Source organism: Myxococcus sp. XM-1-1-1 (genome assembly GCF_020037095.1).
GTDB classification, from domain to species: Bacteria; Myxococcota; Myxococcia; order Myxococcales; family Myxococcaceae; genus Myxococcus; species Myxococcus fulvus.
The window spans coordinates 1-57671 of sequence record NZ_JAIQDH010000028.1 but is presented as its reverse complement, the minus strand read 5'-3'; the positions used below and the strand labels follow the sequence as shown (position 1 = coordinate 57671).

The window sequence follows — 57671 nt, the reverse complement described above, 5'->3', positions numbered from 1 at the left end:
TCAACTGGCCCTCGGTACACTGCCGCCTTGTGCGGCAACGTGAGCGCGCCTGCGCGAGTCGTGACGTTCCGTCGGGTGGTCGACTTGCGAGCATGCGGGCTGCATCGTCCCGTGCGCCCCGCATCATCTAGACTCGCGCCATGACCAAGTCAGTCACCACTCGAAACAATGTGCAGGTCATTGGCCGAGGCGACGATGTGATTGTCTTCGCCCACGGCTTCGGCACCAACCAGAGCGCGTGGCACCACCAGGTGCGCGCCTTCGAGGACACGCACCGCATCGTCCTGTTCGACCACGTGGGCACGCACGGCACGGACCTGGAGGACTACAGCCCGCATCGCTACGCGGCCCTGGAGAGCTACTCGCTGGACCTGCTGGAGGTGCTCGAGTCGGTCAAGGCGCGCAACGTGTTCTACGTGGGCCACTCGATGAGCGGCATGATTGGCGTGCTCGCGGGGCTGGTCCGACCCGAGTTCTTCCGGGGCATGCTCTTCATCGGCGCCTCGCCCCGCTACCTCAACTCGCCTGACTTCAAGGGCGGGTTCGACCGTCAGGCCGTCGACGAGCTGTACAAGACCATCGAGCAGCACTTCGAGGCCTGGGCCAGCGGCTTCGCGCAGGCGGCCATGGGTCCCGCCGCCACGCCGGAGATGGTCAAGGGCTTCGCCGACTCGCTGCTGGCGCTGCGCCCCGACATCGCCGTCGGCGTGATTCGCATCATCTTCGAGTCGGACTACCGCGAGCAGGTGACCCGGCTGAAGGTGCCCACCTGGGTCGTCCAGCCGCTCAACGACTTCGCCGTCCCCACCGCGGTGGGCGAGTACCTGGCCAGGAGCCTGCCGAGCGGCAACATCCGCTACGTCCCCAACCAGGGACACCTGCCGCACCTGAGCGCGCCCAACGAGGTCAACACGCTCATCTCGGACGCCCTCGCGGCAAGCGCCCTCGCGGCGGCGTGAGCGCTTCCTCGACGGAAGTGACGGAACCGGGGCCCCCTCCCGGTTCCCTGACCGTGGACCCCGCGCTGGCGGAGCTGATGGTGGCCGCAGTGCGAGCGCTGGGCACGCGCGACGGCGGCCAGCTCACCCGGCTGCTGGAGGTGGTGCGTCAGGCCTGCCGCGCGGACGTGGCCGTCAGCCTGCGCCGCATCGACCCGCTCACCGTGTTCGAGCTGGCCGGCACGCCCGCGCAGCGCCCTCGGCTGGCGCACCTGGGCGAGGCGCTCTTCCGCGGCCCCCTGGCGGAGGACTCGACGTGGCGCTTCCATGAACCCCGTCCCCTGGAGAGCGGCGTCCCCGAGTCGCTGCGCGGCGCCATGGCCGTGCTGCCGTGGCACTCCGTTGACGACCGCAAGGGCGGCCTCGTGCTGGTGCGCCAGGGCCCCACGGGCTTCTCCCCCGCCGAGCGCGCCTGCCTCCAGGCCCTGACGGGGCTCCTGCTCACCTGCGCGCGGGAGAGCGACCTGGAGAGCGCCACGGAGACCTTGCGCGCGCGCGTGGACGCCATCACCGACGCGGTGCCCTGCGCGCTGGTGTTCCTGGAGCACAACCGCGTCGAGACGTGGGTGAACAAGCCGGGCGCCGTCATGCTCGGGCTGCCCGAGGGGCAGGTGCCCGCCCACCAGATGTCGCGCGCCATGGCCTCGCTGCGAGAGCGCGCGACCAACCGCGCGCAAATCGAGGAGCGGATGGCGAGGCTGTTCGATGGCAGCCAGCCGGAGCTGCGCGACATGCTCTGGCGCTTCGAGTCACCACACCAGACGTTGTCCGTCTCCTGCGTGCCCGCGCGCCGGGGCTCCGCGCGCGGCAGGCTGTGGGCGCTGCTGGACGTCACCGAGGCCCAGGACGCCCTCTCCAGCATGGGGGAGAAGAACCTGGCGCTGGACGCCGCGCGCGCGGAGGCGGACGCCGCCAACACCGCCAAGTCCAGCTTCCTGGCCAACATGAGCCACGAGATCCGCACACCCATGAACGGCGTGCTGGGCATGGCGCAGCTCTTGCGAGAGACGTCGCTCACCGAGGAGCAGCGCGAGAGCGTGGACGTCATCCACACGAGCGGCGAGGCGCTGCTGCGGCTCATCAATGATCTGCTCGACTTCTCCAAGATAGAAGCGGGCGCGTTCGAGCTCGACGGACAGTCCTTCTCGCTGCGCCAGAGCCTCAAGGAATGCCTGGGCCTGTTGGGGCCGCAGGCGGCCTCGCGCGGCCTGTACCTGAAGCACACGGTGGACGCGGACGTGCGCGACGCGCTGTGGGGCGACAAGACGCGGCTGCGGCAGGTGCTGGTCAACCTGGTGGGCAACGCGCTCAAGTTCACGCACGAGGGCGGCGTCAGCGTGCGCGTGTCGCGCGGGGAGCTGAAGCCGGGGCTCGAGCCCGACAGCTGGCCCCTGCGCTTCGACATCCAGGACACCGGCATCGGCATCCCCGCGGAGCGGATGAACCGGCTGTTCCGCTCGTTCAGCCAGGTGGACGCGTCCACCAGCCGCCACTACGGCGGCACGGGCCTGGGGCTCGCCATCAGCCTGCGGCTGGCGGAGCTGATGGGCGGCACCATCCGCGTGCACAGCACCGTGGGCCTGGGCTCCACCTTCAGCGTGGAGGTCGTCCTGCGCGAGGGCGAGGAGGTGGCCACCCGCGCCTCCGCGGAGCTGGACGCCACGCTGGGCCAGCGGCTGCCCCTGCGCATCCTCCTGGTGGAGGACAACCCCATCAACCAGAAGGTCGGCCTGCGCCTGTTCAAGAAGCTGGGCTACGACGCGGACGTGGCGGGCAACGGCGTGGAGTCGCTGGGCGCCCTGGAGCGCGAGCGCTACGACGTCGTCTTCATGGACGTGCACATGCCGCAGATGGACGGCCTGGAGGCCACGCGCCGCATCCGCGCGGACGCTCCCCGGTATGGCAGCCCCCGCATCATCGCGATGACCGCGAGCGTCATCCAGGGAGACAAGGACCTGTGTCTCCAGGCGGGGATGAACGACTTCGTGACGAAGCCGGTGGACGCCACGCTGCTCATGGCGGCGCTGGAGAGCGCGGCGCGACTGCCCGACCTCCCGCTGGCGCCGCCGCCCGAGGCGCCCGGGTTCGACGCCTCCGCGGTGCAGAAGCTGGAGCTGCTCACCGGCCCGGACCGGGGCGAGCTGGCCACGCTGGTGCGCGACTTCCTGCGCAACGCCGACAAGCACCTGTCCTCGTTCCAGCAGGCCCTGGAGATCTCCGACGCGGCGGCGCTCACCCGCCACGCGCACAGCCTGCGCTCCAGCGCGGCCCTGTTCGGCGCGGCCCGGCTGTCGCGCCGGTGCGAGGCGCTGGAGACGCGCGCGCCGCACGAGCCGCTGGAGCTGCTCCAGGAGTGGGTGGACCTGGCGCGACGGGACTTCGAAGAGGCCCGTCAGGCGCTGGAGTCCGCCGTGCCGGAGGTCCTCGCGGGCCCGCCGTCCGGCGCCTGACGCGGCGCTTCGTCGGACAGGGCCAGCTCGTCCAGCCGCGCGTCCGGCGCCTCGACGATGCGCCCCAGCAGGTGACGGAAGGCCCGGGCCAGCTGCTCCACCTCCGCGGGATGGAAGACGGCGGAGGCGTACTCGAAGGCGCCGCGAAGCCCCGCCAGGTCCTCACGCAGCAGCAGCGTCAGCGCATGGCGGGCGAGCCCGGGCACGGATGCGTCCGGCGTGTCCGTCAGCAGCGTGCAGGACAGGCCGGGGATGGACAGGTCGACCCCCGTCGCGCTCTCGAACACACACGCGGCCTGCAGCCCGTGCGGGAGGCTCGCGGCCACCTCGTCGAAGGGCAGCTCCTGGTGGCCCAGGTCCTCCGTGGTGCGCAGGCGGTGGCGCCGGAGCAGCTCGCGGAAGGACGGGTTGCCCGTCAGGTCGCAGCGCAGCGCCACGGTGTTGGAGAGCAGGCCCACCACGTCGCGCAGCTCGCGGCGTCCCCGGTTGGCCACCACCGTGCCCACGAGCACGTCCTCCTGGCCGGACACCTGGCGCAAGAGCGCGGCGAACACCGCGGACAGGGCCGTGAACAACGTGGCGCCCTCCGTGCTCGCCAGCGACTTCCAGGCGGCCGTCAGCGCCACGGGCACCTCGAAGCGCACCAGCCCGCCCTGCCCTCCCGCGTCCTCCTCGCGAGTCCATCGCGACGTCAGCGAGAGCGGCGGGGCGCCCTCCAGCCGCGCGCGCCAGTACTCGCGCTGCAGGCGGGCCGCGTCACTCGTCGACCAGCGATGTTGCCAGCGCGCCACGTCCACGGGCTGACGCGCGGGAGGCGCCAGCGGCGAGGGCACCCCGGCCTGGAAGACGCGGTACAGCGAGGCCAGCTCCCGCCCGAAGACCCCGAGCGACGGCCCGTCCGTGATGAGCTGATGCTGCGTCACCAGCAGGACGTGGGTCTGCTCCGCCAGGATGACCAGCGCGGCGCGCATCAGCGGACCGGACGCCACGTCGAAGGGCGCGCGCGCCTGGGCATCGTTCATCGCGCGGAACGAGGACGAGTCCAGCGCCTCCTCCGGCGCGCCCCCACCTCCGCCCCGCAGGTCGACGACCGGCAGCTCCAGTCGCGCCGCGGGCGAGACGACCTGGGTCAACGCGCCGTCGCCCTCGCGGAACGTCGTCCGGAGGGCCTCGTGCCGACGCACCAGCTCCTCGAGGCCGAGCTTCAGCGAGTCGACATCCAGCGGCCCGTCGAACCGCAGCCCGAAATGGACGTGGAAGCGCGGGCTGTCGGGCACAGGACGCATCAGCCGCCACAGCCGCCGCTGCCCCGAGGACGCGGGCGCGGTGTCCGACGCCAGCCCCCCCGCCGCGTCGCCCGCATCACTCACGGGCGACAGGGAGAACAGCGTGTCCGGCGAGGCCAGGGCGCGCGCCAGCGACTCGATGGTGCGCTGCTCCCAGAGGAACGACAGGGTGAGGGGCAACCCCAGCCACTGCTCCAGGTCGTACGTGAGCCGCATCGCCCCCATCGAGTCGAGGCCCTGCTCCACCAGGGGGCGCCGGGTGTCGATGGAGGCCGTGGGCATCTGCCAGTGCAGGGCGAGCCACTCCACCACCCAACCCTCGATGGTCACATTGTGAGCAGGCAGCCGTGACGCGGACAACCCCGGCCGCGACGGGCGCTCCCAGGACACCTCTCGGTCATCGGCTCGGAGCTTCACCACATCCTTCTCGTCGCGCACGCACGGCCACCAGGGCTGAGGTGGATGCGTGGAGGGGCGACGTCAAGGAGCGCTTCCAATAGTCTGACATCCGGTCGTGCAAGAGCAGACGCGGAGCACCGCGAGGCGCGCCCCCAGGGCAGGGTTGCTGTCGCCTGGTCACCGCGCGCGCGAGGGTCTACGAGCACGCACGCCGGCCAGGAGCAGCTCCAGGCCGAACGTGAAGCGCGCGTCGAAGTCGGGGTCCACCAGGGCCTCCACCGCCCGGGCCACGTGGGGGAAGCGCGGCGTGGCCAGGGCCCGCATCTGCTCGGCCGCCGGGGGCGCCTGGGCGTCGCGCGTGCCCAACGACTGCTCCTCGATGGTGAACCCGAGGACGTAGTCGAGCAGCGTGAAGGTGGTCCACCCCGCCTCCTTGGAGGACAGCCCCGCCTGCGTCAGCGCCTCCATCAGCCACTCGCTGACGCGGAAGGTGTTCTCCGTCGCGACGACGGTGCCCGCGAACACCCGGGCCGCGTCCCGGTGGCTCAGGAACGCGCGCCGCAGCTCCCCCGCGACGGCCTTCACCACCACCTCCCAGCTCCTCCCCGTCGGGCGCTCCACCGCCACGTCCGCCAGCAGCGCGTCCGCCATCGTCTCCAGCAGCGACTGCTTGCTGGGGAAATGCCAATAGAGCGACGGCGCCTGGATGGAGAGCGCCTGCGCCAACGAGCGCATCGTCAGCCCCTCCACACCCACCTCATCCACCAGCGCCCACGCCGCCTGGACCACCTGCTCCTTCTGGATGCGCATGCGCCCGTGCCACCTCGTGTTGACGGCCCAATCTAACGCCGTTAGATGAAAACTAACAACGTTAGATTCGTGATGAGGAGGCAGGTCATGGAGCTGGACGTCGAGGTGGCCATCGTCGGAGGTGGCCCCACCGGGTTGATGCTGGCGGCCGAGCTGGCGCTCGCGGGCGTGGAGGTGTGCGTCCTGGAGCGAAGGGAGGCGCCGGTGCGGGAGTCACGCGCCCTGACGATGCATCCGCGCTCCCTGGAGGTGCTGGCGCTGCGGGGGCTGGAGGCGCCCTTCGTGGAGCGCGGGCGTCCCCTGCCCACCGGGCACTTCGGCCTGCTGGACACGCGGCTCGACTTCTCCGGGCTCGACACGACGTTCCGCTACACGCTGTTCCTGCCCCAGGCGCTCACCGAGGCCCTGCTGGCGGAGCACGCGCGAGGGCTCGGCGTGGACATCCGCCGAGGCCACGTCGTGGAGTCCTTGCACGAGGACGAGGAGGGCGTGGTGCTCGCGGGGAGCGTCCAGGGGACGGCGTTCCGCTGCCGCGCCCGCTACGCCGTGGGGGCGGACGGCGCGCGCAGCGTCGTGCGACAGCTCGCGGGCATCGGCTTTCCGGGGACGGACTCCACGCGCACGTCGATGCTGGGCGACGTCACGCTGGAGCACCCTCCCTCCACGCCGTTCCTCGCGCTCACCAACGCGCGCGGCAACGCCGTCATCGTGCCCCTGGGCCAGGGCCAGTACCGCGCCATCGTCACCGACGCCCGGCGCGAGCACACCGCGCCGCGCGAGCCGCTGTCCCTGGAGGAGCTGCGTGAGAGCCTCACGCGCGTGGCCGGCTCCGACTTCGGCATGAAGGAGCCCCGGTGGCTGTCGCGCTTCGGCGACGAGACGCGGCTGGCGGAGCACTACCGGCGAGGCCGCGTGCTGCTCGCCGGAGACGCGGCGCACATGCACTACCCGGCCGGTGGACAGGGGCTCAACGTGGGCCTGCAGGACGCGATGAACCTGGGCTGGAAGCTGGCCGCCGTGCTGCGCGAGGGCGCGCCGCCCACGCTGCTGGACAGCTACCACCAGGAGAGACATCCGGTGGGGCAGTCGCTCCTGAGCAACACCCAGGCCCAGTCCGCGCTCATGGGCTTCACCCCTGAGGTCCTCGCGCTGCGCGAGCTGATGAACGGCCTCTTGCGCCTGCCCGCCATCAACCAGCGGCTCGCCGAACAGCTCGGCGGACTGGACGTCGCCTTCGCTGGTGCACCCATCCCCGCGCCTTCACCGAGCACCCTGCCGGGCTGGACGGGACGCAGGCTCCCGGACTGGACGCTGCGACTCGCCGACGGAGGCCAGCGCTCGCTCTACTCCGGCCTCCATGACGGCCACTGGCTGTGGCTGCACGCGACACCCGCCGCCGCGCCGTCCTCGGACTGGGAGCCCGCACCTGGCTGGCGCCCCCGCGTCAATGCCCTGGCGCTGGAGACTTCCGCCGACACAGCCGCGCTGCGGGGCGTGGACGGACTGCTCGTGCGTCCGGATGGCCATGTGGCCTGGGCGTGGACGGCCTCGTTTCCACGCATACCGAGACGCGTCATACGACTCTGCTAGGGTGTCGGCCTTCAGAGGTTCTCCCCTGCGGACACGCTTCACGACAGGTTTCTTCCGGGCTTGGGGTACGGCCGCCCTGCTCTTGCTGCTTCCCTGGGTCGTCTACGGAAGCGCCGTCTCGCTGCGCTACGGCCTGAGGGACGACTACGCCATCCTGCGCGAGGCGCGCGAGGAGCCCGGGAAGATTCTGCGCGTCTGCGGCGCCATGGGCCGTCCGCTGTATGGCTGGATGCTGGAGCGCACCACGCGCGCGGCCGAGGACCTGGACGGGCTGCGCGGCCTGCGGGCCCTGGCGGTGCTCGGACTGGGACTGCTCGCCGTGGTGCTCTACCTGCTCTTGCGCGCCGAGGGCTGGAAGCAGGTCCCCGCCGCGCTGCTGGCCGCGTTCATCCCGCTGATTCCGTCCGCGCAGGTCGTCGCCAACTGGAGCATCTGCTGGCCGCAGGCCGTGGCCCTGCTCGCGAGCGCGGGGGCCTTCGCGCTGACGAGACAGGCCATCGGGCCAGCTGGCGCGTGGCTCGGCGGCGTCCGCGGACGGCTGCTCCTGGTGGGCGGCGCGCTGGCGCTGGCGGCGTCGACGCTCATCTACCAGGCCAGTGGTCCGTTCTACGCGGTGCTGCTCGCGGCGGTGCTGGTGACGCGGCGACACGAGGACGTGCGCGCTCCGGCCCGCTGGCTCCTGGGCCACGTGTCCGTGCTGGGCGTGGGGCTGGGGCTGGCGTACGTCGTCACGCGCGTGAGCTTCGCGGTGGGGCTGTTCACCCCCTCGCCGCGCATGGCGCTGGAGCGACACCTGCTGGACAAGGCGGCGTGGTTCGTCACCCAGGTGCTGCCCAACGCCCTGGCGCTGACGGCCATCGACGACACGGACACAACGCCCGCGTGGGGCTACTGGCCCATGGTGGGCGTGACGCTGGGCCTGCTCCTGCTGACGCTCGTCGTCGAGTGGCGGCGCGCGGGGCGCACGGGCGTGGCCGCGTGGCTCCTGGCGCTGGTGGGGCTGTCCGGCGTCGCGTACTGCGCCAGCCTGCTCGCGGGTGAGCGCTGGCCCACCTACCGCACGCTCTTCGCGCTCGCGGGGGTGTGGAGCGTGTTCTTCTTCGCGGGCGTGGTGAAGCTGGGCGAGCACTGGCCCCGACACGGGCCGCGCGTGGCCGGCGCGGTGCTGGCGCTGCTCGTCGCGGTGAGCGGACTGCTCGCGCATCAACAGTCGCTGGAGCTGTTCGCCTGGCCCCAGCTGCGGGAGCTGGAGCTGATGCGCCAGGGGGCCGCCGCGCTCGTCCCCACGCGCACGCCGCGCGTCTTCGTGCTCACCGCCCGACAGACGGACTCCTCCGCGCCCCAGCGCTACCTGGACGAGTTCGGCTCGGTGTCCGTCGACACGGAGTGGGTGGCCAAGGAGCTCTTCGCCCTGGCGGCCCGGGAGCGCTTCCCCGACGTGCGCGCCAGCTACCGCTTCGACGCGGGGCCGGTACTCCCCAAGGCGCGGGCCTACGACATCCTGGTCGACATGCGTCAGCTCCGGACCTCCACCTCCCGGCCCATTCAGCTCGCCCGCTGACGCTGTCACCCTCCGAGCGCACTTCCCCGTTGACGCGGGGGAGCCCATGGAGGGATGCCACCGATTCGTGCCCTCCTACGAACAGCTTTTCGAGAACAACCGCCGCTGGTCCGCCGCCAAGACGAAGGACGACCCGCAGTACTTCGAACGACTGTCCGCGGAACAGAGCCCCGAGTACCTCTACATCGGCTGCTCCGACAGCCGGGTGCCCGCCAATGAAATCATGGGCGTGGAGCCCGGGGACGTCTTCGTCCATCGCAACGTCGCGAACCTCATCAACAACGTCGACCTGAACGTGATGTCGGTCATCAACTACGCCGTGCGCCAGCTGTCGGTGAAGCGCATCATCGTCTGCGGCCACTACGGCTGCGGGGGCGTGCGGGCCGCCATGCAGCCCAAGGACCTGGGCATCCTCAACCCGTGGCTGCGCAACGTGCGCGACGTCTACCGCCTGCACAAGGCGGAGCTGGACGCGCTCGAGGACGTCGAGGCGCGCTATGCACGGCTGGTGGAGCTCAACGTCACCGAGCAGTGCATCAGCGTCATCAAGACGGCCGCGGTGCAGCGCTCGTACGTGGAGAAGGGCTTCCCCACCGTGCACGGCTGGGTGTTCGACATGCGCACCGGCCTGCTGAGGGACCTGGAGCTGGACTTCCCCCAGCTGCTGCGCGGCGTGCAAGAGGTCTACAACCTCACCGACAAGGACTCCATCTTCTAGAGGGAGACCGCGCTTCCGCGCCGGGGCGCACCGACGCGGAAGGCATCAGGCCGCCTTCGAGGGACTACTGGCTCTCCTCGGCGCCCGTGGGAGCCGGGTCGTCATCGAGGCTGCCGTCCGTGCCGTCCGCCGCGTCCACGCCCGAGCCACCCGTGCCCTCGGTCGAGTCACGCGGCTCGGAGCCACCCGGCTCCTCCATGACGTCCCACTTCTCGCCGTCCGGCGTCGTCACCTGGGTGCCCGTACCGGAGCCACCCGTGGCCTCGTTGTCGTAGATGGTCGGCGCCCCGCCCCGGTCCCGGCGCTCGTTGTCCACCACGTCCGCGGCCTCACCCGGGCTCTCGTTCGCGTCGCGCTCATCCTCGCGCGCCTGGCGCTCCTGCTCGGCCGCGTCCACCGAGCCCGAACCACCCGTGGCGCTCGGGATGCTGGAGCCCGAGGGGTTGTCCGCCCGTGTGCTCGCCGAGTGGCTGGAACAACCCCAGAACGTCAGTGCGGCCACGGCCGCCATCAGTGGAAGCTTCATGGAAGTCTCCTTGGGAAGGATGGTTCCCTGAAAGCTGGAGACTGTTCCGGAGAGGACAACCCGGGACACAGGCCCGTGTCGGCCGGCCCGCCCCAAGGCAGGCGGCCGGGCGGGCGCTCACTCCTGGCGCAGCGCGATGATGGGGTCCACCCGCGTGGCGCGCCGCGCGGGCACCCAGCTGGCCAGGAGCGCCACGGCGACGAGCAGCACCGCCACCGCGCCATACGTCACGGGGTCCCACGGGGCGACGCCGTACACCAGCCCCTCCAACAGCCGGCTGACGACGAGCGCCAGCCCGAGCCCCACGCCGAGCCCCACCAGCGTCAGCCGCAGGTACTGTCCCAGCACCAGCCGCATGAGCTCCACGCCGCGCGCGCCCAGCGCCATGCGGATGCCGAACTCCCGCGTGCGGTGGCTCACCGCGTGGGCGATGACACCCGACAGGCCCACCGCCGCGAGCAGCAGCGCGAGGAGCGCGAAGCCCGTCGTCACCAGCATGTAGAAGCGCGGCCGTGACAGCGCCTCGCCCATCAGGTCCTCGAGGGTGCGCACGCTGCCCAGCGGCAGGCTCGCGTCCAGGGCGCGCACCTCCTCGCGCACCTGGGCCATCAGCGAGAGCGGCGCGTCCTTCGTGCGCACCACCACCGTCATCTTCCCGTACAGCGCCTGGGAGAAGGGCACGTACACCTGGGGGAAGGAGGCCTTCTCCAGCCCGTTGTTGCGAGTGTCCCCCACCACGCCCACCACCTGTCCGCCGAAGCGGCCCAGGCCGAAGTTGATGCCCATCTCCACCGTGCGCCCCAGCGGGCTCTCCCCGGGCCAGTAGCGCCGCGCGGCCTCCTCGCTGATGAGCAGCGCGCGCTGCCCCTCGCCCAGGCCGTCCGCGGACGTCAGCCACCGGCCCGACACCAGCCGCAGGCCGAGCGCCTCCGCGTAGCCGGGGGTGATGACGCCCACCTGCACGCCCCAGCTCTGTCCCGGCCCGGGCTCCGGCCGCGCCGAGTCCCACATCCCCGTCACCATGTAGCGGCCGTCCAGCGGCACGCCCAGCGCGGCCCCCGCGGCCTGCACGCCCGGCAGCGCGCGCAGCCGCTCCAGCAGCGCGTCGTAGAAGCGCTGGTTCCGCGTCGACGCCCAGCCGTAGGCGCTCTCCGGCAGGTCCAGCTCGAAGCTGAGCACCCCGTCCGGACGGAAGCCGGGGTCCACGTCGGAGAGGCGGTGGAAGCCCTTGAGCAGCAGCCCTCCACACACGAGCAGCACCACCGCCAGCGCCGTCTCGCCGACGATGAGCAGGTGACGCGCGCGAGCACCACCGCGCGTGCCGCCCTTGGCGCCCACCTCGCGCAGGCTCACCGCCGGACTCTCGCGGGAGGCCTGGAGCGCGGGCAACAGGCCGAACAGCAGCGCGGTGACGAGCCCCAGTCCGCACGTGAAGGCGACGACACGCGCGTCGATGGCCACCTGAGCCAGCCCGGGGATGTCCTGCGGGGACAGGCTCACCAGGACATCCAGGAGCCACCCGGCCAGGAGCACCCCGAGCCCCGCCCCCATCGCCGCCAGCACGCCGCTCTCCACCAGCAGCTGGCGCAGGATGCGGCCCCGGCTGGCCCCCAGCGCCATGCGCACGGACAGCTCCCCCCGACTACTCACCGCGCGGGCGAGCAGCAGGTTGGCGAGGTTGGCGCACGCGATGAGCAGCACCAGCCCCACCGCGCCCAGCAGGAACAGGAGCGCGGGACGGACATTGCCCAGCAGCGCCTCGCGCAGCGGTACCAGCGTGGCGCGGTACCCGCCGTTCGAATCCGGGTAGGCCACCGCGAGCGCCTGGGCCACCGCGGCCACGTCCGCGCGGGCCGCCTCCAGCGTGACGCCCGGCTTGAGCCGCGCGTAGACGCGCAGGCTGTGGGTGGCGCGCATCGTGGCTCCGGTGAGCGACTCGTCCCACACGAAGGGCACCCACAGCTGCGTCTCCAGCGGGAAGCTGAAGCCCTCGCTCGCCACACCCACCACCGTGTGCCGCTCACCGCCCAGCCACAGCGAGCGGCCCAGCACCTCCGGGTCCGCGTTGAAGCGGCGCCGCCACAGCGCATGGCCGAGCACCACCACCCGCTCCTGCCCCGGCTGCTCGTCCTCCGGACGGAAGGCCCGGCCCAGCGCCACCCGCGCGCCCAGCACGTCGAAGAAGTCCGCGGTGCTGGTGGTGCCGCGCAGCCGCTCCGGCGCCGCCCCGTCGCTGGCCAGGCTCTGCTCGCCGCTGCGCACCGCCGTCATCCCGGAGAAGGAGCGGGTGCGCTCGCGGAAGTCCACGAAGTCCGGCCCCGACGACGGCGAGTCACCCGGCGAGCCGTCCGAGCTGTACAGCCGCACGAGCCGCTCGGACTCCGCCATGGGCAGGGGCCGCAGCAGCACCGCGTCCACCACGCTGAAGATGGCGCTGTTGGCGCCGATGCCGAGCGCCAGCGTCAACACCGCCACCAGCGTGAACCCCGGCGAGCCGCGCAACCTGCGCAGCGCGAGGCGGAACTCCTGGACCAGGCCCGTCATGCCACCCTCCCAAGCTGAACCAGCGACTCGGTCCCGACAGCAAGGCAGGTGCCACGGGCCCTCCACTGGGGAGCCCCCCGTGGGACACACCTCCGCCTTCCCACATCCGGGGGAAGGGTGCCCGAAAATGGGATGTGCTGATACGCCGGCTGGCGGGTGGAATTTGGCGACAACGGCGCAATACACAGCCATCGCGGAGTTTGTCTCGGATTCACCGCCTGTCGCGTGTTACGAGAGGACGGGCTGTCTGCCTGTCTTTCCCTCACCCCCTCGGAAGACGCCCCCATGAATCGGATTCCCTCCCGCCGAGCGCGCTGGCTCGCCGTGCTCGTTCCCTGGCTGAGCGCCTGTGGCCCCACCACCTCCGAGCCTGTCTCGGAGCCCCCTGGCGACACGGCCGAGGCGCGGGCGCTCCAGGCCATCACCTTCATCGCCGCGGGGAGTACGTAGCGCTACCGCGACACGGGCGTGGACCCGGGCGCGGGCTGGACGTCGGTGGGCTACGCGGACACGTCGTGGGCCCAGGGGCCCGCGCAGCTGGGGTACGGCGACGGGGACGAGGCCACCGTCGTCGCCTACGGCCCGAGCACCAGCGCGCGCCACGTGACGACGTGGTTCCGCCGGGCCTTCACCGTCGCGGACCCGGCGCGGGTGAGCAACGTGGTGCTGCGGCTGCTGCGCGATGACGGCGCCATCGTCTACCTGAATGGCCAGGAGGCGCTGCGCAGCAACCTGCCCTCGGGCACGGTGACGGCGTCGACCTTGGCGAGCACCGTCATCGCCGACAGCGCCGAGCAGGCGTGGCACACCGCGAGCATCCCCAGCACCGCGCTGGTGGCGGGCACCAACGTGGTGGCGGTGGAGGTGCACCAGTCCACGCTGAACTCGTCGGACCTGAGCTTCGATGCGTCGCTCACGGCCGAGGTGGAGGACGCCCCGGCCACGCCGTGCTTCGCGCTGAACCTGCCGGCGCTGAGCACGCTGCGCGCGTCGCCGAAGAAGGTGTTCGCGCACTACTTCTCGCCCTACCCGCTCTCGCTCGACAACCGGGAGCCCTCGGTCGACTACTACGCGCGCAACTACCTGCAGCCCACCGGGGAGAACTCCAAGTTCGCGTACTGCGGCGGGCTGCTCAAGCAGCGCCCCCTGCCCCAAGCCCCGCGCGCCTCGGGCGTGGACTACGAGCTGGCGAACTTCGAGGTGGAGGTGCGGCGCGCGGCGGCGCTGGGGCTGGATGGCTTCACGTATGACATCCTCAACCACACCGGCACGCACTGGAACCGGCTGCTGAAGCTGCTCCAGGCGGCGAGCAACGTGGACAGCGGCTTTCGAATCGTGCTCATGCCGGACATGAGCTCCACGTACTCGGGCACGGACGCGGAGGCGCTGTCGGCGTTCGTGAGCTCCATCGGCTCGGTGGCCTCGCACCCGGCGGTGTATCACCTGCCGGACGGGCGGCTTTTGCTCTCGCCGTACATGGCGGACAACCGCACGCCGCAGTGGTGGGCGTCGGTGCTGCAGGCGCTCCAGGCGCGGGGCATCCCCTCCGCGCTGTGGCCCGTGTACGTGCGCCCCTGGGTGGCGGCGACGAACACGCTCCAGGCGGTGGTGCCGCTGCATGGGACGTCCACGTGGGGGAACCGAACGCTCGGTAGCGCGGCGGGACAGCGCACCAACGTGGGCACCGCGCACGGGATGGGGCTCCAGTGGATGGCGCCCGTGGCCGTGCAGGACTCGCGGCCCAAGGACCTCGTCTACACGGAGGCGAACAACTCCCAGGCGTACCGGGCGCTGTGGGACGCGGCCATCCAGGGCGGCGCGGACTGGGTGCAGCTCATCACCTGGAACGACTACTCGGAGGCGACGGAGATTTCGCCCTCGTCCGGCACGCAGTGGGCGGCGTTCGATTTGACGGCGTATTACACCGCCTGGTTCAAGACGGGCGTCCAGCCGACCATCGCCCGGGACGCGCTCTACTACTTCCACCGCGTGCACTCGACGAGCGCCGCGCCGGACCTGACGCAGCAGCGCGCGCCCTACGAGCTGCGGGGCGGGGCTGCGGCCGCGAACGAGGTCGAGCTGCTCGCCTTCCTCACCGCGCCCGGGACGCTCGAAATCGAGTTCGCGGGCGTCGTTCAGCGCAGGGACGTGGCGGCGGGCATCCAATCGTTCCGGGTGCCGCTGCAGCAGGGCACGCCGCGCTTCCGGCTGGTGCGAGGCGGCGTCACCGTGGCGTCGGTGACGAGCGCGTTTTCCATCAACAACACCATCGTCTACCAAGACATGCTGTATCGCGCGGGAGGCAGTCTCGCCTGCGACCGTTCGTTCTTCTTTCCCTGACATGAGTCGGGTCCGCCGTTGAACAGACATGGCGGACTCGACGGCCGTGAAAGACTCGCATGCCTAGCTTTGGGCCGCTTCACCTCCCACAGGAGTGGCTCACATGCGATTCGTCCCAGGCAGGAAGGCTCGGGGTTTGTTGACGGCGGTGGTGTGCGCGGGGTTGTTCGCGGGCTGCGCGGAAGAGGACGCCGTGTCACCGTCGGGTGACGCGGCTTCGTCGTCACAGGCGCTCACTGCGTTGCCGCCCCGCGTGGGGCTGACGTTGCAGGCCATCCGGGACGCGGGGTCGAACCTCCCCTACTGCGACCTCTACAAGGACTACCTGACGCCGCAGGTGCTCCAGGCGTACTACTCGGACCAGGGGTTCGACGGGTGCGTCGTGGCGTGGATTGGGGACACGGGTGAGACGCTGGAGGTGAACACGAACTACGCGGAGGATGTCTACCGCGTGTATGTGAAGCGCTCGGGGCCGGTGCTCAACAACACGGTGTACCGCAAGCTCGGGGACGGAGTCGGTCCGGTGGACCTGCGGCTGGGTGGGCCGCCGGGGAGCGCGGTCAACACGTTCACGCTGGCGCTGGACGAGCGGGGCTTTCCCACCGTCGCGTGGCTGAAGAAGGCGTCGCCCCACTTCAGCAACGTGGAGCTGCGCGCGTCGCGCTGGGATGGACAGGCGTGGCATGCGCTGGGCGGGGTGCTCAACGTGAATGACGCGCAGGACTCCGTCGCGTCCCAGCCCGTGCTGAGCTGGGATGTGCAGGAGCGCCCCGTGCTCAGGTGGGTGGAGACCACGGGGGCGTCCACGGTGAATGTCACCCGGACGTGGAACGGGAGCAGTTGGGAGTAAGGACCGACGACGCGAGGGGGCTTATCTCCCCGAGGGCCGCAGCGGCGCCAGCCGGGCCTTGTCCAGCTTCGCCGCGACACCGACGCTGCGCCCCGCGAGGTTGGCGACGACGTACTGCACGCTCGTGCCCATCACCTGCGCGCTCTCCGAGAGCGACAGCCCGTAGTCCTGCGCCAGCCACTGCGTCAGCCCGCTCGTCGCCTGGCGCAGCGCATCGTCGAGCGAGCCCGCCTGTCCCAACACCATCAGGTGCGTGGGCGACTCCACTCGCGGCATCGACGGCGCCTTGCCGCGGATGACCTCCACCGTCAGCTCCACCTCCATCGACGTCTCCAGCGCGAACTGAGACGTCTCGCCATCCCCCTGCCCCGCGTGCGCGTCCCCCACGTAGAGCAGCGCTCCCGGCTGGAACACGGGCAGGTACACGGTGTTGCCCTCCACCACCTCGTTGAAGTCCATGTTCCCACCGAAGCGCCCCGTGTCTCCCGTGGAGACAGGGGGCGAGCCGAAGCCCGGCGCCACCGCCAGCCCGCCCAGCATCGGCCGCAGCGGCACCGTGAAGTCCTTCAGCTTCTCCGTGGGCGACTCCGGCCGCGCCACGCCCTTCTCCCAATCCAACGTCCAGCGCACGGGCTTGCCCAGCTCCGTCGCCTTCGACGCCAACAACGGCGTCATGGCCCGCCCGACGATGCTGTCCAGGCTGTCCGCGCTGCGCCGGTTCAATCGCAGGCGCTTCAAGTGGACCGCCAGCATGTCCCCCGGCCGCGCATCCGCGATGAAGAACGGCCCCGTCTGCGGATTGCCATACAGCGCGCGTGAGACACCGTGCTCATCCATGCCACCGGAGTCGAGCGTCGTCGTCTTCACCGTGTCCCCGGACCACAGCGTCAGCACCGGCGCCCGGTCCGCCGAGAACTCGTTGGACCACGACGTCGGGGTGAACTCATGCCGACGCGGTGGGCCTGAAGGCCGCTCCGGAATCCGGCGCGCCGTGAAGGCCCGCTTCACCCGCGCCTTCTTGTCGTTCGTGTCCGGCACGTCCGCCGTTCCCTCCAGCCGGTCTCCCCGCACCTTGCCCGTGTAGACGTAGCGCGCCTGCCGTGAGTCGGTGACGTTGAAGCGGACCTCGTTGCCCGTGCGCTCGCCCTCCAGCGCGTCACCGTCGAACGTGCCGGACAGCTTCTTCCCCGAGCGCTCCAGCGTGAGCCCCTGGTGCAGGGCGTTGCCCCACATGTCCGTGGTGACGACCCACTCCTCCTTCACCACCGACTGCGCGAGGACGAGGGACGGGACGCAGCAGCACAACCAGGCCAGGAGGAGTCGTCGCATGTCCGCGGCACCATGCCAGAGACATGGAGGGTCCGCACACTGCGCCGCCTAAGACTTCTTCAGCTGCGCCTCCACCGCCTTCAGGAGCGCGTCGAAAGACTCCTCGAAGAGCCGCACGCCGTCCACGGCCAGCCGCTCGGTGACGCTCTTCATCGACACGCCCCCGGCCTCCAGCTGACGCAACGTCTCCTTCGCGCCCGCCAGGTCCTCCAGCAGCGTGGTGCGCACCTTGCCGTGGTCCCTGAAGGCGTCGATGGTGGCCGGCGGCATCGTGTTCACGGTGTCCGGGCCAATCAGCTCCTCGATGTAGAGCACGTCCCGCAGCTTCGGGTCCTTCGTGCTGGTGCTCGCCCACAGCACCCGCTGCACCTTGGCGCCCTTCGCCGAGAGCGCCTTCCAGCGCGGGCTGCTGAAGACCTCCTGGTAGATGCGATAGGCGAGCTTCGCGTTGGCGATGGCCACCTTGCCGTGCAGCGACTCCAGCACCTTGCGCTGCTCCGCGGTGACGCCCGCCTTCAATCGCTGCTGAATCTCCTTGTCCACCGCGACGTCGATGCGACTGACGAAGAACGAGGCCACGCTGGACACCTTGCTCAAGTCTCCGCCCGCCTTGGCGAAGCGCTCCAGGCCCGTCAGGTACGCGTGGGTGACCTGCCGGTAGCGCTCCTGGCTGAACAGGAGCGTCACGTTGACGTTCAGCCCCTCCGCCGTGAGCTGCTCGATGGCGGGCACCCCGGCTTCCGTCCCGGGGACCTTGATCATCACGTTGGGCCGGTCCAGCGTCTTCCAGAGCCTGCGCGCCTCGTCGAGCGTGGCCTTCGTGTCGTTCGCGAGCCGCGGGGAGACCTCGAGCGAGGCGTAACCATCCTTCCCCTTCAGCGCGTCGTAGACGGAGCGCAGGATGTCGGCGGCGCCCTGCACGTCGCGCACGGCGAGCTGCTCGTAGACGTCACCCGCCGAGCGCCCCTGGCCCCGCGCGGCCTGGAAGAGGTCCTCGTAGTCCTCGCTGCCCGACACCGCCTTCTGGAAGATGGTGGGGTTGGAGGTCAGCCCCTTGAGCCCATCCTCGGTGATGAGCTTCTGGAGCGTCCCCTGGGTGATGTAGCTCCGCTGGAGGTTGTCCACCCAGACGGCCTGGCCGAATTCCTCGAGCTGACGCAGTGGATTCATGGCGGTTCACACCCCTGGCTCTGAATCTGCCCACGCGCGCCGGAGCGTGAGCGGGCCTGCACACGGGAGCCCCCTCGTCGGGTTGCCCTGCGAGGAGAGGCCCCTCGTCCGCCCTCTCCCCGCGCGCGCCCGCGCCGCTTCACCCGAGGCCCCGCCATCAACACCCTACGGAGGTCCCCCAGCCTGGAGAGAGACGATGGCAGACACACTGGCAGGGCTCGCGGCGCAGCTGCGGGTCGACAGCATCCGCGCGACGACGGCGGCGGGCTCCGGACATCCGAGCTCGTCCATGTCCGCGGCGGACATCGTCGCGGTGCTGTTCCAGAAGTACCTGCGCTTCGACTTCCAGCACCCGCACGCCCCGGACAATGACCGCTTCGTGCTCTCCAAGGGCCACGCCTGCCCGGTCCTCTACGCCGCGTTCAAGGCGGCGGGCGCCATCGACGACGCGGAGCTCCTGACCCTGCGCCAGTTCGGCAGTCGCCTGGAGGGACACCCCAACCCGCATGTGCTGCCGCTGGTGGACGTGGCCACCGGCTCGCTCGGCCAGGGACTGGCCATCGGCGTGGGCATGGCGCTCACCGCGCGCCTGGACCAGCGCCGCTTCCGCACGTACGTGATGATGGGCGACAGCGAGACGGCGGAGGGCTCGGTCTGGGAGGCGTTCGACAAGGCCGCACACTACAAGCTCGACACCCTGTGCGCGCTCATCGACATGAACCGCCTGGGCCAGAGCGGCGAGACGGAGCTGGGCTGGAACGGCGAGGCCTATGTCGCCCGCGCGCGTGCGTTCGGCTGGCATGCGCTGGCCGTGGACGGACATGACCTGGGCGCCATCGACCGCGCGCTGGCCGAGGCCCAGGCCACGAAGGGCAGGCCCACGTGCCTCGTCTTCAAGACGGAGAAGGGCCATGGCTACTCGCTCATCGCCAACCATGAGCACTGGCACGGAAAGCCCCTGCCCGAGGACAAGGCGCGCGAGGCCATCCAGGAGCTCGGCGGCGAGCGGAACCTGCGCTTCGACGTGAGGAAGCCGGAGGTGACGAAGCCCACCGCGAAGCCCGCCGCCGGGCCGCTGAAGCTGCCCACCTACGCCACGGACGAGAAGGTCGCCACGCGCAAGGTGTACGGCGACGCGCTCGCGGCGCTGGGGGATGCCTTCCCGGACCTGGTCGCGCTGGACGCGGAGGTGTCCAACTCCACGTACTCGGAGGAGCTGCGCAAGGCGCACCCGGACCGGTACTTCGAGATGTACATCGCCGAGCAGAACATGGTGTCCAGCGGCGTGGGCATGGCGGTGCTGGGCAAGCGCGTCTTCGTCAGCACCTTCGCCGCCTTCCTGTCGCGCGCATATGACCAGCTGCGCATGGCCGCCGTGTCCAACGCGACCTTGCACGTGTGCGGCAGCCACGCGGGCGTGTCCATCGGCGAGGACGGTCCCTCGCAGATGGGGCTGGAGGACCTGGCGATGATGCGCGCCGTCGCCGGCAGCACCGTGCTCTACCCGAGCGACGCCAACCAGACGGCCCGACTGATGGCCGCCCTGGTGGACCTGCGCGGCATCAGCTACCTGCGCACCACGCGCGCCAAGACGCCCGTGCTCTACGCGCCCACCGAGGAGTTCCCCATCGGCGGCAGCAAGGTGCTCCGACGCTCCGACCGGGACGTCGTCACCATTGTGGCCGCCGGGATTACGCTGCATGAAGCGCTGGAGGCCCACGCGCGCTTGCAGGACGCGGGCGTGTCCGTGCGCGTCATCGACCTGTACTCGGTGAAGCCCGTGGACGTGAAGACGCTGCGGCAGGCCGCGAAGGAGACCCAGGGTAGGCTCCTCGTCGTCGAGGACCACTGGGCCGAGGGCGGGCTCGCGGACGCGGTGCTGGAGGCCTTCTCGGACGGAACCGAGCCCTTGCCCCGCGTGAAGCGCCTCGCGGTGCGCAAGCTGCCCGGCTCCGGCAAGCCCGAGGAGCTGCTCGCCGCGGCGGGCATCGACGCGACGCACATCGTCGAGGCCGTCCACGCCCTGCGCGACACCCCGGCCTCCGAGGGCTCGCGCGCCACCAGCACGGCGCAGACCCGTCGCACCCATTGAACCCGATGGAGGGTCGCCGCGAGAATGCGGCCCTCCATGCCCCACGACCTCGCCTCCCTCACCGAGCTCTCCACCCTCGAATCCCTCCTCGCCGCCGAAGGGGTGGACGGACTGCTCGCCGCGCTCGACGACGCGCTCGCCCGGACACCCGCGGACACGCGCGTGCTGCACGAGGACGGGCCCACCGTGGGCCCCCGGACGCTCGGCGTGCTGCGCAAGGCCGTCGCGCTCGACGCGGACTTCCTGGGCGAGCACCCCGAGGCCCTCTTCCAGTGCCTCTACAACCGGCTGCGCTGGTACGACGCGCCGGACGCCGCGCCCCACTACGCAACGACGGGACAGGGCCCCTGGGACGACCCGGAGGCGCACCTGTACCAGCTCGCGGCATGGTGGCGACGACAGCGCGAGGCCTCCGGCGGCGCGGCCTGGGTGGAGTCCCTGCTGCCGCTGCGTGGCGCACTGGACGGCGCCGACACGTACCTCTGGCACGAGGCCCACGTCCTGTGCGCGGCGTTCGATGCGACAGGGGCGCGGCTCGCCACCGGCTCGCACGAGGACGGCGACAACGTCCAGGTCTGGGACGTGGCGACGGGCCAGCGGCTCCAGACGATGGAGGGCCACGAGGGCGAGGTGCGTGGGATTGCCTGGAGCGCGGACGGCAAGCGCCTGGCCTCGGGCTCCAGGGCGCATGACGCGCGAGTCTGGGACGTGGAGACGGGCGAGCAGCTCCACGTGTTCGGGCGCCAGGAGGGCCAGGTGACGTCGGTGGCCTTCAGCCCGGACGGCACATTGCTCGCGGTGGGCAACCTGGGCTGGCGCATCCACCTGTACGACCTGGACACGGGCGAGAAGGTCCGCACGCTCAAGGGGCACCAGCAGTCGGTGTTGAGCGTGGCGTTCCATCCCTCGGGCCGCTGGCTCGTGTCGGGCGCGTCGGACGACACGGTGCGCGTGTGGGACGTGTCCACGGGCGAGCAGGTGGCGCGGCTGGACACGCAGCGCTCCGTGAGCACGGTGGCCTTCAGTCCGGACGGCGAGTGGCTCGCGTGGGCGGACCTCGACGACGTGGGCGTGGCGGAGACGAAGACCTGGCAGCGGGTGCGCGGCCTGCAGGGCCAATCGCGCTACTCCCACGTGCAGTGGCTGGGGACCTCGCGGCTGGGCCTGTTGGGATACGACCGGCTGGAGATGCTGGACGTGAAGGACGGCGCCACGGTGTGGTCGCGCCCCTATTCCTCGGATGGGCATGAGCGCGGCGCGGCCTTCTCGCCGGACCTGAGGCACTTCGCGTTGACGGCCGTCGATGGCGGCGTGCTCGTGAGCAGGCTCGACGCGCCCGTCCCGCCCAGGCTCCTGTCCGAGCAGCACCGCGTGAAGCACCTGTGGGGGCGGGCCGAGGGGACCCTGGCCGTCGCGAAGCGGATGGACGGCATGCTCGTCATCGACGCCCAGGGCCGCGTGCGCGAGCCGCCCCGTGATGCCCACGACTCCGGCCTTCATCCCTGGAACCTGAGCCCGAACGAGGCGTGGGCCGCCTATCCCGTCACGCGCTACCTGGATGACGGTTGGCGGCGGGGCATCCAGCTGTTCGACGTGGCGCGCATGACGCCGACGACGGAGCTGACCGACGAGCCGCTGGAGGGGCGGGACGCGTCCCGGAAGATGACGATGGAGCAGGTGATGACCTTCTCCCCGGACTCGACGCTGCTCGCGGGCACGTTCGAGCTGGGCGTGGTGCGTGTGTGGCGCGTGGCCGACGGACGGCTGCTCCACACGCTGAAGGGCCCCGAGGCCGTCGTCACGATGGTGGAGTTCACGCCGGACGGCGCCCATGTCGTGTCGGGCTACGAGGCCCTCTCACGGCTCCAGGTGCACGACGTGAAGACGGGGCGGCTCGTGCTCGACACCCAGGCCCTGATGAAGCCCGCGGTGGCGTACACGGCGGCCGAGCGCGTGCCGCGCATCGCGGTGGGGCGCGCCACGGGGGAGCTGGAGCTGCTCGACCTGCCCGCGGGCTTCCGGCGCGTGCTCCAGGTCTCCGAGGAGCCGGTCATCGCCGCGCGGTTCTCCGCGGATGGCTCGCGGGTGGCGGTGTGTACGCTGGACGACCGGGTGCGCCTGTACGAAGCGGACACGGGGCGGCGGGTGTACGAGGTGCCGCACCCCGCGCTGCCGTTCGAGGTGGCCATGGAGGGGGACGTGCTGGTCACCCGCTCGGATGACCAGAAGACGCGCTTCTTCGACCTCGCCACGGGCGCGCCCCGGGAGGTGCTCGACGGCAACGCGCCGCCGGACGAGGTGACACGCCGCGCGTACTGGGAGGTGCTCGGCGACGCGCCCGTCGCGTTCCACCGCCGCCTGGACACCACGCCCCTGGCGCACTTCCACGACTCGCTGGAGGAGACGCTCATCCTGCGCGACGGGCTCGTCGTGGCGCGCGGCCTCACCGTCCCGGACTTCCTCTACGTGCTCAAGCTCCACGGCCCCACGGGCGGAGCCTGAAGCCCGCCATCACTCGCAGCCCACGCGCCGCGGGCCCACGGCCAGGTCATCCAGCCACCAGTCCGTGGGCGTAGAGAGGCCCTGGTAGAGGAACACTCCAGCCTCCAGCACCGTGAAGTCGCGAGCCTTCTCGCGCATGGGCGGTGTCTGGGTGGGCGGGTCGGCGAAGACGAACCTGCGAGGCCACTGGAGCTCCACGCCGTCGAGCCACACGCGAGGCTCGGCGGCCTGGGGCGCGTCACCGTTCGCGCCGTCGAAGAGCCACTCCACGCAGGCCCACCGGTCCAGCACGAGCGGCGTGTCGGAGACCTGCACCCACTCCGGGAAGCCGGGCGGCTCCGGGGGATGCCAGATGGCCATGTACTTCTCCTGGTACGTCGCCACCTCGTACCAGTCGAGCGCCTCGAACGCGGTGTCCTGGCTCCCCGGGCGCGGATACCGCGCGTTGAAGAGCCCCGCGTGCGAGGCCGGCCGCGCGGGTGTCACGTAGACGTGGACACGCCCCCAGAGCACGGGGCCGAAGTCCTTCGGGAGCTGGAAGCGCACCGTCTTCTTCGGACCCCCCTGCTCGCCTTCGCGCCCCCCGACGAGCTGGCTCGCGTGCAGCGCATACCTGCCACCATGTGCACGCGTGGCATCCACGAGGAGCTGGCCGCTGAACTCGTCGCGGAACGGTGTCCAGCCTTCCGGCAGTCGCCCCTCCTCGAAGTCCCAGCACAGGGTCCCGGGTGCCGAGCACCCCGTGGCCCCCGTCCGCTCCGAGGAGGCGGGGTGGGCACACGCGGACACGAGCAACACCACGAGCCATCCAGGAGCGACTGCGACGCGCATGTTCCCCACCTCTCGGTACCCGGGTGGACGGTACACCCGCGCAAAACACGGAGGCCATGAGACTTGCCGCGAGCGGCCCCGTTCTTCTCCAAGAGCCCGAGGAGGAGAACACCATGCGAAGGATTCCGTCTCGACTGTGCACCCTGGTGATGGGCGTGCTGCTGGGTTGTGGCACCCCCGAGGAAGCTGGCGGCCCTGAAGCCCTCTCGCGACAGGCTGCGGCCCTCGCGGAGCCCATCAACGTCACGCTCCACAAGCCCGCCACCGCGAGCGCCACGCAGGGCAGCTTCCTGCCGGAGTACGCGGTGGATGGGGACATCAACAGCGATGACTCGCGCTGGTGCCCTGGCGTCTACAACGAGACGCGCCTGTTGGACATCGACCTGCAGGGGACATTCGACCTGGTGCGCATGGAGCTCTACACGGGCTTCCGCGCCGACCGGCCCATCAAGAGCTACGAGCTGTTCTACGACGACGGCACGGGCTGGAAGCCCATCCCCGGCGCGAGCCAGACGAACAACACCAGCATCGCGGTGTCGACGACGTTCACCCAGCCGGTGACGGCGAAGAAGGTGCGATTCTCCTGCAAGGACCCGCTCGCGGACAACTGCCGCGTGAAGGAGCTGTGGGTCTTCGGTACGCCGCACGCCACCGAGGTGAACATCCCGCCGGTGGCCAACGCCGGCCCGGACCAGGCCATCACCCTGCCCACGAACAGCGTCACCTTCAGCGGCGGCGCCACCGACGCGGACGGCACGGTGGTCTCGCTGGCATGGACACAGGTGAGCGGTCCCACCGCGACGCTCTCCGGCGCCAGCACCGCCACGTTGAGCGTCACGGGACTGACGGTCGGCACCGCCGTCTTCCGGCTCACCGCCACCGACAATGACGGCGCCACCGGGACGGACGAGGTCAGCGTGACGGTGGCCCCCGCGCCCCAGACGCTCACCAACGTGGCACTCGGCAAGCCGGTCTCCGCCGGCAGCAGCAACGCCAACCTGCCGCCCTCCAACGCCGTGGACGGGAACCTCACCACGCGCTGGGAGTCCGGCTACCACTTCCAGACGCACAATTATTTCGACGTCGACCTCGGGAGCGCCCACGAAGTGCACGGCGCGACGCTGCACCTGTCCACCAGCGCGACGTCGTCCTACGCGATGACCGCGTTCGAGCTGCAGAGCTGGGACGGCGGCTGCTGGAAGACGATTCCGGGCTCCGTGGTGGAGGGCAACCCGACCAACACCACGCAGCGCTCGCTCACCTTCACCGCGCCCGTCACCACCACGAAGGTCCGGGTGGTGTGCAAGGACCAGCCCTACTGCCGACTGCGCGAGCTGGAGCTGTCGGGCCGACCCGGGGTCGCGTCGACGGCGCCCACCACGTGCGCCGCCGGACAGCAGACGCTGGTGCGCAACGTCCGCTACGACTACGCCCTGTTCCTGCCCCAGCAGTACAACGCGGACCGCACCACCCGCTGGCCGCTCATCATCGCGCTGCACGGCCTGGGCGGCGCCACGCTGGCCACGGACCGCTCGGGCGTGCTCGCCAACCCCGAGGGCCTGGCGCGGCAGTTCAACTCCGCCAGCTTCCGCGCGGCGATGAAGGCCATCGTCATCTCCCCGAACCAGCGGCTGCCCTTCACCAATTCGGGCACGGGCTGGTTCAACAACGACGCGCTGCTGGCCCTGGTCGAGGACGCCAAGAAGGACTACCGGGTGGACACGGACCGCATCTACTTCACCGGCCTGAGCGGCGGCGGCAACCGGAGCCTGGAGCAGGGCATCACGGACAGCGGGCCGCTCGCGGCCATCGTCCCCATCGCCTTCACGTCCACGCCCACCAACGACGCAAACGTCTGCAACCTCAAGTCCCTGCCCATCTGGTCCTTCCAGGGCGAGTTCGACACGCCGAGCCGCCCGAGCAACCTCAAGAACTGGCTGGACACCCGCTGCGGCGCGGGCTCCAGCGCGATGCGCTTCACCGTCATCCCGGGTGGACGCCACGACGGCTCGACGTGGGACACCGCCTACGCCACGCTCGAGCTCTACGACTGGCTGCTCCAGCAGCGCCGCAGCCACCGCCCGTAGCCGGCCCTCGGGCGGAGGGACAACGCCGTCACTGTCCCCCGCCCCACATGGCGCTGCCCACGGGGCCGATTCCCGCCACGTCCTCCAGCCCTAGATTCCGGGGGGCCGTAGGCGGGGAGCATGGGGATGAGCCTGGAGAACCTGGTCGTGCTCATCCCGCCCCTGTGCTGGGGCATCCAACCGCTGCTCGTCGCGAAGGTGGGCGGTCTTCCCAAGCAGCAGGTCCTGGGCAGCACGCTGGGCGCGCTGGCGCTGGCCCTGTTCGCGCTCAACGTCGTCTCACCGCACCTGTCGCGCACGGTGGTGCTGGCTGGCTTCGCCTCCGGCGCCTGCTGCGCGGTGGGCCAGACGAACCAGTTCCGCTCGTTCGCGCTGCTCGGCGTGTCGACGGCGATGCCCGCCATCGTCTGCCTCCAACTGCTCGGCACCTCGCTGATTGGCGTCCTGGTATTCCACGAGTGGCCCACCACCGCGAAGGTGGCGCTGGGGACGACGGGGCTCGTCGTGGTGATGCTGGGCGTCGCGATGACGTCCTACAAGGAGGTCCGCGACACCGCGAGCCCCGCCCAGCGCAACGCGGGGCTCACGGCGCTCCTGCTCTGCGGCGCGGGGCTGGTCGCCTACGTCATCATCCCCAAGTGGTTCGGCGTCAACAGCTGGGACGCCATCCTCCCCCAGTCGGTGGGCCTGTTGACGACGGCCTTCCTGCTGTCACTGCGTGGCGAGGGTCGGCCCTTCGTGAAGAAGACCTGGCTCAACATCCTCCCCGGCCTCATCTGGGCGACGGGCAACCTGGCGCTGCTGCTGGCCGACGAGCGCGTGGGCGTCACCACCGGCTTCACCGTGTCGCAGATGGGCGTCATCATCTCCACGCTCGGCGGCGTCTTCCTGCTCGGCGAGCACAAGACGCGCAAGGAGCTGGTGCTCGTCTTCATCGGCGTCGCCCTGGTGATTGCAGGGGGAGTCCTCGTGGGGCAGGCCCGCGCCTGACGGAGGGGCCTCCGGGTCCGAGCCCCCCTCCTGGAGTAGTGGCACACCGCCATCCGCCTCCAGCGGAAGAACGACCCCGTGAAGGCGATGGAGGACCTGCGCCGACTGGTCGACGCGGGACACATCCCCCCGGCGAGTACGAGTCGAAGCGGACTGAAATCCTGGCCCGGATGTGAGGCCGGGACGTCAGACGGGCAGCCCCTCGGCCTCGAGCGCCTTGCGCACCGCGGGACGCGCGGTGACGCGCTCCATGAACGCGAGCAGGTTCGGGAAGCCGGACATGTCCACCTTCACGTACTTCGCCCAGCGGGTGACGGTGTAGAGGTACGCGTCGGCGATGCCGAAGGTGTCCCCGAAGAGATAGGGACGCGTGGCCAGGCGCTCCTCGAGCAGCTGGTAGCGCTTGAACAGGTAGGCCGTGCGCTCCTCGCGCACCTCGGCCGACGTGTTGGGGCGGAAGAGCGGAGCGTAGGTCTTGTGCAGCTCGGAGTTGATGTAGCCGAGCATCTCCTGCACGCGGTAGCGCTCCAGGCTGCCCGCCGGAGGCACCAGCCCCGCCTCGGGCCGCAGGTCCGCCAGGTACTGCACCAGCGCGGGGCCCTCGGTGAGGACGTCGCCCGGCTCCAGCTCCAGCGCCGGCACATAGCCCTTGGGGTTGATCTTCCAGAAGTCACCGCCCGACTGCATGACCTTCGTCTGGGTATCGACCTTCTCGAGCTGCAGCGTGAGGCCCGCCTCGTGCGCGACGATGTGGGGGGACAGCGAGCAGGCGCCCGGCGCGAAATAGAGCTTCATCGGCTTCCTCGTGGTGGGTGGGAACGACGGCGCATGAGTAACGGGGCCGGGTTACCTTTGGAAAGTAGTGCGGATAAGGTGAGCGCACTTTCCACTCACCCCGCGGTAACTCCACTCACCTGGCGGTAAGTCCCCATGTCCCTGAAGCTGCGCAAGAGCAAGGCCCCACCGCCACCGCCCGGCTGTCCCATCCATGCCTGCATGTCGCTCCTGGGTGGAGCGTGGACCACCCATGTCGTCTGGCAGCTGTCCGGCGGCCCGCGGCGCTTCGGCGAGCTGTTGCACGACATCCCCGGCATCTCACCCAAGGTGCTCACCACACGGCTGAAGGAGCTGACGGCGAAGGGCGCGGTGACGCGCGAGGTGCGGCCCACGTCTCCGCCCTCGGTGGAGTACGCGCTGTCCCCGCTCGGAGAGGAGCTGGTGCCGGTGCTCCACGCCATCGTCCGGGTGGGCACGCGGCTGCGCGAGGTGACCCTGGACCCACATCGCCACGAAAGGCCCACCCGCCGCGCGCAAAGACAGACCTGACCCCTCCTCGATGTGGCCCCAGGTCCAAGTGCCGTCTGGTCAAAGCTTGTCACGCCAGGAGCCCGACAGCCTCCTTGCCCCCAGGTGTCGGTCCCCACGGCGCCAGGGCACGTATCCGTATGATGTATGCCCATCAACCCAAGGGGCATTCATGCGTTGTCACGTGTCGGGCTTCGTCGCGGGGCTTCTCGTCATCGCGGGGTGTGGTGTCGGACCGGAAGCGCTGGAGCCGGAGCCAGGAGCCTCGACGAGCCCGGCAGAGGTCGGCGCCGCCGAGCAGGGACTGCTGACGCTGGTGACCTGCGGAGGCACGGTCATCTCCACCTTCGACCCGCCCCTGAAGAACGAACCGCAGGACGTGGTGGCCTCGGCGGGAGGCGTGCTGTCCAACTGCCTGCTCTCGGGACTGACCGCCACCTTCGTGCCTCGGACGGGCCCCATCAAGGCCGCGTCGTGCCTGGACCTCCTGCACTCCAGCTACGGCACGCTGCGGCTCATCTGGAGTGAGCCGGGAAACCCAGCCCCGGGAGAGTCCGAGGTCCTCTTCTCCGCCACCGTCATCGGGGTGGGAGACGTGGCGACGACCATCACCGACACGGGCACGGTGAGGTCGGGGAGGTTCGCGGGCGCGACCATGGTGCGGGTCAGCACCTACGCGAACGACCTGCTCGGCAACAAGTGCGCGTCGCCAGAAGGGCTCGCCACGCTCAACGGGTCCGTGACGTTCGTCCTGACCAGGCTGTTGTGAGCCCTTGGAGGCACGCCAGGGACTGCCCCGAGGTGCGCTGAGCCGACGGGCGGGGGCTCGTCCGCGCGGATGCCCCCGATGAGTCCGCCTTCAACGAGGCCGGGGCGTCCCCACCCTGCCCCGGCCTCGCGTGTTACAGGGGCGGCATGATTGTCCGCCCGCGAATGCACTGGCTTCGCATGCTCTTCGTCTGGCGTGGCTCGGTCATGCCACGCATCTTCCCCCGGCTCGGCTTCTTCCTCGTGCTGGCGTGCCTGGCCGTCGTCCTGCAGCCGCTGCCCTTCAACCTGAAGTTCAACCTCCGGGAAGGTCCGCTCGGCCTGTTGGGCGTGGCGCTCGCCATCTTCCTGGGGTTTCGCAACAGCACCGCCTACGACCGCTTCTGGGAGGCGCGCAAGCTGTGGGGCTCGCTGCAAATCGTCTCGCGCTCCTTCATGCGCCAGGCCCTCTCGCTGCCCACCCCCGCCCTCTCCACCGAGGAGCGCCGCGAGGTGACGGACCTGCTCCGCGCGCTCGCCCTCACGCTCAACCACCAGCTGCGTGGCACCCCCGTGGCGCTCGACACCCTGCCCCCGGGCGTGCGCGCGTGCGTGGAGCAGACCGGGCAGCGCGCCCCCCGCGTCATCCTGGCGCTGGCGGACTGGGTGGCCCGGATGCGGCGGGAGGGACGGCTGGGCGAGCTGCTCGTCGCTCCGCTCGAGGCCAACCTGGACCGCTTCTCGGAGGTGCTCGGCGGCTGCGAGCGCATCGCCAGCACCCCCATCCCCTACGTCTACAGCGTGATGCTCCACCGCACCGTCTACATCTACAGCCTGCTGCTGCCCTTCGCCCTGGCCGGCAGCCTGGGCTGGTCCACGCCCCTGGTCTCCGTCTTCGTCACGTACACGTTCATCGCGCTCGACATGGTGACCTCCGAGCTGGAGGACCCCTTCGGCACCGAGCCCAACGACTTGCCGCTCGACGCCCTGACGCGGAACATCGAGCGCGCCGTGCTGGAGCTGGCCGGCGAGCCCCTCCCTCCACCCACACGGCCCGACGACAGCTTCCTGCTCACCTGAGGCCCCACCGGTTTTTTCCGGTGTCTCCCGCGCGACACCATATTACGCTCATCATACGTCACGCGGGAGCGGGAACCATGCAGGTGAAGAGCGCACTCTCCTCGGAGGCCGAGGCCAGCGGCGAGCAGAAGGCGGGCGCCGCGGGCGCGGACATCCGGCAGGCGCTGCTGCACGGGCCCATCCTCCCCACGCTCTTGAAGCTGGCGGTGCCCACCACGGTGGTGCTGGTGGCGCAGTCCTTCGTCGGCGTGGCGGAGACCTGGTACGTGAGCTTCCTGGGCACCGACGCGCTGGCGGGCGTGTCGCTGGTGTTCCCCATCTTCATGTTGATGACGATGATGTCCAACGGGGGCATCGGCAGCGGGGTGGCCTCCGCGGTGGCGCGGGCGGTGGGCGCGCACCGCAGCCAGGACGCGGACGCGCTGGTGTGGCACGCGGTGGTGATGGGCGTGGGCCTGGGGCTCGTCTCCACGCTGCTCGCGTGGCTGGGAGGCCCCGCGCTCTACCGCGCGCTGGGCGGCGAGGCGGGGGCGCTGGACGCGGCGGTGGAGTACTCGAACTACCTGTTCCTGGGGGCCATCCCGTTCTGGGTGGTGAACCTGTTGGCGGCGGCGCTGCGAGGCGCGGGCAACGTGAAGCTGCCGGCGAAGGTGACGCTGGCGGGCGCGGGGGTCCTCGTCGTCATCTCCCCGGCGCTCATCTTCGGCGTGGGGCCGCTGCCGGCGCTGGGCATCGCGGGCGCGGGGCTGGCCATGGACCTGTTCTACCTGGGCGCCGCGCTCTGGCTCCTCAAGCACCTGGCGTCGGGGCGCACCTCGCTGCGGCTCTCGCCCGCGCGGCTGGAGGGGCGGCTCGTCCGCGACATCCTGCGCGTGGGGCTGCCCACGGCGTTCAGCGCGGTGCAGCCGAACCTCACGGTCATCATCGTCACCGGCGCGGTGGGCCTGTTCGGCGTCGAGGCGCTCGCCGGCTACGGCATCGCCTCCCGGCTGGACTACCTGCTGGTGCCGCTGCTGTTCGGGCTGGGGACGGCGGTGCTGACGATGGTGGGCACCAACGCGGGCGCGGGGCAGTTAGAGCGGGCGCGGCGCACCGCGTGGGTGGGCGCCTGGCTGGGCTTCGGGGTGACGTCGGCCATCGGACTCGTCGTGGCGGTGGCGCCCGGCCTCTGGCTGCACCTGTTCAGCCAGGACCCTGCGGTGCTCGCGCCCGGGGCGCTGTACCTGCGCATCGTCGCGCCGTTCTACGGCCTGCTGGGCCTGGGCTTCGTGCTCGGGTTCGCCTCCCAGGGCGTGGCGCGGGTCTTCTGGCCCGTCGTCGGAGGCACCGCGCGCATGCTCATCGCCGCGGGCCTGGGCTGGCTCGCCGTCTCCCACTTCGGCGCGGGCCTGCCCACCCTCTTCGCGCTCGTCTCCGCCGCCCTCGTCGCCTTCGCGGCCGTGACGAGCGTGGCCACCCTGGCCGGCGCCATCTTCCGCGAGGGGCCCCGGTAGCGCGCTTCATTCCCACGAAGTGACGCGGACAGGGGTGATGGAACATTCCGGCCGGCAAAGGAAGACAAGCCCCGTGTGAGGAATGAGGCCAGGAGCGCCACGATGTCCTGGTAAGATTTGCATCGCATTGAGCGCATGGCCCCTCGCCCGAGCAGCCGGGCGCAGGGTTCCCTCTCGACATCCCGTCGGTCCTCGCCAGGATGAGGAGACCATCTCGTCCGGAGATGGCCACACCTCTGACTCGAAAGGATTCGCGATGCGATGGAGCTCCGTCCCCCTGTTCCTGATGGGCGCCGCGCTGATGGGCGGCTGTGGTGGGCCCGAGACGCCGTCCGCGGGTGGCCCCGGTGGCGCCCCGGAGGAAGGCACCCTGATTCCTCCCATGCACGTGGAGACGGGAGGCGCGCCCTCCGGCACCGGCTCCGTCACCGCCAGCGCCATCTGTAGCGACGTGGCGACGTGGGACCCGGCCTGGGCCGCGTTCGAGGAGCAGGTCCTCGTGCTCGTCAACCAGAAGCGCGCGGCCGGGGCGACCTGCGGCGGCACGGCCTATCCCCCGGCGCCCGCGCTCACCATGAACGACCAGCTGCGGTGCGCGGCGCGGCGCCACTCCAAGGACATGGGCGTCAACAACTTCATGAGCCACACCGGCTCGGACGGCTCCACGCCCTGGCAGCGCATGACGGCGGCGGGCTACTCCTACCGGCGCGCCGCGGAGAACGTCGCGGCGGGCTACGCCACGCCCACGGCCGTGGTGAACGGCTGGATGGCCAGCAGCGGCCACTGCGTGAACATCATGAACGCGCAGCTCGTGCACATCGGCGTCGGCTACTACAACGCGCCCTCCAGCACCTACAAGCACTACTGGACCCAGGCGTTCGGCGCGCCTTGAGCCTGTCGCACCCGGGCCCGCGCCTCACCGGCGGGCCCGGGGCAATGACTGCTCATCCAACGCCGTATCGCGGGATGAGTCAGACCTCGCCACCCGTTTGCCAATCAAACCTTCACGCGGCTGTAGCGCTCCTCGCCACGCGTCGGACGGATTCGTGGCGGAATGGGTTACGCCCTTTCGTCCACCGGTCGACACTCCCACCTCCCCTCGGTCGGGGAGGTCCGTGGGCCGTCTCAGGAAGACAAACAATCCATGTCACGGGCACGAGACCTGCTTTGACAGACACCACGACCGACAATCCCTGTCGGCCGTGCCTCCTGTCTCATAAGGGGTTTCCCCATGTCATACCGTCCCACGCGGGGTCTTCTGGACCTCGTGCTGCAACCGCTGCGCTCGCTGCCCCTGTCCGTGCTCGCGCTCGGAGGCCTGCTGCTGGCCCCGATGGCCCGCGCCGCCGACCCCGACCCGCAGGCGGAGAAGGGCGCCGCGGCGACCATCACCGGGCTCTCCCTGGTGGGCGAAGGCGGACTGAAGGTCCGCATCCAGTGGGCCGACAACCAGGAGCTCCCCTCCGGCCTCGTGCTCACGTCCTACAACGGCAAGGACGAGGGGACGGCGAGCGTGGAGGTGCAGCCGGAGCCCGGCAAGGAGACGGAGATCTCGCTGGATGGCGCCATCAAGGAGTTCTGGGAGACGGGCTGGTCCCAGCGGCTGGTGCTCGAGGACAGGGAGGGCAAGGAGACCCTCCTCACGCAGCCCTACAACCTCAACCTCGACTGCCCTGACGACAAGGAGTGCCAGCTCACCGTGGCGCCGGGCGCGGGGACGAGCGGCGACGTGCTGCACGTGAGCGAGGAGCTGGACGCGGCGCTCGCCGAGGTCGCCGCGAAGGCCGGTGAGGGCAAGGAGGTCGACCTGCTGGACGAGGTCGCCGCCATCAATCCCGCCCTGCGCGGCCAGGCGGTGGCCTACTCACTGGCGCTCTCGAAGCTCCAGGTCCAGGGCCCCTGCACCTGCGTGTGGCAGGCCGTTTATGGCCAGAGCCCCTCGGGCTCCGGTTACAGCGTCTACATCAACAACAGCGGAGGCATCGTCAGCGGCACGAACGGCCCCGGCGCCAAGCACGCGCTCACCGCCCTGGGGCGCAATGGCATCTCCTACGGGTTCTCCGGCATCAGCCAGGTCAACCTCCGGCTCAACTGCTCGCGGTGGATCATCACCTATCACATCGAGTGGATCGTCACCTGGCCGGGGGGCCCGCGCTTCCCCATCCTCGTTCCCCGCCTGAGCATCGCCGCGTGCACCTCGACCTGCCGGGTGCGCTTCGACCACCAGGGCCGCATCAGCGGCTCCACCTTCGCGGCCTATACCAGCCCCGGCGCGGCCACCGCGTACGAGCAGGGCTCCTATCGCGTGGACGGCACGTATCTGTTGAACACGAGCGCCAGCAACGGCGGGTTCTTCAACCAGCTCAGTGGCGTGTCCCTGTTCTCCAACGTCGGCACCATCGGCCGCGTGGACTCCTACGGCTACGTGTATGCCTACTCCCCGACCTTCCCCTACTTCGCGTCGGCGTCCATCTCGAATGGCCACTCCATCGCCATCCACGGCCAGTCCTCCTGCCCGAACGGGCCCTATGGCCACGCCGCCGTGTGGACCTACGGCACGTCGCAGGGCACGCCGCAGACCACCAGCCTGCGCAACTCCATCCGGAACTTCTTCCTGAACTGGGGCATCTGGACCAACCCCTGAGTCCCGAAGCGGAGTGATGGCGCCCCGGAGGCCAGCCCGAGCACCTGGGCCGGCCCCCGCCGGGGCGCCGTCGTCCTCAGCGGCCCGATGCCTGGGCGTCCACCGCGGCCAGCTCGTCCTTGCTCAGTGAGAGCTCGGCGCCCGCGAGGTTCTCCTCCAGGTGCTTCACCGAGGAGGTGCCCGGGATGGGCAGCATCACCGGCGAGCGGGCCAAGAGCCACGCGAGGGCAATCTGCGCGGGGCTCGCCTGGTGCTTGCGCGCCGCCGCGTCGAGCGCGCCGCCCGGCTTCGCCAGCCCGCCGGTGGCCAGCGGGAACCAGGGGATGAAGCCCAGCTGCTCCTGCTCGCAGTACGCCAGCACCTTCTCGTGCACGCGGTCCGTGAGGTTGTAGCGGTTCTGCACCGACACCACGTCCACCACCTTGCGCGCGCGCTGGATGTCCTCGACGGAGACCTCCGACAGGCCGATGTGGCCGAGCTTGCCCTCCTGCTGGAGCGCCTTGAGCTCGCCCAGCGACTCCTCGACGGGGACCCTCGGGTCGATGCGGTGCAGTTGGAACAGGTCGATGCGCTCCAGCTTCAGGCGGCGCAGGGACATCTCCACCTCCTGGCGGAGGTACTTGGGCGCGCCCACCGGGTGCCACTGATTGGGGCCGGTGCGCACCAGGCCCGCCTTGGTCGCGATGACCAGCCCCTTCGCGTACGGGTGCAGGGCCTCGGCGATGAGCTCCTCGCTGACATAGGGGCCGTAGGAGTCGGCGGTGTCGATGAAGTCCACCCCCAGCTCCACCGCGCGGCGCAGCACGCGCACCGCCTCCGCCCGGTCCTTCGGCGGGCCCCAGATGCCGGGGCCGGTCAGCTGCATGGCGCCATAGCCCAGGCGATGGATGGGCAGCACTCCGCCCAGCTTGAAGACGCCGCTCTTTTCGACAGGTCGTGACGAGGTGCCGCTCATGGAACGCTTCCTCCTTCTCTGAAGGTAGGGCGCGTGGATAACGCCCCTGGAGGACGCCTGCTCGCCGCGATGACGGGCGACGGGGCCTGCGTCCCCCCGGGCCCTCCAGCCGGGGAGCGGGCGTGCTCGACGTGGTGCGTCGCCCTGGGGGCTTGCGGCTCCCCGATATCCTTTTCGACCCCGAGCGTTCCAGCCCCGCCACTGAGTTCTCCGACGCGACAAGGGAGGCCATCGATGCACCGAGCCCTGGCTGGTCTGGTGTTGCTGCTCGCGGGTTGTGCGAGGAACGTCCGTCCCCCCGAGCAGGCCGAGGCCACCCAGCCCGCCCCGCCGCCCGTGGAGCCGGAGCAGCCGAAGTACGAGCACATCTTCCTGATGCCGCCGGAGCGGGCGCTCGCCGAGGCCGCGAAGCTCCTGAAGAACGAAGGTTGGGTGCTCCAGCCCATGGAGGACCCCCGGCTGTTGCTGACCGAGTGGCGCGCGGCGCAGATCGGCACGAAGTCCTGGGGCTACCAGAGCGACGGCGACCACACGCGCTACCTGGTGTCCAGCGAGTCCCTCTCCGAGCGCGAGTGCATCATCCGCATCTTCCGGATGAAGCGCGTCGCCTTCAGCAACGACGTCGAAATCAAGCCCGAGGCGAGCGGCGCCATCCACAACCGCTTCGTGGGCATGAAGCGCTTCGAGGACGAGTTCCGCGCCCGGGGCGCGCCGGTGGAGCTGGCGCAGCGCGAGCGGGACACCGCGGCGTGGGTGGAGCTGGACGGCGCCACGCAGGGGACGCGGGACTTGGAGCTGGAGCGGCAGCTCACCCTGATTCTGGAGTCGCGCCCCTCGCTGGAGACGCTCACCGGCTCGCTGAAGCTGTCGCGGGATGACTCGTTCGCGCGGGATCCGACCTTCTATCTGCGGCGGTGGAAGGAGCCGGTGCAGGAGCCCTGTGAGCGCAAGGTCCCTGGGTTCCAGCCGCTGCTGAAGGCGGGGCTCACGGTGCTCATCGGTGAGCAGTTGGGCACGCGGGAGGTGCCGGCGAGCGTGGGAGATTTGATGTGCGAGGCCTCGCAGGCGGGCCATGCCGTCACGCTCGCGCTCACCGTGCCCGACAAGGAGCAGGCGCGTATCGATGCGTACCTGGCGAGCGCGGGCAAGCCGGCGGACCAGGACGCGCTGCTCGGGGGCCACTTCTGGCGCAAGGTGCAGCAGGACGGCCGAGGCAGCCGCGCGATGATGGACTTGCTGGACCGGGCGCGGGCGCTGAAGGCGCAGGGACGCGCCATCTCCGTGGTGGCGATGGACACGGACATGAGCCAGGGGAAGGCGCGTGACGCGCACATGGCGGGCAAGGTGTTGAAGCCTCGCGCCGCGCGGCCCCAGGACGTGTTCCTGGTGCTGGCGGGCAATGCGCACACGCGGCTCGGGGACGCGGACTGGAACGATGACTTCGTGCCCCTGTCGCGGCACGTGGTGGAGAAGCACCCGGACGTGAAGGTGCTGGAGGTGGGCTACGCGCAGGGCCGCCGCTGGGGTTGTGACGTGGAGCTGAACGGGGACATCACGTGCAACGTGATGGGCATCACCCCAGGCCCGGTGGTGGAGATTCGTCCCCAGACGCCCGTGGGTATCCGGATGCTCCCCAAGGTGCACTCGGAGGGGTTCCATGGCTTCCTGGACGTGGGAGCGCTGACTGTGTCGCTGCCCGCCATCGCGCTGCGCGGACATGAGCCGGAGGCGCCGGCCGCCGAGCCCGCGAAGCCCCAGGTTCCCACGCCAGCGGCCAGTGGGGCGGCGACGACGCCCAGGTCCGCGCCGTAGCTACCGGAGTCGGGGCACCAGTTCCGGCACGGGCGGCGCTTCCGGGTGCCAGCCATTCAGGGAGGAGCGCTGGCCGGGCTGGCGCTTCTCGGCGCGCCACTCGATGCGCTCGGATGGGGCGCGCACGTCCAACGAGAAACAGATGACCCAGTGCGCGGTGTACTCGTCGAGCGGGAAGCGGCTCTGCACCAGCGGCTCGCGAATCACCACGCCCCCGGACATCCCGGTGGACCAGCGCACCTCGATGTCGACGGCGACCTTGGCCCGGTCCGAGTCGTCCTTCAGCAGGGTGAAGTGGGGATACACCTCGGGAGGTGCATCGACGACGCGCAGGCCGTGGCGGTCCGCGATGTCGACAAGCAGCGGCTGACAGTAGAGCTCAAGCAGGGACGCGAGCAGCCGTGAATCCAGCGTGGCCAACTGCGGCTGGGTGACGGGCTCCAGCAGGCTGCGGACAGCAAAGTGGATGTCTTGACGTCGAACCGCCGCGGCGAACTCGGTTTGCAGGTTCACGAGCGTTCCCCCCACCTGATTCCCCGCAGCATTAGTCGAACCCGCCCCCCGCCGCCAGTTCCCGCCGCTTCCGGCCACGAGGGGCTACCCACTTCGTTCAGGCTTCGTCGTCCGGCAGGAGCGTGCGAAGCAACTCGTCATCAGGACCGAGCGGGCGCCAGCCAACGGGCGGGGGATTGGCGAAGAGAGCGTCACTCGCGCGGTCAACACGCTCTTGGTGTGTTTCCGGGGTGTAGGCGAACCACTGTCCGAGCGCTATCGCAACATCCGTTCGTGCCTCTCCCTCCAGTGCGACAGGCCAGCCACCAGGGAGATGTTCGTACAACTCCCTCACGAGTTGCCCGCGCACCAATCGAGTGAGCCTCTTGTTGCGCTCAGCCTCGGCGACCAGTCCCTTGAAAACCTGAACGCCCGCAACGTCATCCGGGCCAAGCTCCTCTGCAAGCTCGATGAGGGATGCGGTGGGGCGGTCCTCGGCAAAGGCAGTGACCGAGTCGTAGCCTCGCTCGCGGACCCGTTCGTACAGGCGAGCCTTGATGTTGCCCTGCCAAGCTGCTCCGTCGCTCATCGCCTTCTCCTCTGCATGACGTCCAGATTGACTCGTGGCGGCGCTACAACGTGGTGCCCCGCCTCACCCACTGGCGGGGCCACCATCTCCGACTCAGGCTTCGTCGTCGGGTAGGAGAATGCGGAGCAGCTCATCGTCGGGGCCCATCGGACGCCAACCGGGCGGCGGCGGATTTGTGCGAAGCGCAGCTCTGGCGTGCTTCACGCGCGCCTCATGCGTCTCCGGGGTGTAGCTACTCCAGCGAGCGAGGGCTTGGGCAACATCGAATCGGTTTGTGTCATCCCGTACAGAGGGCCACCCAGTAGGAAGGCTCGCATGCAGTTCGCGCACGAACTGCCCACGCACCAAACGAGTGACCTGATGGCTTCGCTCCGCTTCAGCTACGAGCCCGCTGAACACCTGCACTCCGGCAACATCGTCAGGCCCCAGTTCCTCGGCCAGTGCCGCGAGCGAAGCAGTCGGGCGTGCCTCGGCAAATGCGGTCAGCGAATCGTAGCCGCGCGCTCGGACGCGCTCATACAGGCGGGCCTTCCAGTTCCCCTGCCACGAACGCCCGTCGGTCATCGGCTCGTCCCCTTCATGAACTTCATCGGGATGTCGTACTCCTTCAAGTATCCCGCGATGAGCCTCAAGATCTCGTTCCGCGTCAACCTCTGGCCGTTTTCTGCTTCAGCCTCCCGCAGCACCTTCATGATCATCCGGTTCCACTCCCCGGGCCATGTGCGTCCCAGCCTCCAGTTCCCCCCTCCGTGAATCGCCTCGTGATGGGCCTGCTCCAGGCGGACACAGAACTGGTCGATGTCCATGTCGCCCTTGAAGCCGCGCTGCTCGAACCACTCGCGGTGCTCCTTCGGCATGACATGGTGCCTTGGCACCTCGGACATGCCCGCCCCAGCTCTACCTGTCACCCGCATACCGCGCACCTCGGGACTGTCCCCCAGCGCTTCTCGCACGCCCTCGGGCAAGTCCTGGTGCGCCTGCGCCATCATCACCTGTCCACTGTGGATGCGGACCGCCGCGCTCACGACGGGAAGCGAGATGACGCCCGCTTGCACCAGCCTTCGCATCATCTCCACCCACTCGGCGGAGACGACCAGTCGCGAGCCCGCCATGACGCCACCCGAGTTCATCATGAGCCCCACGCCGAGCATCGCGGGCGAGGAGGGTGGCGGCCTGGGGAGTGACATCTTCAGCGTGGAAATCAGGGCCAGCATCTCCATCACCTGCACCGCGACCATGACCTTGCCGCCCTGCTCCATGGCCAGGCGCGCGTCTCGCTGAATCACGTCGAACTCATGGGTCAGCTTCCCCATCAGCTCGGGCATCGCGAGTGCCGCCGCCTCCACTCGCTCGGGGTCGCGAGAGGCGAGGTCCGCGAGCGTGGGCTCCATCAAGCCCTGAACGCGGTGGAGGTCCACGAACAGCTTCTCGTCGCCGCACATCGGGCACTCGCGCAGCAGGACGTCGGAGAGCTGGAGGAAGTCCACCCAGGTGGCGAACAGCAGGGCACCGAACATCGCGGACTGGAGCCGTGGACCCGCCATGCGAAGGAGGGCCAACTCCAGCTCCGAGTCCCCCACCTCCGACACGCCCCCCGCCAGCATCGTCGAGCTTCCGAGGGCGCCGCGAATCCACGCCACTTCATGGGTGCCGTGGTCGAGATAGCGCGTGAACGCTCCCCCACTGAGAGCCCTGCCACTGAACACGGGAGCGCTCTTCGCGAGTTTGGAGAACATGGCTTCGGACTCCTTCAGCGAGTCCTTCACCTCGTCGAGGGAGTCAAGGAAGGCTTGCCGCGCCGAGGCGGCTTGCGGGCCTCTGCCTCCGACAGTTCCAGATGCGGTGCCAGGTGCTGCCTTCGTTCCCTCACCTCGTGGCCCGACATGACGGAAGAGGCGCTGCCCAGCCCCAGAGCCCGCGAGGGAGTACGGAGGGGAGCCGGAGGCATGAGGACCTTCGTCACTCAGCACGTCCACCCGCTCGGGAGAGGTCGTCCCGCGAGGCGTGTAGTTCAGCGTTCCACCACGCCCGGAAGCATGCGGCACCGACGCGCATCCCGTGGCCAGCACCACGACCAGGAGCAGGGCTTCAGCGCGCATTGTCCACCCCCAAGCCCATCGAGGCGAAGGCCCCCGGTCGCAACGTCCCGTCCGCCGTGGGGAACAACAGCGTGCCGCCTGTCCCCATCACGTAGAACTTCCCACCCAGGAACCTCCAGCGGACTTCCGCGGCCCCCAGGTAGCGCGCCCCGATCTTCCAAGCTCCAACCGCGAGCCCCTTCAACGCGACTTCCAAGGCGCGCTCGAAGAGCTGCACCGCCACGCGACCGTCCACGTCGACGCGCCCCCACGAGAAGGCTTCCGCGCCCACCGAGAGGCTCAGGTGCTTGTAGGGCCCTCCGTAACTGACTGCATCCCACTCCACGAGGGCTTCTCCGAATGCGGAGTAGCCGTCCGGGAAGTGCGCCTCCGCGAGCGGCACGCCGTCAGGGCCCGCCGCCTGGAAGCGCGCCAGTTCGTAGTCCGCGCCGAAGTAGCCTTGTCGGAAGCCGCCATGCTGGCGCCTCGCCTCCAGCCGAAGGCGCAGGTTGAACCTCTCGGAGAGGGAGTCCACCCCGCCTCCCATGACAGCGCCCCAAGCACCGCCCTCTCCCGGCTGCCCGCCCCACCCCGCGTTCACGTAGGCCTCCATGCCGGGCCGCACCACCATCACCGCCATGGCATCCAGGTGGGCCAGCGTCATCGAGGGCGCTGCTCCTCCCGCTCTCCCCCAGTCATGAGCGGAGGACAGGGCCAGCGTGTACCGGCCCCGCTGCTCGGGTTGCCCGAAGAGGATGTGCTCCAGGTCCAGGGAGAACTCCGCGCCCACCAGCCGCGCGCCGAGCACATCCGAGGCGAACGCTTCTGTGTAGAGCGGACCCAACGTGCCCGTGAAGATGCCCCCAGCCGGGTGGTAGTCGGGATTCGTGCGATTGGAGTAGCGGCGGACGAGATGGCCGGAGAGGAGGCGGTATTCCTCCAGTGCGCCGAACCAGACGCCTACCGGTGCGTCGTCGGAACCCAACTTGAGGCCGCGAACGAGCTGCCCCCAGTCCGAGAGCGTGTCCCAGTCCTCGCGGCGCACGAGGGTCCCGCCGTCGTTCCCGCCCCACAGGCGAAAGCGCACGGGCGCTCCCACGTTGACGCCGAACTCCGGACCACCGTCGAGGATGAACGTGGGCGCAACCTGCACGAAGCCCTCGTCATCCCCCGCGCCAGCGCGAGGCAGCAACGCGAACGACGTGGTTTCCACGCGCGTCAGGTAGTGCCACTTGCGCGCGGGTGGTGCGGCCGAAGCGGTGGAGGCTTCTTCCTCCGGGGCTGAAGGCTCCGAGGCCCCTCCTGTCGCCGGCAACAGCAGCAGCGCGGCGGCCAGACAGCTTCGACTCCTGTGCATACACGCCTCCTGTGCGTGCCCCGGGATGAGGCACGAAGAACACACGCCTCCCGGTCGGCTGGAGCGACTCGCGCCGCGCCGATGGTGGCTCCGTGGTGGTGAAGGGAACGGGGTGCCGCCGCTACGCGGTCAGCGGCTTCGTCAACGTGCGACGGCGCGGAGCTGCACCGGGCTCCGTTGCCACCGGGTTGACGATGCCGATTGCGAAGCTCGCGTCGTCCATGCGCGCATGCACGCAGGCCAAGGCCACCGCGACCTCCGCGCTCCCGTAGAGGATGAGCGCCTCGGAGAAGCCGCGGTCACGCGCCTGGGCAACGGACAGCAGGGTGTTGAGCGGCAACCCTGCGACGCTCTCCATCGTCACACGCAGGCCCATCTCCGACTCGAAGAGGCCATGGACGCGCGCGATGTTCGGGCGACATGGGACAGCGCTCCCGGCAGGCCGAGAGTCAGATGGATTGGACATGGGCAGGACGCTCCGAGTGCCGCGCAACAGGGGTCGCGCAAAGGCAGACTCAAGGTACTACCAGTCCTTCCACATCTGAACGACGTGACAGGTCCAAAATGCTCGAATCACTATCGTCAAGGAGAACGCACACTGGAATAGTCCAGCCGTCTGGAAGCTGGGCCTCCGTGTAGCGCCCTACTGCAACTCAAAACCTGCAAGACCCGCAGGGAGCAGACCGGCCGGGCCACTCGCCACGGCGTGAGCACGAAGCGCTTCCACCAACTCGGCGTGAGCGAAGTGGCTCGCCCCCCTGAGGATGACGAGCCCTTTCAACTGGAGGCGGCGGGAATCGAAGCCGCACAGGCGGATTTGGTCCCTACTCGGACCGAAGCCTGCCCGCCCGGTTTCCCCTCTGAAACAGGGCTGGCTTCCCGTCCAGGAGAGTTCAGGAGCGTCCAGGTGATTTGGTCCAAATTTGGTCCCATCGGGACCATGGCCATCCCAGAACCAGTCGCATTACCAGTCTGGCTCTGACTGGCGTCCGCACATTACCCCCAGAGGCTCGTACGGACACCTCCACCTGAGAGGCTCAGTTGGAGTGTGGCAGCAGCAACACGCCCCAACGGGGCAATGGAGGCAACCCACGTCCGGTGTGCATCCGGCCATGGCCTGGGCACCGCGCTACCACGAGGGGTTGGATTCCTCTGTATTCGCCAGTCCCGCGTACCGCACTTCCCGTTTCGCCCGCGTCGAGCACCACATGGACCACCGCTCATGACTCTCAATCGGGGCTGGTGAGCAGCCGAGCGTGAGCTGACCGGGACGAAACGGCAGGTGCGCTTCCCGTTCGGCTCTGTGTGCGCAGAAGTCTAGAAACCGGGAAGGCCCTGCCCAGGGGTAAGGTAGGGTTCGTGTGTGTCGCGGCCGCAGCGCCGCTCACTGAAGGAGTGGCTGCCCGCTCCCCCCTGCGGCGGTGCCTAGCGGTGGTGGCCGTGGCGCGTGGTGAGTTGTGCAGCAGTCGTGCAGCGCCCCGGCTCGGGCCTTGTCGTGCGTACCCCAAAGCTGTACCTGGCTGGAGCGCTCCACCCGGACACAGGGAAGCTGATGTGGGTGGAGGGCAAGACGAAGGCGAGCGGCCGCGTCGCGCTGCACTTCCTGCCGCCCTACTGCCCCCGGACGCCAACCGCATTGAGCGCGTCTGGTTGGACCTGAACGCCAACGTCACCCGCAACCATCGCAGCCGCACCCTGAGCGGGCAGATGGGGCGGGTCCATGCCAACCTCACCGCTCACAACGCTCGGGGCACTGCCAGTCCATGCCTGCGCCAGACCGAGTTCAACCGTGCCGTCTGAGTCCGTGCGAGAATCATGATCGGCCGTTTAGTCATCTGAAATATGGGTCGGCCTGTTACTGAAAGCACCGACCAATCGCGAAATAATTAGCTTCATGCCACTCCAGTCGAGAGTCTTGATGAGGGAAGGATCGGCGCTTGCGGCGGCGACCTTCTGAGAAAACCTAGCCTGCAACACAGCCTTGCTAGACAGCTCGCCCTGATATGAACTTGTAGCATCATCAAAGCTGCGCCAGACAACAGGCACGAACAAGCCGCTCTCTTGACGCAATACGTCTTCACCAAAATAAAGCTCCACACTCCCAGCCAGCCCATTAACATCCATCGTGGCCGCGCCTGATGGCCCTAGAGTAGGATAGTTCTTGGCAAAATCGAGTGGCGGGTAGTGGGCAATCACCATGGAGGCAGGGAGCTTGATACGGGACAAGCCGCGAACCGCAGCTCTTGCGGCCGTGTCATTGTCAAAGAGGGCAATCACTCGATTTGCAATGCCGGCACCAGCAAACGCCTTTACGGTGGCCACAAGGGGACCCGCTCCGCCAGCAACAGCCGCGCCCTCAAAGTCCATAAATGCAAAGGATTCGCTCAGATGTGGATACAAAACCCCAAGTGCCCCCTCAAGCGCCCTACGGTCTGTCACCCCTTCTGTAAGTATAATGACGCGCGTGTTGGCTAGGAGATCTTCTGCTGCATTCGTGCTGGCCGTGGAGGCCACCAAGTCTGAATATCGGTAGTGGCCAGCCGAAACCACTTCATTCAGGTCTTGCGACAGCACGGTGTTGTCACCGCAGGCCTCAATCACAGCGCGGAGAAAGAAGCGAGGATCGACAGAGGGAAAACGGAATAAATACTCACTCTCACCACCTAGCAGATAAGCACCTATCGGCGAAACGCTGATGTGGTCTTTTGCAGGCGTGTGCAGGGGATCGGTATTGTAGCCGTATGCTCTGCGGCGCTTGAGTTCAGCGAACTCAGTAAGCCACTTTTCAAATGAGAGCTGCTGTAGAAACTCTATATCTTGTAGCCAGTGCACCGAATCGGGGAACTCAGTGAGCCAATTTCTAATTCTCTCCAGCCGAGCCTTAATGCCGCGCTGATATACGTCTCGGGTCGCATCGAGCGTGAAGCCCATGACGTCGAGACGATCTTTCACCGCCCATCCTGGGGCCGCATAGCCGATGTCAATTTGTTCATCCTCTTCATCAACCTCGAAATCAGTGGGAACTGACTTGCCAGTCTCATGGCGAGTCCCATCATCGTCAATTCGGACAACTCGGATGTACTTATCCGCTTCACGGAACACCGTCATGACCGTCTCATCGACTATGCTCCTTGTCGAAATAATCACATAGTCGTCAATCATTAAGTCTGTGTAGCTGCCCATTATTTATTCTCGCTGTCTTAAGTGGGTGTAGCTGCGGGCGTCGAACCGGAGGGCATGTGTAGCGTTTCTCAGCCCTGAATTAGACGAACTCCACTGCGTTTGATGTCTATGCGCTCCATCTGGCCGGAGGCTGTGCCAGCTGCTTCCCAAACGAAGAGGCAGCCAGCACTGCGATGACCGACACGGCGCGCCGGACGGATTCTACGGCCGCAAGGCAGCGCTCGGGGTGAATAGGCCCCAATGCCGTCATCGAGTGGCTGAAGGAACCTCGTCCTATTCATTCGGCACGACTGGGCAGGTGGGCATATCGGGACGAAACATAGCCCTTGCCCGGTAGGTTATGCACGCGCAACTCGTTCTTGAACGCCTCTTCTGCCTGTTTCACAATGGCAGGTTCCCTGCCGAAAGCGCTGCGGTCATGGCCGACTGGCGGGCCACCCCAGCGGAGCGCTCACGGTTCTCCTCGGAGCCGGAGAGTCAAGGGTCGGCGACGCCGAAACCCGAACGACTATACGCCTTGACCATCCTGCATCGCGCGCGTACAGGGCAACAGACCTCATGCGGCCAGTCCTGATCACTCAGGAACTGCTAGCTGCTTGACCGACCTGGCCACGCTCCGCTTGCCGAGCGTCGCCTCGGAGCCATAGGGCCACCTTGGTAGGCGGTGGAAGGTACGAGTTCGCCATGGACCGTCCTTGCTAGCGACTGGTTTCCACGCAGCGAAGTTGTCGGCGAGCGTCGAAAGTACGTAGGCTGCCGTAGCATGAGCGACAACCACAACGAGTACATCCCTTACGAACCGTCGGCAGACATCGCGGCAGCGCTCGTGTTTGGCGCCGCGTGGCCCGGTGCTCAGGTTCTTGAGATCGGCTGCGGCATTGGAGATGACGCTTTGTTTCTTGCAGAATCGGGCTGCCGGGTGACGGCCTTTGACCGATCAGAACTTTGTGTTGCCTACGCACGATCCCGGCGCAAGTGGCTTCGAAATCAGATCGAGCACAAGTGCACCTTCTCAGTTGGCGACCATCGCGACCTGATGAAGTTGGCAAAGTTGAATAAATCATTCGATCTTGTTTCGGACCGTTTGGTCTTCTCGAATATTGGCAACCAGCGCATCAGGACTAGCTATCTAAAGCATATTGCCCACCTAGTTCGTAGAGGTGGAATTTTCTTCCTGCGCGTGGGGACAGAGCCTATCGCAACTGCTTTTGCCAAGCTCAATTTTACACCAACCGACAAGGCAACATTGGAAGAACTATTTCAGCCAGTGGATTTTTGGGTAGGACGACGTGGAGCATCCACGCCGCGCCGCACGTCGTTGCCTGGCAGATGGATGCCGATGCTTCCAACTCGTGGTGGATATTCTGCTGCCGCTGCGGTCTTCTTGCTCGAAGCGAAAACCCATCAAGGAGCATCGAAGCCAGTGCGAAGGGCGTAAACTGACATCGTGGAAGTAACTCACTCAGGGAGCCACCTTGGCCCCGAGCCTCCGTCGCACCTACATTCGCCGGGGGGGAAGGTTGCGCGCCGAATAGTGCCTTCATGTCCTCCCCCATTTCATTCGACCCACCCGCACTACGGCGCAACCCAGCCGCTTTGGAAAGACAACACCCACAAGTTGCTATCAGCAGGGGGAGACACTCAGGGAGGTGCCCGCCATTGACAAGCGCCACCGGCACCATCTCCAGCGTCAACAACTCTGGGCGCATCATAGGATTGTCCGAGTGCCGCTTTGGGTGATGTCTAGCACTCCTCACCACAACCCTCACCATAACATGAGCGCATGGAAATCTTGCTTGCCTGCACATGTCGCCTAGACTCTCCATGCCTCGTCTCTAGCAGGAAACGCAATGGCCTTCTTCGAATCTACATCCGGCGCACAAAAGAACCTCGTCGAGCTTTTTGACTTTGTTTGGCCAACGGCCGCCGCGATGTGGAACCTGCGTTGGCAAGTCAGTGGCTACCTTCAAGCGCTCCCTTCCGCCCCCCAAGAAAGCCTTATGGGGCGATTCGTTGAGGGCAGCGGAATCCAGGGAGTTAACCTAAGAAAAACCTGCCTTGATCAAACATGGGAGTCGCAGCAAGAAGAATTCGCCCGCTTCGCACTCATCAACACGATAGCTACCTTTGAGGCATGGCTGCGTCAGACCCTCAGAACCCTAGGGGCAGATACAAAAGAGAACGAAAAGGAACTCCAGTTCCCTACCGAGACCACCAAGGCAAAAACAAGAGGGGTACAAAATGCAATTGACCGAATCACTACATCAGAATCAAATCTGATCAAGGGGGTGTTTTATCCATTGCTTCGGCAGAATCGAAAATATGCAACTGGCCATTTGGAGAGCCTCCTGATCTGCTATCGCTATTTCAAAGAACTCAGAAACTCACTCATTCATCATGGAGGGGAGGCAGACAAAAAAGCAGAAGAGGCCTACGCAGCCTTCGCGGCTATAGCAACGCCTAGCCAACTACATGTTGCAGAGGTTCCAAAGCACCATGCAGTTTACAGCGGCACTCCCATAAAGCTTGACCTCCGGGGAGTGGCCGGGTTCAGCGATATCATCATAAAGATCATCACAACGCTCGATGCCGAGCTGGCGCGTGCGGAATCAGCAGAGCTGGAACTCAAGAAACGCATTTTGAAGGTCTCAAAAACTAAGCACCAGCTATCATCCGACAAAAACAAGCGGCACCAGCAGTTACTCGGACTGACGCGGAAGCTTGGTCTTCCCAAGCCAACCAGTACGATAGAGTTCGAGACATTTCTCCGAAGTCACAATCTCGCCAGTTGAGAATGTGCTATTCATAAGTTCGAAGAAAGGACATTCGGAGCTAAAGATAGCGCACAGGTGCGGGCGCGGCCCAATAGACATCGCCCGTGCGCCGGGTCGGCGCGTGCTCCGCTGACCCGGCAGCCGCGCGGACGCAAGGCCGAAGTCCATCAGCTTCACTTCCCCCGCGAGCGTCATGCGAATGTGTACCGGGTCAGTCGCGCGGTGGACGATCTTGCGGCCCCGGAAGGCGCGCGTGCCGTGCACCACCTTGGAACCCTGTCCTGTCCGGTGTGGGTAGCCAGGGCCTTGCCGAGCACCGGCTCAGCTCCGTGAACGACATCCTTGCCGAGCGTAACCTCGGCCATAGGGTCCGCCGGTGCGCAGTGGCGGCTAGAGTTCACGCCGGGCACCTCGGGCCGTGGTGCCCCGCTATGCGGTGGTCGCCAATCCCCGTGCCGAGCGCCACCCTGGAGCCGTGGTGCTTGCCTGTGCCAAGCATCATCTCGGAGCCGTGGCGCCCGGGGCGCGGCAGCCGCCAGCGCCGCGCTGCCCCCCTGGCGTAGCGACGCCAGCCTGCGCCGAGCGACACCTCGACGGCGTGGTTGCCCCCCCCGGCAGTGGTGGCTGCCAGCGACCGTGCCGAACACCCTCGGCGCCATGGTGCCTGCCCGGCGGGAGTCGCGGCCAGTGTCCGTGCTAGGCGCACCTTCGGGCCGTGGCACCTCGAAGGTGCTAGCGGTAACGGCGGCCATCGCGATAGGGACATACTTGGTAGCTTATCCCCCGAGCCAATAGGAAGGCGAAGCCCCCACTGGAACCTACTCTGAGTCCCTGGGAGTCGTGTGATACAGCGATGATGACCTCGTACCTGCGGGCTGGTAAGGTCAAGGGGAGACACTAAGAACTCGTTCCCTCTGTCGCTGGCCTGGAAGCACCGACAATGTACATATCTCATGTTCGCATCGAAAATGTCCGCGGTTTCGGCTCCAGGAATGCCGTTGATATTAAATTTGGTCGGAAGGCTGGATGGACCGTAATCGCCGGACGCAATGGCGCAGGGAAATCCACGTTCCTACGTGCCATCGCTCTTGCCGCTGCTGGCCCGAGTGCGGCTAGAGCCCTTACCGAAAGTTTTCGGGGATGGGTGCGGGACGGAAGCACGCACGGCAGTGCTACTGTGGAGATGGTTGCTTCTAGTGAAGATAGGTTTCAAGGGATGGGCAAGCTGCCAACGAGCGGCTTCAAAGCATCATTGACATGGAACCTCAGCGGGGGGGCGCAAGAGCCATCGCTTGAGGCAAGCCCAAAGCCAGAAAAAGTTCTGAGAGGGCCGTGGCGCGGGCCTTGGTCTGACAACCCATCCGGATGGTTCGTAGCAGGATATGGCCCGTTCCGCCGCCTAACTGGCCACGCCGCCGATGCTCAGCGTCTCATGGTTGCACCTAATCATGTCGCCCGGATGGTGAGTCTTTTTCGAGAAGACGCCTCTCTGATTGAATGCGTACAGTGGCTAAAGCATGTCTATACGAGAAGACTAGAGAAAAAGCCGGGATCCGCCGAGCTTGAGGAAGCCGTATTGGGCCTTCTGAATGATGGATTGCTCCCAGACAAAGTCAAAGTAATACGCATTGACTCTGAGGGGCTATGGGTCGCCCAAGGCAACTCTGAGCTTCCTTTGCGCGAACTGAGCGATGGATACAGGGTTATTGTTGCTCTGGTTCTCGATATTGTTCGGCTTCTCCAGCAGTGCTACGGGGAACTGCCAGTCAAGAACAACAATGGCCACCTCGAAGTCGACCTGCCTGGGGTTGTGCTCGCCGATGAGATTGATGCGCATCTGCATGTCTCATGGCAGCAGCGGGTGGGCTTTTGGATGAAGCGTCATTTCCCTCGGATCCAGTTCATTGTTTCAACACACAGCCCATACATCTGCCAAGCTGCCGACGAGGGCGGACTTATCAGGCTGCCAGCGCCGGGCGAGCTAGGGTCGGCCTCAATGGTCGACAAAGAAACTTTCAAGAGAGTTGTGCATGGGACTGCCGATGAAGCTGTTCTGACAGCGCTTTTTGGACTTGAGAAGACTTGGTCTGATGAGACTGATCGACTGCGGCGCGAACTCAGCCACTTGCGTGCCAAGCAGTTGCAGGGGCGGGCTTCCAGAAAGGACCTATCTCGGGCTCAGCAACTTGAGATGGACCTGCCTCTAACACCCACAGCATCAGTTGAGCGGGCTCTCGACGACGTCAAAGCGCTACTTGGCGTTCAAGCCGCGAAATGAAGGCCCAGCCCACATGAAGCGGACAACTAGAGGGCAACTCTCTACGCGCGCCCAAGCTTTTCTTCATGCCCGCGCAACCAAAGTGGCCAACTCCAAAGATAAAGTTGGAGAGGTGGATCGACTCTGGCAGTTGCAGAGCAATAGCGCATTTAAAGAGGTTCGTGAGATGCTTAGGCAGATGGCATCTGGCATTCAGCGCTGCATGTATTGTGAAGATAGTCTAGGCACGGATATTGAGCATTTCTGGCCTAAGAGCCAGCACCCAGAGCGAGCTTTTGACTGGCTCAATTTTCTGCTCGCGTGCTCTTATTGTAATAGCAATGCCAAGCGCAGCCAGTTTCCATTGGATGCCAACGGCGCACCATTGTTGATTGATCCAACAGCGGAGGATCCTGCTGCTTATTTGCAGTTTGTGCCAGAAACCGGCTCCTTTGTGAGCAGTACACCTAAGGGAGAGAAGAGCATCGAGGTTTTTGGTCTTGATCGGCAGACACTGGAGCAGGGGCGAAGGAATGCGTGGGTGACGATCCTTGCATTGCTTGAGATGTATGCTCAGTTAAAGGCCGCTGGCGATCTTGTGCGAACAAAAATTCTAGCGACCGTGCTGCGGCAACACTCGTTCTCAGCTGTTCTTCAATACGCAATCAGGATTGCACAACAGCCAATGGCACATACGGCTATTCCTGCTTCTGTGCTCGAATTGGTGCGCAATAACAAAGAGATTCAGGAGTGGGCTACCTGACCTGGGTTCCCGGTCGTCCGAACTTGATCGACACTGCTTTTTCCGCCTGTCCGACGTAGGCGCGCGTGGATCTAATGCTGGCTGCCACGTCCGCTTGACTGAGCCCCAGCCGCAGCCGCGCTGCTTTCGCGGTGCGGCCGATGGAAGCGCGCAGAGCTTCGTCTGTCATGGCAGCACGAAACGGTATTGCAGGCGGGATGGGGCCCTCAAGCGGGAGTCGGCTCCGTCGTAATATCGTCCTGGCAGAACGCGCTCCGCGCTCCATCCTCGTCCCGGGCCATCGCTTCGCCAGCCCGCCGCAGGGCCGCTTGGATGGCATCGGCCGCATTCTTGGCACTGTAACCCCCACGCTCCCGGAGCACGTTGGACAAGCCCTCTTGCAGTTCTAGGGCGGATGGGTAGCGCTCTGCCGGGTCGCGGCCCAGCAACTTGCGGAACACGGCCCGCGTGGATTCGGACAGTCCCTTCGTTGCTGCGTCCACGTCCGCCGGGGTGAAGGTGGCCGCCCGCAGAACGGTGTCCTCTGGATTTACTCCTCCCCATTCCTCCTGTACCCGCGCAATGGCGCCACCCAACCGCTCCCGCTCCCCTTCCGGGACCAATTCCCACAAGTCTTCCGTGAGCATGGTGGGCGCACTGAGGAGGTGCCTGCCCGTGGCGAGTTCCACCAGCACCATGCCCAACGTGAACAGGTCCGAGCGCGCATGCTCGGGCTGCCCGAGCAACGCCTCGGGCGAGGCCCAATAGACTTCTCCCCGTGCACCGGGTCGGCGGGTAGTGCGCTGGCCTGGAAGCCGCGCGGACGCAATGCCGAAATCCATCAGCTTCACTTCCCCCGCCAGCGTCACGCGAATCCGTACCGGGTCAATCGCCCGGTGGACGATGTTCAGCGGCTTGCCCTCCTCACTCTGGCAGGCGTGCGCGTGCGCGAGGGCCCCGGCAACCTGGGTGCCCACGTACAGCATGAAGGATTCGGGAAAGTGGCGCCCATGCGTCAACGCCACTTCCACCAACGTATTGAGCGAGCACCCGGAAACGCACTCCGTAATCACGTACAGCGCGCCCCGGGCTTTGTGCATGCCGAAGACGCGGGCAATGTTCGGGTGGCGCAAATAGCTGGCGAGCTTCACCTCTTCCTCCAGCCGCTTGCGCGCCAGCTTCAACTCGGACGTGACGGCGGGCAGGGGCAACGCCTTGAGGATGACTCTTCCGCTTGCGTCGCCATGGGTGCGCCGCAGCGCCACCAGCACCCGCTCGCCGTGGTGGCCGGGGCCCAAGTCTTCCACCAATTCGTAGGTGGACTTGCCACGGGAGAAAAGGACTGTCCCCAGGGGAAACCACGGGGCGCCAGCGTAAGGCATGAGGGTGTCTCCTTCCTGAATGCGCGGCCACGGAAGCCGCGCGAACGCAGGGAGGAAGCTACTGGCGAGTAGTCCCGGAAGGGAACGACTCTCCAGGTTTGAGGCCCGGGTTATCGCAACATTATTGCTAGAGCAACCGGGGCCAGTTTTCTGCAAAGACCCTTTACACCCTGCCTTATGGCCACCGCCCGTGAATGATGCGTGCGGTTTCGTAGGCGTACACTCGCGCGGCGCCGGGCTTGGAGCCCTCCCGCTTCTTCGCGCCGCCGTTGTTGCCGAGCACGGCGCAAATGGGGAAGGCCCGTTCGGTGCCCTCGGCGTAATACTTGGTTATCCCGGGAGGAATCACGGCGCGGGTGTAGCGGATGACCACCTCGTCTCCTGCCGTCCAGACTTGGCCGTACAGCCGCGTGCCATCGGGCAACCCGTACCGGCCCTCCGTCACGACGCTTTCAATCGGCCCGTCGCGCAATGTGACGTCGCAAAACTTCCCCTTCGGGCATGGCTGACTCACGTCAATTTGGACGCTGAAAAAAGCATCGTGCTCCAGGCGCCTTTCCTGTGCGGCACTCACGGCTTCTTTGGGGCACGTCTCCCGCGTGGGCGTCACCTGGGGGCCAGGGCAGCCCATCAACGCGGCGGCACTGGCACCCGCCATGGCGCATTTCTTGAGGAATTCGGGGCTGAAGACGGGCGCGGCCTTCTTCGGCTTCTTCGCGGCAGACGCACTCGGGGGCGGATTCGTGGGGGCACTCACAGAGGGGCTTTCCTTCTCAGCAGGGGACACCTGGGATGGGGACGGTACTGCACCCGCAGACGGCGCGGGCGGGGTTGGTGGACTGTCCGGGGCTGGCGCCTGCGGCGTGCTTGGCGCCTCCGGCGCGGCCTGGGACGGCGCCACATCCTGCGAAGGGACGGCGCGTAGCCACGCGAGCGCCGCGACTGCCGCGAGCACGCCAGCGGCCATGGCCCATGCCAGCACGCGCCGCCGCTTCCGGGAAAGCTGTTGCTCGGGGGCCGGGGTGCCCTCTTCCGGCGAGGGCTGGACGGTGGCCAGCCATTCCGCGCCGCCTTGCTTCGCCAACTCTTCCAGGGAGCTAGGCATGGCATCCAACGCGGGCCGCCGCGTCTCCACGTCGCGCACCAACCACCGCTCTACCCATGCACTCAATGCCTCGGGCACGCGCGGGTTGACCTTGCGGGCTGGGGGCGGGGCCATGGTGGGGCTGTTGACGTTGAGGCGCGGGACCTTTCGTGCGTTCGCCTTGAGGGTGGGTTCCGCGTCCGTCAGCGCGTCATAGAGACACACCGCCAGCGAGTAGAAGTCATCTTCCGGGGGGAAGTCGTACCGGGCGCTCGGGTCGTTCTGGTGGGCCTTGAGGAAGCGGGCCGCCTCGGGCGAGCGGTAGCGGTCGGTACCCGGGGGCAAGGGCCAATCCGTCAACTCATGTGCCCCGGAGTAGTCCCCCGCCCCCAGGTCAATGAGGACGGGTTCGCCGTCCGCCTTGCGTACCATGACGTTGGACAGCGACACGTCCCGGTGCCGCACGCCCCTGCGGTGCATGTACGCGAGCGCACCCGCCAGTTTGGCGAAGACGTGCAGGACCTGGGCGAAGGTGGGGCGCGTTTGCTGGAGCCATTGGGCCAGCGTCCACCCCTCGACGTACTCCAGCACCAGATAGCCGTAACCCTCGTCAGTGCGTGTCCAGCCCAGCACCTTGGCAATGTTCGGGTGGTCCAGTTGGACAAGGCACACCAACTCCCGCAGCAGCCGTTGGTCCGTCTTGCCCGGGTCATCGCTGGACTGGCGGTGCTTGGACAGCTTGAGGGCGTAGGGCCTGCCCTGCCTTTCGCACTCGTACACCTCGCCATAGGCACCGCCGCCCTTCCAACCGCGAATCCGGTAGGGGGCCCCGAGGCGGGCGCCGGGCTTGAGGAAGTTGGGGGGATCCACGGTCATCATGGGCCACTCTTCTCCTGCGCTGTGTCCTGCATCACCACGCCCGCGACTGAGAGGCGCCGGGCGCCGTCCGCGTCCTCTACCACCAACCGGAAGACTTCCCCCACGCTCCCGGGCGGCCCGTCAAACTCCACCGCCACGCGGCCCGAGGTTTCGGGGGCCAGCACTTCCGGCGCCATGCTCACCGTGCGCGCGTCCGTGCGGCGCCCGGTGGCCGCACTTTCCAGCCATGCCCGCCCTGGCCGCCAAGGCTGCCCGGAGCCGTTCCCCACCTGCACGCGGAGCACCGCCCACCCATCCGCCAGGAAGCGGCGGACGGACGTTGCCTCAATGCCCGCCGAGCCCACGTTGGACAGTCGCTTGAGTTCGTCAACGCGCACTCCCGCTGCATCAACTTGTCGGGAGAGGACCCATGCGGCGGGGCCCGTGGCCTTGCTGCGCTCGCGCTCGGTGGAGAGTTGCGCCTCGCACGCGGCGCTGCGGGCCTCCAACTCCGTCAGCCGTGCTTGCATCAACTCCGGCGCGTTGGCGCTGCGGTAGACCATCACCTGCGAATCCGCCACGTCCGAATCCGTGACGAGCTGAAAGGCAGGCTCCGCGAGGGAGGGCTCAGTCAGGAACGGCACGCGCAACGTCACGCCTTCGCCCAAATCGCCCTCGGCAAGCAGGGTGACAGAGCGCTCCCCGGTGCTCAAAATTTTGACGCGGGCCGGAGCATCCAGCCGCACCTTCTGCGGGTTGATCGCCGCGTCGAAGTTGAGCGTTGCGGGAATGCCCGTTGCGAGCCGCACCACCTCGGGCTTTCCAGTGAGGGGCACGCGGCGGAAACGAAGGGAAGGGCCGGGGGCCGTCTGCGCTTCGGCTGCCCATGCGGCCATGGACAGCAGCACCAGCAAGAGCCCGGGAACGTGGGGCAAGGGACGTGACCTCATGGGTAGACCCTAACAGACGCCTGCCCGTGCCGAGCGCGCTCCCGGCTCGGCACGGGGCAACGCGCGGGTACGAGGGCCAGGTCGGAAGCCCCGGCGCGTGCGCGCCAGTGGGCACACTCTCGGGGTGCTCCGAGGATGCGCTCGGCGCGGACACTGGCCAGCGCAACGCACCGGGCAGGCGTCACGGCCCGAGGTGGTGCTCGGCGCGGGCAAGCTTTACTGCCCGAGGTGGTGCTCGGCACGGGCGCTGGCGCCACCACGCACCGGACGGACACCACGGCCCGAGGTGGTGCTCGGCACAGGTGAAACTCCGGCCGCGCGGAAGGACGGTGGCGGATGGCGGCCAGGGCCCGAGGTGGTGCTCGGCACGGGCGCTGGCGGCCACCACGTACCGGGCAGGCACCACGGCCCGAGGTGACGCTCGGCGCGGGCGAAACTCCAGGCCGCGCGGAAGTGCGGTGGCGGATGGCTGCCAGGGCCCGAGGTGGTGCTACGCCCCGACGTGGTGTTCGGCGCAGCGCTGGCGGCCACCACGCACCGGACAGGCACCACGGCCCCGAGGTGGTGCTCGGCGCGGGCAAGCTCACGGCCCTGAGGTGGCGCTCGGCGCGGGCGAAACTCCGGGCCGCGCGGAAGTGCGGTGGCGAATGGCCACCACGCACCGGGCAGGCGCCACGGTCCCGAGGTGGCGCTCGGCACGGGCGAAAATCCGGCCGCGCGAAAGGGTGGTGGCGGATGGCTGCCAGGGCTCCGAGGTGGTGCTCGGCGGGCAAGCTCTACGGCCCGAGGTGGCGCTCGGCGCGGGCGAAACTCCGGCCGCGCGGAAGGGCGGTGGGCGGATGGCGGCCACGGCCCGAGGTGGCGCTCGGCGCGGGCGGAACTCCGGGCCGCGCGGAAGTGCGGTGGGCGGATCGCCACCACGTACCGGGCAGGCGCCACGGCCCCGAGGTGGCGCTCGGCGCGGGCGAAACTCCGGCCGCGCGGAAGGGCGGTGGCGGATGGCTGCCACGCACCGGGCAGGCGCCACGGCCCGAGGTGGCGCTCGGCACGGGCGAAGCTCCAGGCCGCGAGGAAGGACGGTGGCGGATGGCGGCCAGGGCCCGAGGTGGTGCTCGGCACGGGCGCTGGCGGCCACCACGCACCGGGCCGGGACCACGGCGCCGGGGTGGTGCTCGGCACGGGCGAAACTCCGGGCCGCGCGGAAGGGCAGTGGCGGATGGCGGCCAGGGCCCGAGGTGGTGCCACGGCCCGAGGTGGTGCTCGGCGCGGGCAAGCGCTACCTACGGCCCGAGGTGGTGCTCGGCGCGGGCGCTAGCGGCTGCCACGCACCGGGCAGGCACCACGGCCCCGAGGTGGCGCTCGGCGCGGGCGCTGGCGGCTGCCACGCACCGGGCAGGCACCGCGGCCCCGAGGCGGCGCTCGGCACGGACGCTGGCGACTGCCGCGCACCGGGGCAGGCACCACGGCCCCGAGGTGGCGCTCGGCGCGGGCAAGCTCTACGGCCCGAGGTGGCGCTCGGCACGGGCGCTGGCGGCCACCACGCACCGGGGCAGGCACCACGGCCCCGAGGTGGCGCTCAGCGCGGGCGAAACTCCGGCCGCGCGAAAGTGCGGTGGGCGGATAGCTGCCAGGGCCCGAGGTGGTGCTACGCCCCGAGGTGGTGCTCGGCGCAGCGTAACTGTTCGCCGTGCCCCGTCTGGTGTTGTCAGGGCATCAAGCCTTGTTCATCGCATGGCGCAAGCTTCGGATATTCCAGCGCCGCAGGCCTGCTCAAAGAGCGTGGCGGCCCGCCGCTCGTCCTTGGGCACTCCGAGGCCATTGGCGTAGAGCAGGCCGAGGGTGTAGCACCCCCCGGCATTCCCACCCGTGCAGGCCTGCTCAAAGAGCGTAGCGGCCCGCCGCTCGTCCTTAGGCACTCCGAGGCCCTTGGCATAGGAAAAGCCGAGGTTGGTGCACCCCCCGGCCTCTCCACCCGTGCAGGCCTGGTCATACAGCGTGGCGGCCCGCCGCTCGTCCTTGGGCACTCCGAGGCCCTTGGCGTAGAAAAAGCCGAGGCTGAAGCACCCCCCGGCCTCTCCACCCGTGCAGGCCTGGTCATACAGCGTGGCGGCCCGGCGCTCGTTCTTGGGCACTCCGAGGCCCTCGGCGTAGAAAGAGCCGAGGATGTAGCACCCCCTGGCCTCTCCACCCGTGCAGGCCTGCTCAAAGAGCGTGGCGGCCCGCCGCTCGTCCTTGGGCACTCCGAGGCCCTGGGCGTAGCGCTTGCCGAGGCTGAAGCACCCCAGGGCCTCTCCACCCGTGCAGGCCTGCTCAAAGAGCGTGGCGGCCCGGCGCTCGTCCTTGGGCACTCCGAGGCCCTCGGCGTAGCGCAAGCCGAGGCCCAAACACCCCAGGGCCTCTCCACCCGTGCAGGCCTGCTCAAAGAGCGTGGCGGCCCGGCGCTCGTCTTGGGGCACTCCGAGGCCCTCGGCGTAGGAAAAGCCGAGTTTGGTGCACCCCCTGGCCTCTCCACCCGTGCAGGCCTGCTCAAAGAGCGTGGCGGCCCGGCGCTCGTCCTTGGGCACTCCGAGGCCCTTGGCGTAGGAAAAGCCGAGGTTGGTGCACCCCCCGGCATTCCCACCCGTGCAGGCCTGCTCAAAGAGCGTGGCGGCCCGCCGCTCGTCCTGGGGCACTCCGAGGCCCTTGGCGTAGGAAAAGCCGAGGTTGAAGCACCCCCCGGCATGTCCACCCGTGCAGGCTTGCTCAAAGAGCGTGGCGGCCCGCCGCTCGTCCTGGGGCACTCCGAGGCCCTTGGCGTAGGAAAAGCCGAGGTTGAA

The 57671-nt window shown here is 68.4% G+C and carries 43 protein-coding genes and 1 pseudogene; 24 read left to right on the top strand and 20 right to left on the bottom strand.

Going from position 1 to position 57671, the window contains the following annotated elements; translation table 11 throughout:
* The first annotated feature begins 197 nt into the window (after positions 1-197).
* Together K8640_RS36710 and K8640_RS36705 are read left to right on the top strand one after the other, a co-directional pair.
* Positions 198-959: an alpha/beta fold hydrolase gene (locus K8640_RS36710; protein ID WP_267699564.1), complete on the top strand. Its 762-nt coding sequence runs from the start codon at positions 198-200 to the stop codon at positions 957-959.
* Positions 960-1012: 53 nt separating this feature from the next.
* The gene (locus K8640_RS36705) at positions 1013-3448 is read left to right on the top strand and encodes an ATP-binding protein (protein ID WP_223751359.1); all 2436 of its coding nucleotides are present in this window, start codon (positions 1013-1015) and stop codon (positions 3446-3448) included.
* On the opposite strand, the gene K8640_RS36700 is transcribed toward K8640_RS36705, so the two are convergent.
* Both K8640_RS36700 and K8640_RS36695 read right to left on the bottom strand, forming a co-directional pair.
* On the bottom strand, positions 3391-5172 hold the full coding sequence (locus K8640_RS36700) for a condensation domain-containing protein (RefSeq protein ID WP_223751358.1): 1782 nt from the start codon (positions 5170-5172) through the stop codon (positions 3391-3393). The genes K8640_RS36705 and K8640_RS36700 overlap by 58 nt on opposite strands.
* 138 nt (positions 5173-5310) lie before the next feature.
* On the bottom strand, positions 5311-5943 hold the full coding sequence (locus K8640_RS36695) for a TetR/AcrR family transcriptional regulator C-terminal domain-containing protein (RefSeq protein ID WP_223751357.1): 633 nt from the start codon (positions 5941-5943) through the stop codon (positions 5311-5313).
* A gap of 87 nt (positions 5944-6030) precedes the next feature.
* Here K8640_RS36695 and K8640_RS36690 point away from each other — a divergent pair, with 87 nt between their 5' ends.
* The 3 genes from K8640_RS36690 to K8640_RS36680 all read left to right on the top strand — a co-directional run bounded on the left by K8640_RS36690 (position 6031) and on the right by K8640_RS36680 (position 9812).
* Positions 6031-7533 (top strand): FAD-dependent monooxygenase, encoded by a 1503-nt coding sequence (locus K8640_RS36690; RefSeq protein WP_223751356.1) that lies wholly within the window; start codon positions 6031-6033, stop codon positions 7531-7533.
* An 82-nt stretch (positions 7534-7615) separates the two neighbouring features.
* A complete protein-coding gene (locus tag K8640_RS36685) occupies positions 7616-9094 on the top strand; it encodes a glucosyltransferase domain-containing protein (RefSeq protein ID WP_223751355.1) in 1479 nt (492 codons plus the stop codon).
* Between the two features lie 67 nt (positions 9095-9161).
* Complete coding sequence (locus K8640_RS36680; RefSeq protein ID WP_223751354.1) at positions 9162-9812, top strand: carbonic anhydrase; 651 nt, start codon at positions 9162-9164, stop codon at positions 9810-9812.
* A 64-nt stretch (positions 9813-9876) separates the two neighbouring features.
* Here K8640_RS36680 and K8640_RS36675 read toward each other — a convergent pair whose 3' ends face one another.
* On the bottom strand, positions 9877-10338 hold the full coding sequence (locus K8640_RS36675) for a hypothetical protein (RefSeq protein ID WP_223751353.1): 462 nt from the start codon (positions 10336-10338) through the stop codon (positions 9877-9879).
* A gap of 117 nt (positions 10339-10455) precedes the next feature.
* The gene (locus K8640_RS36670; protein ID WP_223751352.1) at positions 10456-12882 is read right to left on the bottom strand and encodes an ABC transporter permease; all 2427 of its coding nucleotides are present in this window, start codon (positions 12880-12882) and stop codon (positions 10456-10458) included.
* A gap of 285 nt (positions 12883-13167) precedes the next feature.
* On the opposite strand from K8640_RS36670, the gene K8640_RS36665 reads away from it, so the two are divergent.
* The 3 genes from K8640_RS36665 to K8640_RS36655 all read left to right on the top strand — a co-directional run bounded on the left by K8640_RS36665 (position 13168) and on the right by K8640_RS36655 (position 16072).
* Positions 13168-13332, top strand: a complete 165-nt coding sequence (locus K8640_RS36665) for a hypothetical protein (protein ID WP_223751351.1) — start codon at positions 13168-13170, stop codon at positions 13330-13332.
* Between the two features lie 18 nt (positions 13333-13350).
* Entirely contained in the window at positions 13351-15222 is a 1872-nt protein-coding gene (locus K8640_RS36660; protein WP_223751350.1) for a glycoside hydrolase family 71 protein, read from the top strand.
* A gap of 103 nt (positions 15223-15325) precedes the next feature.
* On the top strand, positions 15326-16072 hold the full coding sequence (locus K8640_RS36655; protein WP_223751349.1) for a hypothetical protein: 747 nt from the start codon (positions 15326-15328) through the stop codon (positions 16070-16072).
* Positions 16073-16093: 21 nt separating this feature from the next.
* On the opposite strand, the gene K8640_RS36650 is transcribed toward K8640_RS36655, so the two are convergent.
* Positions 16094-17401 (bottom strand): acetamidase/formamidase family protein, encoded by a 1308-nt coding sequence (locus K8640_RS36650; RefSeq protein ID WP_223751348.1) that lies wholly within the window; start codon positions 17399-17401, stop codon positions 16094-16096.
* Between the two features lie 48 nt (positions 17402-17449).
* Positions 17450-18571 carry a transaldolase gene (gene tal / locus K8640_RS36645; protein ID WP_223751347.1) on the bottom strand — a complete coding sequence of 374 codons (1122 nt, stop codon included), beginning with the start codon at positions 18569-18571 and terminating at the stop codon, positions 17450-17452.
* Positions 18572-18767: 196 nt separating this feature from the next.
* Between tal and K8640_RS36640 the strand changes: the two genes are divergently transcribed.
* Together K8640_RS36640 and K8640_RS36635 are read left to right on the top strand one after the other, a co-directional pair.
* Entirely contained in the window at positions 18768-20663 is a 1896-nt protein-coding gene (locus K8640_RS36640; RefSeq protein ID WP_255653769.1) for a transketolase, read from the top strand.
* Between the two features lie 36 nt (positions 20664-20699).
* Entirely contained in the window at positions 20700-23165 is a 2466-nt protein-coding gene (locus tag K8640_RS36635; protein WP_223751345.1) for a WD40 repeat domain-containing protein, read from the top strand.
* Positions 23166-23174: 9 nt separating this feature from the next.
* Here the strand turns inward: K8640_RS36635 and K8640_RS36630 are convergent, their stop codons facing one another.
* Positions 23175-23996, bottom strand: a complete 822-nt coding sequence (locus tag K8640_RS36630; RefSeq protein WP_223751344.1) for a hypothetical protein — start codon at positions 23994-23996, stop codon at positions 23175-23177.
* 113 nt (positions 23997-24109) lie between these two features.
* On the opposite strand from K8640_RS36630, the gene K8640_RS36625 reads away from it, so the two are divergent.
* Together K8640_RS36625 and K8640_RS36620 are read left to right on the top strand one after the other, a co-directional pair.
* Positions 24110-26083 (top strand): discoidin domain-containing protein, encoded by a 1974-nt coding sequence (locus K8640_RS36625; RefSeq protein WP_223751343.1) that lies wholly within the window; start codon positions 24110-24112, stop codon positions 26081-26083.
* A gap of 126 nt (positions 26084-26209) precedes the next feature.
* Complete coding sequence (locus tag K8640_RS36620; RefSeq protein WP_223751342.1) at positions 26210-27073, top strand: GRP family sugar transporter; 864 nt, start codon at positions 26210-26212, stop codon at positions 27071-27073.
* 186 nt (positions 27074-27259) lie between these two features.
* Here the strand turns inward: K8640_RS36620 and gstA are convergent, their stop codons facing one another.
* Positions 27260-27868 carry a glutathione transferase GstA gene (gstA, locus tag K8640_RS36615; RefSeq protein WP_223751341.1) on the bottom strand — a complete coding sequence of 203 codons (609 nt, stop codon included), beginning with the start codon at positions 27866-27868 and terminating at the stop codon, positions 27260-27262.
* Positions 27869-28003: 135 nt separating this feature from the next.
* Here gstA and K8640_RS36610 point away from each other — a divergent pair, with 135 nt between their 5' ends.
* The 6 genes from K8640_RS36610 (at position 28004) to K8640_RS36585 (ending at position 34342) form a co-directional block, all read left to right on the top strand.
* A complete protein-coding gene (locus K8640_RS36610) occupies positions 28004-28399 on the top strand; it encodes a helix-turn-helix domain-containing protein (protein WP_223751340.1) in 396 nt (131 codons plus the stop codon).
* 151 nt (positions 28400-28550) lie between these two features.
* Complete coding sequence (locus K8640_RS36605; protein WP_223751339.1) at positions 28551-29147, top strand: hypothetical protein; 597 nt, start codon at positions 28551-28553, stop codon at positions 29145-29147.
* Positions 29148-29293: 146 nt separating this feature from the next.
* Positions 29294-30205, top strand: coding sequence for a bestrophin family protein (locus K8640_RS36600; protein WP_223751338.1), 912 nt, complete (start codon positions 29294-29296; stop codon positions 30203-30205).
* Positions 30206-30282: 77 nt separating this feature from the next.
* The gene (locus tag K8640_RS36595) at positions 30283-31698 is read left to right on the top strand and encodes an MATE family efflux transporter (protein ID WP_223751337.1); all 1416 of its coding nucleotides are present in this window, start codon (positions 30283-30285) and stop codon (positions 31696-31698) included.
* 256 nt (positions 31699-31954) lie between these two features.
* The gene (locus tag K8640_RS36590; protein ID WP_223751336.1) at positions 31955-32590 is read left to right on the top strand and encodes a CAP domain-containing protein; all 636 of its coding nucleotides are present in this window, start codon (positions 31955-31957) and stop codon (positions 32588-32590) included.
* 339 nt (positions 32591-32929) lie between these two features.
* On the top strand, positions 32930-34342 hold the full coding sequence (locus K8640_RS36585; protein ID WP_223751335.1) for a hypothetical protein: 1413 nt from the start codon (positions 32930-32932) through the stop codon (positions 34340-34342).
* A gap of 76 nt (positions 34343-34418) precedes the next feature.
* Here K8640_RS36585 and K8640_RS36580 read toward each other — a convergent pair whose 3' ends face one another.
* Positions 34419-35297, bottom strand: coding sequence for an aldo/keto reductase (locus K8640_RS36580; RefSeq protein WP_223751334.1), 879 nt, complete (start codon positions 35295-35297; stop codon positions 34419-34421).
* Between the two features lie 234 nt (positions 35298-35531).
* On the opposite strand from K8640_RS36580, the gene K8640_RS36575 reads away from it, so the two are divergent.
* Positions 35532-37109 (top strand): hypothetical protein, encoded by a 1578-nt coding sequence (locus K8640_RS36575; RefSeq protein ID WP_223751333.1) that lies wholly within the window; start codon positions 35532-35534, stop codon positions 37107-37109.
* On the opposite strand, the gene K8640_RS36570 is transcribed toward K8640_RS36575, so the two are convergent.
* The 7 genes from K8640_RS36570 to K8640_RS36540 form a co-directional block, all read right to left on the bottom strand.
* The gene (locus K8640_RS36570; protein WP_223751332.1) at positions 37110-37622 is read right to left on the bottom strand and encodes a hypothetical protein; all 513 of its coding nucleotides are present in this window, start codon (positions 37620-37622) and stop codon (positions 37110-37112) included.
* Between the two features lie 97 nt (positions 37623-37719).
* The gene (locus K8640_RS36565) at positions 37720-38190 is read right to left on the bottom strand and encodes an NUDIX hydrolase (RefSeq protein ID WP_223751331.1); all 471 of its coding nucleotides are present in this window, start codon (positions 38188-38190) and stop codon (positions 37720-37722) included.
* Between the two features lie 93 nt (positions 38191-38283).
* Complete coding sequence (locus K8640_RS36560) at positions 38284-38754, bottom strand: NUDIX hydrolase (RefSeq protein WP_223751330.1); 471 nt, start codon at positions 38752-38754, stop codon at positions 38284-38286.
* Positions 38751-39926, bottom strand: a complete 1176-nt coding sequence (locus K8640_RS36555; protein ID WP_223751329.1) for a DUF2380 domain-containing protein — start codon at positions 39924-39926, stop codon at positions 38751-38753. Before K8640_RS36555 ends, K8640_RS36560 begins: the two co-directional genes overlap by 4 nt.
* Before the next feature lie 352 nt (positions 39927-40278).
* Positions 40279-41625 carry a hypothetical protein gene (locus tag K8640_RS36550; protein WP_223751328.1) on the bottom strand — a complete coding sequence of 449 codons (1347 nt, stop codon included), beginning with the start codon at positions 41623-41625 and terminating at the stop codon, positions 40279-40281.
* Positions 41626-41746: 121 nt separating this feature from the next.
* A complete protein-coding gene (locus K8640_RS36545; protein WP_223751327.1) occupies positions 41747-42001 on the bottom strand; it encodes a hypothetical protein in 255 nt (84 codons plus the stop codon).
* Positions 42002-43452: 1451 nt separating this feature from the next.
* A complete protein-coding gene (locus tag K8640_RS36540) occupies positions 43453-44808 on the bottom strand; it encodes a HEPN/Toprim-associated domain-containing protein (protein ID WP_223751326.1) in 1356 nt (451 codons plus the stop codon).
* A 763-nt stretch (positions 44809-45571) separates the two neighbouring features.
* Between K8640_RS36540 and K8640_RS36535 the strand changes: the two genes are divergently transcribed.
* From K8640_RS36535 to K8640_RS36515, 5 genes and pseudogenes are all read left to right on the top strand, one after another.
* Positions 45572-46246, top strand: a complete 675-nt coding sequence (locus K8640_RS36535; RefSeq protein ID WP_223751325.1) for a bifunctional 2-polyprenyl-6-hydroxyphenol methylase/3-demethylubiquinol 3-O-methyltransferase UbiG — start codon at positions 45572-45574, stop codon at positions 46244-46246.
* Between the two features lie 412 nt (positions 46247-46658).
* Positions 46659-47600 (top strand): hypothetical protein, encoded by a 942-nt coding sequence (locus K8640_RS36530; RefSeq protein WP_223751324.1) that lies wholly within the window; start codon positions 46659-46661, stop codon positions 47598-47600.
* Between the two features lie 922 nt (positions 47601-48522).
* Positions 48523-48723 (top strand): annotated as a pseudogene (locus K8640_RS43345) (AAA family ATPase); the annotation flags it as partial.
* 75 nt (positions 48724-48798) lie between these two features.
* Positions 48799-49860, top strand: a complete 1062-nt coding sequence (locus K8640_RS36520) for an AAA family ATPase (RefSeq protein WP_223751405.1) — start codon at positions 48799-48801, stop codon at positions 49858-49860.
* A 13-nt stretch (positions 49861-49873) separates the two neighbouring features.
* On the top strand, positions 49874-50602 hold the full coding sequence (locus K8640_RS36515; protein WP_223751323.1) for a hypothetical protein: 729 nt from the start codon (positions 49874-49876) through the stop codon (positions 50600-50602).
* 206 nt (positions 50603-50808) lie between these two features.
* Here K8640_RS36515 and K8640_RS36510 read toward each other — a convergent pair whose 3' ends face one another.
* The 4 genes from K8640_RS36510 to K8640_RS36495 form a co-directional block, all read right to left on the bottom strand.
* Positions 50809-51963, bottom strand: a complete 1155-nt coding sequence (locus tag K8640_RS36510; protein ID WP_223751322.1) for a serine/threonine-protein kinase — start codon at positions 51961-51963, stop codon at positions 50809-50811.
* A gap of 175 nt (positions 51964-52138) precedes the next feature.
* Positions 52139-53926, bottom strand: coding sequence for a serine/threonine-protein kinase (locus K8640_RS36505; protein ID WP_223751321.1), 1788 nt, complete (start codon positions 53924-53926; stop codon positions 52139-52141).
* Entirely contained in the window at positions 53923-54813 is an 891-nt protein-coding gene (locus tag K8640_RS36500; RefSeq protein ID WP_223751404.1) for a DUF2381 family protein, read from the bottom strand. The genes K8640_RS36505 and K8640_RS36500 overlap by 4 nt, the downstream gene beginning before the upstream one ends.
* 1766 nt (positions 54814-56579) lie before the next feature.
* On the bottom strand, positions 56580-57671 hold a 1092-nt coding region (locus K8640_RS36495; protein WP_223751320.1), incomplete at its 5' end, for a tetratricopeptide repeat protein.

Coding starts and splice junctions, on each gene's coding strand:
- K8640_RS36600 (WP_223751338.1), top strand. CDS start 29,294: ATGATTGTCCGCCCGCGAATGCACTGGCTTCGCATGCTCTTCGTCTGG.
- K8640_RS36575 (WP_223751333.1), top strand. CDS start 35,532: ATGCACCGAGCCCTGGCTGGTCTGGTGTTGCTGCTCGCGGGTTGTGCG.
- K8640_RS36605 (WP_223751339.1), top strand. CDS start 28,551: ATGCGTTGTCACGTGTCGGGCTTCGTCGCGGGGCTTCTCGTCATCGCG.
- K8640_RS36695 (WP_223751357.1), bottom strand. CDS start 5,943: ATGCGCATCCAGAAGGAGCAGGTGGTCCAGGCGGCGTGGGCGCTGGTG.
- K8640_RS36540 (WP_223751326.1), bottom strand. CDS start 44,808: ATGGGCAGCTACACAGACTTAATGATTGACGACTATGTGATTATTTCG.
- K8640_RS36515 (WP_223751323.1), top strand. CDS start 49,874: ATGAAGCGGACAACTAGAGGGCAACTCTCTACGCGCGCCCAAGCTTTT.
- tal (WP_223751347.1), bottom strand. CDS start 18,571: ATGAATCCACTGCGTCAGCTCGAGGAATTCGGCCAGGCCGTCTGGGTG.
- K8640_RS36635 (WP_223751345.1), top strand. CDS start 20,700: ATGCCCCACGACCTCGCCTCCCTCACCGAGCTCTCCACCCTCGAATCC.
- K8640_RS36530 (WP_223751324.1), top strand. CDS start 46,659: ATGGCCTTCTTCGAATCTACATCCGGCGCACAAAAGAACCTCGTCGAG.
- gstA (WP_223751341.1), bottom strand. CDS start 27,868: ATGAAGCTCTATTTCGCGCCGGGCGCCTGCTCGCTGTCCCCCCACATC.
- K8640_RS36510 (WP_223751322.1), bottom strand. CDS start 51,963: ATGCCTTACGCTGGCGCCCCGTGGTTTCCCCTGGGGACAGTCCTTTTC.
- K8640_RS36590 (WP_223751336.1), top strand. CDS start 31,955: ATGCGATGGAGCTCCGTCCCCCTGTTCCTGATGGGCGCCGCGCTGATG.
- K8640_RS36550 (WP_223751328.1), bottom strand. CDS start 41,625: ATGCACAGGAGTCGAAGCTGTCTGGCCGCCGCGCTGCTGCTGTTGCCG.
- K8640_RS36585 (WP_223751335.1), top strand. CDS start 32,930: ATGTCATACCGTCCCACGCGGGGTCTTCTGGACCTCGTGCTGCAACCG.
- K8640_RS36535 (WP_223751325.1), top strand. CDS start 45,572: ATGAGCGACAACCACAACGAGTACATCCCTTACGAACCGTCGGCAGAC.
- K8640_RS36630 (WP_223751344.1), bottom strand. CDS start 23,996: ATGCGCGTCGCAGTCGCTCCTGGATGGCTCGTGGTGTTGCTCGTGTCC.
- K8640_RS36555 (WP_223751329.1), bottom strand. CDS start 39,926: ATGTTCTCCAAACTCGCGAAGAGCGCTCCCGTGTTCAGTGGCAGGGCT.
- K8640_RS36640 (WP_255653769.1), top strand. CDS start 18,768: ATGGCAGACACACTGGCAGGGCTCGCGGCGCAGCTGCGGGTCGACAGC.
- K8640_RS36520 (WP_223751405.1), top strand. CDS start 48,799: ATGGGCAAGCTGCCAACGAGCGGCTTCAAAGCATCATTGACATGGAAC.
- K8640_RS36655 (WP_223751349.1), top strand. CDS start 15,326: ATGCGATTCGTCCCAGGCAGGAAGGCTCGGGGTTTGTTGACGGCGGTG.
- K8640_RS36580 (WP_223751334.1), bottom strand. CDS start 35,297: ATGAGCGGCACCTCGTCACGACCTGTCGAAAAGAGCGGCGTCTTCAAG.
- K8640_RS36650 (WP_223751348.1), bottom strand. CDS start 17,401: ATGCGACGACTCCTCCTGGCCTGGTTGTGCTGCTGCGTCCCGTCCCTC.
- K8640_RS36610 (WP_223751340.1), top strand. CDS start 28,004: ATGTCCCTGAAGCTGCGCAAGAGCAAGGCCCCACCGCCACCGCCCGGC.
- K8640_RS36565 (WP_223751331.1), bottom strand. CDS start 38,190: ATGAGCGACGGAGCAGCTTGGCAGGGCAACATCAAGGCTCGCCTGTAC.
- K8640_RS36505 (WP_223751321.1), bottom strand. CDS start 53,926: ATGATGACCGTGGATCCCCCCAACTTCCTCAAGCCCGGCGCCCGCCTC.
- K8640_RS36595 (WP_223751337.1), top strand. CDS start 30,283: ATGCAGGTGAAGAGCGCACTCTCCTCGGAGGCCGAGGCCAGCGGCGAG.
- K8640_RS36625 (WP_223751343.1), top strand. CDS start 24,110: ATGCGAAGGATTCCGTCTCGACTGTGCACCCTGGTGATGGGCGTGCTG.
- K8640_RS36620 (WP_223751342.1), top strand. CDS start 26,210: ATGAGCCTGGAGAACCTGGTCGTGCTCATCCCGCCCCTGTGCTGGGGC.
- K8640_RS36665 (WP_223751351.1), top strand. CDS start 13,168: ATGAATCGGATTCCCTCCCGCCGAGCGCGCTGGCTCGCCGTGCTCGTT.
- K8640_RS36545 (WP_223751327.1), bottom strand. CDS start 42,001: ATGGGCCTGCGTGTGACGATGGAGAGCGTCGCAGGGTTGCCGCTCAAC.
- K8640_RS36690 (WP_223751356.1), top strand. CDS start 6,031: ATGGAGCTGGACGTCGAGGTGGCCATCGTCGGAGGTGGCCCCACCGGG.
- K8640_RS36675 (WP_223751353.1), bottom strand. CDS start 10,338: ATGAAGCTTCCACTGATGGCGGCCGTGGCCGCACTGACGTTCTGGGGT.
- K8640_RS36670 (WP_223751352.1), bottom strand. CDS start 12,882: ATGACGGGCCTGGTCCAGGAGTTCCGCCTCGCGCTGCGCAGGTTGCGC.
- K8640_RS36560 (WP_223751330.1), bottom strand. CDS start 38,754: ATGACCGACGGGCGTTCGTGGCAGGGGAACTGGAAGGCCCGCCTGTAT.